This is a genomic window from Streptomyces sp. NPDC002386, assembly GCF_053593175.1.
In genome coordinates this window covers 1-57,671 of record NZ_JBSFBX010000023.1, presented here as the reverse complement: position 1 = coordinate 57,671, position 57,671 = coordinate 1, and the positions used below count along the sequence as shown (strand labels likewise).

The following is a 57,671-nucleotide window of genomic DNA, read 5'->3' as shown; positions in this document are numbered from 1 at the left end:
CACTGCTGGAGCTGGACGAGGTGGCACGCGGTGTGCTGCGGGAGGCCGGGGCGTCCTCGCCGTTCCTCGGCTACCGCCCCTCCTTCGCCCTCACCCCGTTCCCGGGGGTGATCTGCGCCTCCGTCAACGACGCGATCGTGCACGGCATCCCGACCCGTCAGCGGCTGAGCGACGGCGACCTCGTCTCCGTCGACTGCGGCGCCGAACTGGACGGCTGGGTGGGCGACTCGGCGATCAGCTTCGTGGTCGGCCGCCCGAGCCCGGCGGACCTGCGGCTGATCGAGACCGCCGAGCGCGCCCTGGCGGCGGGTATCGACGCGGCCCGCGTCGGCAACCGCGTCGGCGACATCGCGCACGCCGTCGGCCGGGTCTGCCGTACGGCCGGCTACGGCATCCCGGCGGGTTTCGGCGGCCACGGCGTGGGCCGCCGCATGCACGAGGAGCCGGACGTCCCCAACGAGGGCCGCCCCGGCCGGGGAGTGCCGCTGCGCCACGGCATGGTCCTCGCGATCGAGCCCATGCTGATCGGCAGTGGCAAGGACGCCTACTACGAGGCGGGCGACGGCTGGACCCTCCGCTCGTCCGACGGCTCGCGCGCGGCGCACGTCGAGCACACGGTGGCCGTCACGCACGACGGCCCCCGGATCCTGACGGCGCGCGAAGCCTCCTGAGGGCTCGGCGGACCCGCGGCGGGCGGAGGAGCGGAAGCCCCTGCTGAGCGGGCGTTCCTGCACATGCCCTTCGCAGAAGCTCGTGTCATCGTGGCATGAGCGGCCCACCCCCCGGTTACCCGGCCGCTCCGCACGTCGTCTGCGAAGGAAACGAAACGATGACCAGCGGCTACAACGGCCCGGAGGACCCCTTCGGAGACTTCTTCGCCCGCTTCTTCGGCGGCTCGGGCGCCGGCGTCCCCGGCGGACGCGGCGCCCCTCGCCACATCGACATCGGCCGCCTGCTCAGCCAGCCGGCCCGCGAGCTGGTGAGAGGCGCCGCCCAGTACGCCGCCGAGCACGGCAGCCGCGACCTGGACACCGAGCACCTGCTGCGCGCCGCCCTCGCCGCCGAGCCCACCCGGAGCCTGCTCAGCCGCTCCGGCGCCGACCCGGACTCGCTGGCCACGGAGATCGACCACCGCGCCGGTCCCGCGCACCAGCCTCCGGGCGACGCACCGCCCCCGACCTCGCTGTCGCTCACCCCGGCCGTCAAGCGCGCCCTGCTGGACGCGCACGACATGGCGCGCGCGAGCGGTGCCGGGTACATCGGGCCGGAGCACGTACTGAGCGCGCTCGCCATGAACCCGGACTCGGCGGCCGGGCACATCCTGAACGCGGCCCGTTTCCAGGCGGGCGGACTGCCACCGGAGGCTCCGGAGGCCGCGCAGCCGCGGCAGGAGCGGCAGCGGCCCACCTCGACGCCGACGCTCGACAAGTACGGCCGCGACCTGACCGACATGGCCCGGCAGGGCCGGGTGGACCCGGTCATCGGCCGCGAGCAGGAGATCGAGCAGACCATCGAGGTGCTGTCCCGGCGCGGGAAGAACAACCCGGTCCTGATCGGCGACGCGGGTGTCGGCAAGACGGCCGTCGTCGAGGGGCTCGCGCAGCGCATCGCGGACGGTGACGTGCCGGACGTGCTGGCCGGGCGCCGGGTGGTCGCCCTGGACCTGACCGGGGTCGTCGCGGGAACCCGTTACCGGGGCGACTTCGAGGAGCGGCTGAACAACATCGTGGAGGAGATCCGCGCCCACTCCGACCAGCTGATCGTCTTCATCGACGAGCTGCACACCGTCGTCGGGGCCGGTTCCGGCGGCGAGGGCGGCGCGATGGACGCGGGCAACATCCTCAAGCCCGCGCTCGCCCGGGGCGAGCTGCACATCGTGGGCGCGACCACGCTGGAGGAATACCGGCGGATCGAGAAGGACGCGGCGCTGGCCCGCCGGTTCCAGCCGATCCTGGTGCCCGAGCCGTCGGTCCCGGACACCGTGGAGATCCTGCGCGGGCTGCGCGACCGGTACGAGGCCCACCATCAGGTCCGCTACACCGACGAGGCGCTGGTCGCCGCCGTGGAGCTGTCCGACCGCTACCTCACCGACCGGCGGCTGCCGGACAAGGCGATCGACCTGATCGACCAGGCCGGCGCCCGGGTACGGCTCGGCGCCGGGACCAAGGGCACGGACGTGCGCACGATGGAGCGCGAGGTGGAGCAACTGGTCCGGGACAAGGACCAGGCGGTCGCCGACGAGCAGTACGAGCAGGCCACCCAGCTGCGCGACCGGATCGGCGAGCTGAAGCGGCGGATCGCGGAGTCCAGCCACGACGAACAGGCCGACGAGGGTCAGCTCGAGGTGACGGCGGAGTCCATCGCCGAGGTGGTCTCCCGGCAGACCGGCATCCCGGTCAGCCGGCTGACCCAGGAGGAGAAGGAGAGGCTGCTCGGCCTGGAGCAGCACCTGCACCAGCGGGTGGTCGGCCAGGAGGAGGCGGTCTCGGTGGTCGCCGAGGCGGTGCTGCGCTCGCGCGCCGGGCTGGCCAGCCCGGACCGGCCGATCGGCAGCTTCCTCTTCCTCGGCCCGACCGGCGTCGGCAAGACCGAGCTGGCCCGGGCGCTCGCGGAGGCGCTGTTCGGCAGCGAGGAGCGCATGGTCCGTCTCGACATGAGCGAGTACCAGGAGCGGCACACCGTCTCCCGGCTGGTCGGCGCCCCGCCCGGGTACGTCGGCCACGAGGAGGCCGGCCAGCTCACCGAGGTGGTGCGCAGGCACCCGTACTCGCTGCTGCTCCTGGACGAGGTGGAGAAGGCGCACCCGGACGTCTTCAACATCCTGCTACAGGTGCTGGACGACGGCCGGCTCACCGACTCGCAGGGCCGCACGGTGGACTTCACCAACACCGTCATCGTGATGACGAGCAACCTCGGCTCGGACGTGATCAGCAGGCGCGGCGCCGGGATCGGCTTCGGGCCGGGGGGCGCCGACGCCGACGAGGAGGCGCGGCGCGAGCAGATCCTGCGTCCGCTGCGGGAGCACTTCCGGCCGGAGTTCCTCAACCGCATCGACGAGATCGTCGTCTTCCGGCAGCTCACCGGCGACCAACTGCGGCAGATCACCGACCTGTTGCTGGAGCGCACCCGCCGGCTGGTGGACGGCCAGGGGGTCACGGTGCGGTTCACGGACGGGGCCGTCGACTGGATCGCCGAGCGCGGCTACCAGCCGGAGTACGGCGCGCGCCCGCTGCGCCGCACCATTCAGCGGGAGGTGGACAACCAGCTCTCGCGGCTGCTGCTCGACGGCACGATCACCGAGGGCAGCCGGGTGACCGTGGACGTCGCGGACGGGCGGCTGGACTTCCACGCGGAGCGTGCCGCGCCGGCCGCTCCCCAGCCGTCCGCGCCTCCGCAGGCCGCGCCCCCGCCGCCCGCTCCCCCGCGGGCCGGTGATTCCCGGCCGCCCGCGGGCACCGGGCCGGCGTCGCGGACAGGCCCGGGCGCGGACACCGGCCCGGCGGACGAACCGCCGCCGCCCGCTCCCGGGTCGTAGGCCCGGGTCGCGAACGGCCGCGTGCGGGGCGGGGGTTACGGCGCCGGGTTCACCACCATCGCCGAGCCGCCGCCCCGCCGTACCTTCTCGGCGGCCGCCAGCCACTTGCCGTCCGGCAGCCGCTGGACGCCGGTGGCCGCGCCGATCTCGGGGTTGAGCTTGAAGCTGTGCCCGATCGCCTCGAGCCGTGTCCGCAGGTCGCTGTCGTACAGCGCGGGTTCCAGTTCGGTCTGGGCGGCGTTGCGCTGGCTGGCGCGCGGTGCGGCGATGGCGTCGACCAGCGGCAGGTGCCGGTCGACGAACCCGGTCAGGGTCTGCAGCACCGTGGTGATGATGGTCGCGCCGCCGGGTGAACCGAGCGCCACGACCGGCCTGTCGTGCCGGTCCAGGACGATGGTCGGGGAGATCGAGGACCGCGGCCGCTTGCCCGGCCCCGGCAGGTTCGGGTCGTGCACGGCCGGGTTGGCCGGCGTGAAGGAGAAGTCGGTCAGCTCGTTGTTGAGCAGGAAGCCCCGGCCGGGGACGGTGATGCCGCTGCCGCCGGTCTGCTCGATGGTGAGCGTGTAGGCCACGACGTTGCCCCACTTGTCCGCCACCGTGAGGTGCGTGGTGTTCTCGCCCTCGTAGGTCGTCGGGGCCGCCTTGCCGCCGGTGCCGCAGGCCGCCGGATGCCTCGGGTCCCCCGGCGCGACCGGGCTGGTGAGCACCGCGTCGTCCTTGATCAGGCAGGCCCGCGAGTCGGCGAACCGCTGCGACAGCAGCTCCTTCGTCGGTACGTCCTCGAAGGCGGGGTCGCCCACCCACCGGCCCCGGTCGGCGAAGGCGATGCGGCTCGCCTCGATGTAGTGGTGCAGGTACTGCGCCTGGCTCGCCTTCGACAGGTCGGACCGCTCCAGGATGTTGAGCGCCTCGCCGACGGTCGTGCCGCCGGAGGAGGAGGGCGCGATGGAGTACACGCCGAGGCCGCGGTACGAGGTCCTGGTGGGCGCCTGGAGCTTGGCCCGGTAGACGGCGAGGTCCTTCTCGGCCAGCTTGCCGGGGCGGGCGTTCCAGCCGGAGGCGGGGTCCACCGGCGGGTGTTCGACCGTCTTGACGATGTCGTCGCCGATGTCTCCGCGGTAGATCGCGCCGACGCCCTCGCGGCCCAGCTCCTCGTAGGTGCGGGCGAGTTCGGGGTTGCGGAGCGTGGAGCCGACGACCGGGAGCCGGCCGTCCGGCAGGAAGAGCTTCGCCGTGTCCGGGAAGTAGCGGAAGCGGGTCTCGTTGGACGCGGTCTGCGAGCGGAAGGTGTCGTCCACCGTGAAGCCCTGGCGGGCGATCCGCTCGGCGGGCCTCAGGACCGTGCCGAGGCGTTCGCTGCCCCACTGGTCCAGCGCGGTCTGCCAGGTGGCGGGCGTGCCGGGAGTGCCCACGCTCAGGCCGCTGCTGACCGCGTCGGCGAAGGCGAGCGGCTTGCCGTTCTCGGTGAACAGCTCGGAGTCGGCGGACAGGGGCGCGGTCTCGCGGCCGTCGATGGTGTGGACGGTGCGGGTCCTGGCGTCGTAGTAGACGAAGTATCCGCCTCCGCCGACGCCGGCGGAGTAGGGCTCGGTGACGCCGAGCGCGGCGGCGGTGGCGACGGCCGCGTCGACGGCGTTGCCGCCCTTCTTCAGCACTTCGATGCCGGCGGCGGAGGCGTCCGCGTCGACACTGGAGACGGCGCCGCCGTAGCCGACGGCCACCGGCACCTTCGTGGCCGTGCCGCCGGTCCTCGCGGTGGGCGGCGCGGCCGCTCCCACCGTGACCACGACGGCCGAGACCGCCAGAACCGCCAGTTTCCGCGTGCCAGGACGACCCATCCGTACCTCCCGCAGGGACAAGTCCGCGCAGCGTAACGAGATTGCCTCCGTACCGACAGTACGCCTCGGGCACCTGCCACACGAACGTCACAGCTCGAACACGGGTACGTAGTGGACGTGCGGGACCGCTAGCATGCGCGGCCATGAACGACGACGTGCGCAACATCGTCCTGGGCGTCATGGCGGCCGGTGTCAGTGCCGCGCTGGGCTGGCTCGCCCGCACCTACCTGTGGCGGCGCAGGCTCCGCCGCAAGCAGGCCTTCTTCGGGCTGCCGGACCACTCGGAGTCGCTGCTGGTGGTCAACCGCAACGCGGGCGGCCCGGAGCTGTCGGTGATGCGGCACGACGTGTTCGCCCTGCTGGAGCTCTCCGCACTGATCAAGGACTGCGGAGCGCACGCCCAGGTCGTGGCGCACGACGCGACCCAGCAGGGCTTCGGGGAGCGCACGGAGTTCTGCCTCGGCGGGCCCAGCTCGAACCGCCGGATGGCCGCGCACCTGTCCTCCCTGCTGCCCGGGGTGGGGGTGAACACCGAGGCGGAGTCGGGTCCGGAGGCGGGCGCCTTCCGCATCGGCGGCGAGGACTACCGCGTGGAGGCGGGCAGAAGCGAGTACGTGCTGCTGGCCCGGCTCACCGCGGGCAACCGGGGCGAGGCCCGCCCGGTGTTCCTGTTCTGCGGGCAGCGGGCGATCACCAACCAGGCCGCGGCCCGCTATCTCGCCCGCGGCCACGAGCGGTTGGCCCGCAAGTACGGATCCGGTTCCTTCGTACTGCTGCTGAAGGTGGTCAACTCGCAGGCGTACGGCCCCGATGTGGTGGAGCTGGTGGCGGACGTGACCCGGGCGGCCCGGACGCCGCTGCCGGAGGCCGCCCCCGCGGCGGCCTCTTAGCTCTTCAACAACCTTTACTGGTACGTAACTTACCGACGGGTTACTTGGACTGGGAGCGCGCGGTTACCGTCGGGTCACTTTGCACCTTACCGAGTCACCGAGTGAGGAGTGACCCCATGAGAACTGGTCACAGTGGCCTGCGCGCCTCCACCGTCGGCGCCGTCGCCACAGCGCTGATCGCCGGTACGGCCGTCGGTCTGGCCCCGGCCGCCCAGGCCGCCCCGTCCGTACGGTTCGTGGACATCAGCGGCGCGGACGGCACCGTGCTGAAGGCGAACGTCGTCACGCCCGCGGACGCCGACGGCTCGCGGACCTACCCGCTCGTCGTGCTGCCCACGAGCTGGGGCTTCCCCCAGGTGGAGTATCTGGCCCAGGCGCGAAAGCTGGCCGACTCCGGGTACGTGGTCCTGTCGTACAACGTGCGCGGGTTCTGGCAGTCCGGCGGCGAGATAGAAGTGGCCGGTCCGCCGGACACAGCGGACGCCTCCAAGGTGATCGACTGGGCACTGGCCAACACCCCGGCGGACGAGGCGCACATCGGCATGGCGGGGGTCTCCTACGGCGCCGGCATCAGCCTGCTGGCCGCCGCCCACGACAAGCGGATCAAGGCGGTCGCCGCGCTCAGCGGCTGGGCCGACCTGATCGGCTCCATCTACTCGGGCCGCACCCAGCACGTGCAGGCGGGCGCCGTGCTGGACGGCGTGGGCGCCCTCACCGGCCGGGAGAGCCCCGAACTCCGGCAGATCTTCGACCGCTTCTACGCCGGCGACCTGACCCACGAGCAGGAGATGATCGACTGGGGGCGCGAGCGTTCCGCCGCGACCTACGTCGACCGGCTGAACCGGAACGGCGCCGCCGTCCTGCTCGCCAACGCCTGGGGCGACACGGTCTTCCCGGCCAACCAGTACGCCGACTTCTACCAGAAGCTGACCGGGCCGAAGCGGCTGGAGCTGCGCCCCGGCGACCACGCGACCGCCGAGCTGCCCGGTCTGTTCGGGCTGCCCAACGACGTGTGGACGGACACCGGGCGCTGGTTCGACCACTACCTCAAGGGCGCCGACAACGGCATCGACCGTGAGCAGCCGGTCCAGCTCAAGTCCCGTAGCGCGGGGGGATACGAGGGCTACCCGGACTGGAAGTCGGTCGGCGCGACCCGCCGGAAGATCGCGCTCGCCGGTTCCACCACCATCCACAGCGGCGTCGACTCGGGCGCGGACGGCGGCATCGTCTTCCTCTCCAGCATCCTGGACCAGGTGGCCAAGCTGCCGCCCGTCGCCTCGGTCCCGCTGCTGCCGCGCCGCTGGGCGGCCGTCTGGCAGTCGGAGCGGTACGCCACCGCCCAGCGGGTGCGCGGCACGGCGGCGCTGCACACCACGCTCACCCCGACCGCGGAGAGCGGCACCCTGGTCGCCTATCTGTACGACGTGGGTCCGCTCGGCTTCGGCAAGCTGGTGACCAACGCGCCCCTCACCTGGCACGGCCGGACACCCGGTGAGCCGTTCGACGTCGATCTGGACCTGTTCTCCACCGCCTACGACGTGCCCGCCGGGCACCGCCTCGCGCTGGTGGTGGACACGGTCGACCCGCTCTACTTCGAGCACAACCCGTCCGGCGCGCAGCTGACCTTCTCCTCGCCGGCGGACGACCCGTCGTACCTGTCCGTCCCCTTGCGCGAGCAGTGATCCCCGGCTGCCGCCGGACGAGCCTGGCCCGTATGAACTGCCACCCCCCTACGGTCGCGGGGCCGTGGGGGGCTCCCCACCCGGCAGCAGCGCCCCCGGACCGGCCGTGACGACCGTCACCGCGTCGGTCCTGGGACTGCGCTGCTCACGGCGGGACACCCAGCCGGCGAACCACGAGAGCAGCATGCACATCCCGATGTAGATCGGCGCGATCACCATCACCACGGGGATGAACGGCAAATCGTAGTCGAGGTTGGACGCGATGAGCTTCCCCGCGTGGAGGAACTCCTCATAGGTGATGAGAAAGCCCAGAGAGGTGTCCTTCAGGGCGACCACCAACTGGCTGATGACGGCGGGCAGCATGGCCCGCACGGCCTGCGGCACGAGGACGTGCGCCATGACCTGCGTCTTGCGCATGCCGAGCGCGAACGCGGCCTCCCGCTGGCCGCGTTCGACGGCGCGCACACCCGACCGCAGGACCTCGGCCAGCACGGAGCCGTTGTAGAGGGCGAGTCCGGCGACCAGGGCGGTCAGCGGCTGCGCCTTCAGCGCCACGAAGATGAAGAAGATCATCACCAGCACCGGCATGGCCCGGAAGAACTCCACGACCGCCGTGGCCGCCCAGCGCACCGGCCGGTGGTCGGAGAGCCGCCCCGTCGCGAGCAGCCCGCCGAGGGCGAGCGAGAGCACGGCCGCCAGCCCGAACGCCTTCAGGGTGTTGCCGAGGCCCCGCAGGAGCAGTTTCTGGATGCCCTCGTACTCGAACGGCATCCACTTGGTGTAGGTGAACTGGGCGGTGTCGAGGAGGAGATACAGGATCCAGGCGAGCAGCCCGAGGAGCACGACGGCGGACAGCACGCCGTACAGCGTGTGCCGTCGCCTGGTGCGCGGGCCCGGAAGGTCGTAGAGCGCGGTGGACTCGGTCATCGGGCCACCCCCCACTTGCGCTCCAGCAGATGGAACAGGGCACTGATGGCGAGGGTGATGACCAGGTATCCCACGGCGATCCAGACGAAGGTCCAGACGACGTTGTAGCCCAGTTCGTTGATCGTCTTGTAGGTGCCGAGCAGTTCGGTCACGCTGAACGCGCCCGCGATCGCGGAGTTCTTGGCGAGGGCGATGAGGGTCGAGCCGACCGGCGGGATCACGGAGCGGAACGCCTGGGGCAGCACCACCAGGGACAGTGTCTGCCCGAAGTTCATGCCGAGGCTGCGGGCCGCCTCGCCCTGCCCCTTGGGCACGGTGTTGATTCCGGAGCGCAGCACCTCGCAGACGAACGCCGAGGTGTAGCAGCCGAGGGCGAGGATCGCGAAGAGCTGGAAGGGCAGCACCAGCCCGAACCGGGGCAGCCCGAGCAGCACCGCGAAGAAGAGCAGGGTGAGCGGGGTGTTGCGCAGGACGGTCACCCAGGCGGTGCCGAAGACCCGCAGCGACCCGACGGGCGCGACCCGGAACGACGCCATCACGAAGCCCAGGACCAGCGCCAGCAGGGAGGCCCAGACGGTCAGTTCGACGGTGCCGAGGAAACCCTCCCAGTAGATGGACCAGTTGTCCTTCAGTACGTACATGCCGTCCTCGCTCAGCTCGCCGGGTAGCGGTCGATGGCGGGCGGGTGGGGCGCGGGCACACCGGACAGGCCCAGCGTCGCGTCGTAGGCCCTCTTCCAGTCGCCGTCGCGCTCACGCGCCCGGAGTGCGTCGTCCAGGGCCAGGCGCAGCGCGGTGTCGCCGTGCGGGACGCCGATGCCGTACGGCTCCTTCGAGAACGGCCGGCCCACGACCTTCAGTTCGCGGGGGGCCTTGGCCGCGTAGCCGATGAGGATCGCGTCGTCGGTGGTGACCGCGTCGACCTGGTAGGTGAGCAGGTTGTCGACGCAGATGGAGTAGGTGTCGTAGGCGACGAGGACCGCCTTCGGGTAGTCGGACCTGATGCGCTGGTACGGCGTCGAACCGGCCGCCGAGCAGACGCGCTTGCCGTCGAGGTCCTCGGGGCCGTCGATGTCCTTCTCGTCCCGGCGGACGAGGAGGGACTGGCCGGCGAGGTAGTAGGGGCCGGCGAAGCCGACGAGCTTCTTGCGGTTGTCGTTGATGGTGTAGGTGCCGACGTAGTAGTCGATCTGGCCGTTCTGCAGGGCGGTCTCGCGGTTGGCGGAGGCGATCGTCCTGAACTCGATGGACTTCGGGGGGAATCCGAGGGAGGCGGACAGCATCCTGGCGATCTCGATGTCGAAGCCGGAGTAGGTGCCGGTCGCCGGGTCCTTCTCGCCGAGGTAGGGCTGGTCCTCCTTGGCGCCGACGACGAGGTGACCGCGCTTCCTGGCGCGCTCCCAGGTCCTGGACGCGGGCAGGCTGAACCCCTCTCGCACCTGGTACCTGGGGAGCTTCTCGGGCGCCGGTCCCTTGCCGGGCGGGCTGCCCTCCCTGCCGCAGGCGGCGGCGAGCAGGGCCAGCAGAAGGCAGGCGGCACGGGCGGTACGGAACACGGGTGGCACTCCCCCGTTCAGTGCTTGAGGATCTTGGACAGGAAGTCCTTGGCCCGGTCGCTGCGCGGGTTGGTGAAGAACTCCTCCGGGCTGCGGTCCTCGACGATCCGGCCGTCGGCCATGAAGACGACGCGGTTGGCGGCGGAGCGGGCGAAGCCCATCTCGTGGGTGACGACGACCATGGTCATGCCGTCCCGGGCGAGCTGCCGCATGACCTCGAGCACCTCGTTGATCATCTCGGGGTCGAGGGCCGAGGTGGGCTCGTCGAACAGCATCGCCTTGGGTTCCATGGCGAGGGCGCGGGCGATGGCCACCCGCTGCTGCTGGCCGCCGGAGAGCTGTGCGGGGTACTTGGCGGCCTGGTTCAGCAGGCCGACGCGGTCGAGGAGTTCCCGGGACCGGCGGTCCGCGTCCTCCTTGCCCCGCCTGCGGACCTTGGTCTGGGCGAGGGAGACGTTCTGCAGGACCGTCTTGTGGGCGAAGAGGTTGAAGGACTGGAAGACCATGCCGACCTCGGCGCGGAGCCGGGCGAGGGCCCTGCCCTCCTCGGGCAGCGGCCGCCCGTCGAGCGTGATCGTGCCGGACTCGATGGTCTCCAGGCGGTTGATGGTCCGGCACAGCGTCGACTTCCCCGAGCCGGAGGGGCCGATGACCACGACCACCTCGCCCCTGCCGACGGTGAGGTCGATGTCCCGCAGGACATGCAGGTCCCCGTAGTACTTGTTGACGTCACGCAGCTCGATCAACGGATCGGCGGCCATCCGCAGCCCTACTCACTCTCAGCCGTGTCCCGGTTCCGCAAACTATCCAGACGGGCGAGGAGCCGAGGGGCGACACGCGCTTTTCGGGTATTAGCCGTATTTACACCGTTCACCTGCCGGCGGGCCGCCCGCGCCGGGCCGGCCGGCGCCCGTCTCAGGCCTCGGCGACCTCCGCGTAGAGCTGCGACAGTTCGGGGACACCGCTCGCGGCCCACTCCCGCCCCGCCCGCACGAGCTCGAACTCGCGGCCGGAGGCCAGCCGTACGACCGGTTCGCCGTCGGCCCGGATCCGCCAGGCGGCGCCGGGGACGGTGCGCACCACGACCGTGCCCACGTAGAGCCCGGCGTCGTTGCCCAGCCAGGGCAGGATCTCCGCGTCGTCGCGCCAGCGCGGGACGAGCTGGTCCAGCGCCTCCAGGGAGGCCGGGGTGTCGTCGAGGCGGACGCCCGCCTGGGCCGCCTGCGAGCGGAGCAGTTCGCACTCGGACAGCAGGGCGGCGATCGCCTCGGGGTCGGCCGGAAGCGCCGCGCGGCCGTTCTTGTGGTGCCGGTGGCCCAGGAACGGAATGTTCATGGGCCAAGCGTGGCATCACACGTCCAGGTCGACCACCACCGGCGCGTGGTCGGACGCGCCCTTGCCCTTGCGCTCCTCGCGGTCCACGTAGGCGTCCTTCACGGCCCCCGCGAACGGCTGGTTGCCGTAGACGAGGTCGATGCGCATGCCGCGGTTCTTGGGGAAGCAGAGCTGGCGGTAGTCCCAGTACGTGAAGGGGTGGTCGTACTTCAGGGGCCGCGGGACGACGTCCGCGAGGCCCGCCCCGCGCAGCGAGGCGAGGGCGGCGCGCTCGGCCGGGGTGACATGGGTGGCGCCCTCGAAGGCGGCCCGGTCGTAGACGTCCTCGTCGGTGGGCGCCACGTTGTAGTCGCCGAGCACCGCGAAGGGGCGGCTGCCCGCGGCGTCACCGGCGACGGCGGCCCGCAGGGCCTCGAACCACTGGAGCTTGTAGGCGTAGTGCGGGTGCTCCACCTCGCGGCCGTTGGGCACGTACACCGACCAGACGCGGACCGGGCCGCAGGTCGCCGCCAGGGCGCGCGGCTCGGTCACGCCGTCGTAGCCCGGGTCGCCGGGCAGGCCCTTCACCACGTCCTCGATGCCGACGCGGGAGAGCACCGCCACGCCGTTCCACCGGCCGGTGGCGTGGACCGCCGCCTCGTAGCCCAGCTCGCGCAGCGGCTCGAACGGGAACTGCGCCTCGGCGATCTTCGCCTCCTGGAGGCAGAGCACGTCGGTGCCGCTGCTCTCCAGCCAGGCGAGCAGTCGCGGCAGGCGCGCGGTGATCGAGTTCACGTTCCAGGTGGCGATACGCATGTCCCACAACCTACCCGCCGGGTGTGACAACCGGCCCCGCTCACAGTTCGGCCGACGCTCCCGGGGCGAGCCGCTGGTGGTCCGTGCCGCCCAGGCGTCCGATGTGGCCGTCGTAGATCGGGCGGGCGAGGTCGGCGAGCAGGGCGTCGTGGACGTCGAGGGCACGCCGCGGCCCCACCTCACGGATGTAGTCGATGACCTCGGAGATCTTGTTCCAGGGGGCCATCACCGGGACCATCAGGGTCTCGACCGGCTGCCCGGGGACGGTGAGCGCGTCTCCCGGGTGAAAGACCCGGCCGCCGTCGATCAGGTAGCCGACGTTGGTGACGCGCGGGATGTCCGGGTGGATCACCGCGTGCAGCTCACCGTGGACCTGCACGTCGAAGCCGGCCGCGGTGAAGGTGTCGCCGTGGCCGACGGTGTGCACCCGGCCCGGCCAGGCCGCCGAGAGCCGGTCGGCGACCGACTTCAGGGTCCAGATCTCGGCGCCGGGGCGGGCCTCCAGCGCGGCCCGCAGCCGGCTCTCGTCGAAGTGGTCCGGGTGCTCGTGCGTCACCAGGATCGCGTCGGCCCCGGCCGCCGCGTCCTGCTCGCTGAACCCGCCCGGGTCGATGACGAGGGCCCGCCCGTCCTTCTCGAGGCGGACGCAGGCGTGGGTCTTCTTGGTGAGCCTCATGACTCCCCATCCTGCCGCGCGCGACGGCCGGGGGCTCATTCGGCGGGCGTGGTCTCCTCCCGGACGACCTGCTGGGCCACCCGGAACGCCCGGCTCGCCGCCGGCACCCCGCAGTACACGGCCGTCTGGAGCAGTACCTCCCTGATCTCGTCGGGGGTGAGTCCGTTGCGCAGGGCGGCGCGGACGTGGAGGGCCAGGTCCTCCAGGTGGCCGCCGGCGATCAGCGCGGTGAGTGTCACGCAGCTCCGGGTGCGGCGGTCCAGTCCGGGCCGGTCCCAGATCTCGCCCCAGGCGTAGCGGGTCATGAACTCCTGGAAGTCCCCGGAGAACTCGTCGGCCTGTGCGAGCTCCTGGTCGACGTGCGCGTCGCCCAGCACCTCCCGGCGGACCTTCAGCCCGCTCTGGTACCGGTCGGGCGGCCCGAGCGGCTGCGCCGGCACGATGGGGGCGATCTCGGCGACGGGGACCACCTGCGGCGGCGCGGCGACGGCCGGGTGGACCGGGGCGGCCGGCAGGGCGGTCTGGCCGGTGTCGTAGGGCTGCTGCCAGGCGGTGGAGAAGTGGCGGACCAGCAGGTCGGTGACGGCGGCGGGCTGCTCGACCGGGACCAGGTGGGAGGCGCCGGGGACGACCGCGAGGCGGGCGTCCGGGATGCCGGCCACCAGGGTGCGGGCCTCGGCGGGGCCGGTGACCTGGTCGTCGGAGCCGACCAGCACCAGCGTCGGCACGCCGACCCGGCCCAGTTCGGGCCGCACGTCGAAGCCGGCCAGGGCCTCGCAGGCGGCGATGTAGCAGCCCGGGTCGGTGGTGCGCACCATCTGCACGGCCCACTCGGTGATCGCGGGCTGGGCGGCGGCGAACCCGCCGGTGAACCAGCGGTCCGGAGAGGTCCGGGCGATCGGGTCGAGCCCGTTGGTGCGGACGATCACCCCCCGCTGGCGGAACTCGTCGGCGGTGCCGAACCGGGGCGAGGCGGCGACGAGCGCGAGTGAGGTGAGACGCTCGGGGTGGCGCAGGGCGAGTTCGAGGCCGACCGCGCCGCCGAGGGCGCAGCCCGCGTAGCCGAAGCGCTGTACGCCGACCGCGTCCAGCGTGGCCAGCAGCCGGGCCGCCAGTTCGCCGACGGAGGGGACCGGGTGGGCGGGGGCGCCGCCGTGGCCCGGCAGGTCGAACCGGAAGACCCGCCACTGCTTCGTCAGCTCGGGGATCTGCCGGTCCCACATGTGCCATGTGGTACCCAGGGAGGGACCCAGGATCAGGACGGGAGCCTCTTCCGGCCCGTCAAAGCGGTATTGCAGGGTGTTCGGTGGTGTCTCGCTCACCCGTCAGACCCTCTCATCTCTCACGACTGCCCCTGTGACGGGGGCTGTGGCTGTGTGGGCCCGACCAGTGGAAGACCTCCCAAGCAGCGTAGCGTTCGAGGCATTGCACGATTGCGCGTCGGTCTCGCCCTCCTTGCGAGGAACGCTCGATGGGGCTGACCCCGCACACTTGCCCGCCTCGACGCCGCTCCCAACGCCCTCAACTCCCCCCCCCCGGCCGCATCACGTGGGCCGGCAACCCGGTCACGTCGCCGTTTCGCCCGCTGAGCACGGGTCGCGTCCGGGGACGTCGGGTACGGGCACCGGCGAAGTCCGGCCGACGTGCCCGGCTGTCAGCGCGGCGGCTCGGGGAGGCGGCGGTCGAGGGTGCCGCGATCGGCCCTGGCGGCGTCGGCGAGGGCCTCGGCAGCGGCTTCCGCAGCCTGTGCCGTGTCGTCGGCGGCCTGGGCGGCCATGTCGTCCGTGGGCTTTTCGCGAGTTGCCGGAGACTGGGGCAGCACCTCGCTGAAGGCGCGGGACACGCCCTGCAGTGCGGAGGTGATCTCACTGGGGATGACCCAGAAGTTGTTTCCCGAGCCTTGCGCGAGTTGGGGCAGCGCCTGGAGGTACTGGTAGGCGAGCAGCTTGGGGTCCGGGTCGTTGCGATGGACGGCCTGGAACACCTCGTCGATGGCCCGTGACTGCCCTTCGGCCTGGAGGATCACGGCGGTACGGTTGCCCTCCGCGCGCAGGACGGCCGCCTGCTTGTCGCCCTCGGCGGTGAGGATCTGTGACTGGCGTTGCCCCTCGGCGCCGAGAATCGCGGCGCGCTTGTCCCGCTCGGCTCGCATCTGCTTCTGCATCGCGTCCTTGATGGTCTGCGGAGGGTCGATGGCCTTGATCTCCACCCGGTTGACCCTCAACCCCCACTTGCCGGTGGCCTCGTCCAGCACGCCGCGCAGCTGGCTGTTGATGGTGTCCCGGGAGGTGAGCGTCTTTTCCAGGTCCATGGATCCCACCACGTTGCGCAGTGTGGTGACGGTGAGCTGCTCGACCGCCTGAAGGAAATTCGCGATCTCGTAGAAAGCCGCACGCGGATCGGTCACCTGGAAATAAAGAACGGTGTCGATCTCGACGACCAGATTGTCCTCGGTGATGACGGGCTGCGGCTTGAAGGAGACAACCTGTTCCCGCAGGTCGATCAGCGGGCGAACGCGGTCGATGTACGGGATGACGAAGTTGAGGCCGGGATTCAGGGTCCGGAGGTAGCGGCCCAGTCGCTCGACGTTACGTGCACGCGCCTGAGGCACTATGCGAACCGCCCGCACCACCGTGAAGACCACGAACAGAGCGAGAATCAGGCCGGAAATCAAGAGCGCCGAGGTTTCCATGGTCTCAGTCCCGGGGGTAGACAATCGCGGTCGCACCGCTGATCTCCATGACGTCGACGGTTTTTCCGACAGGGATCACCAGCGTCTCGTCGTAGGCGCGCGCCGTCCACTCATCGCCGTCTATGCGGACCCTGCCGCCCCGTCCCGTCACCTCCGCGACGACGTAGGCAGCCCTGCCGACCAGGGCGTCCACGCCGAACCGTGCGGCTTGGGGCTGGCGCAGATGGTGCAGCGCGATGGGCCGCAAGAACAGCACGGTGCCCGCCGTGACGACGGTGAACACCAGGAACTGGAAGGGCAGCGGCAGCCCGATCGCGGCAGAACCCGCCGTTACCAACGCGGCCGCACTCAGCATTCCGAGCGCGGCGGTCAGTGTGAAGATCTCCGCCACAGCCAGAACGGCTGCGACGATCAACCACATCAGCCATGGATCCATTGCGTGCCTCTTCAGACCGGCGCGGGCGCGGAAGGGCCGGACGCTCACCATCGGACCCGGAGACGGGACAACCGCGGTATCCCTCCGCCGGCGATCCCCGGCGACCCAGGCGTGGCGGGCCGGTGCGGCACACCCGAAGCGGCTGATTCACGCCCGCTACTTGTGTTCTACCCATCCAGAGAAGATCACTCCACCGCCGCCCGGGGCCAATCCGGTCAGGAGCGAAACCCGCGTCCCCGTCGTGCGCCCGTCTCTGGTCGTGCACGGCCGACCGGTGACCGGGTCCGCCGTCGGACGGCGGGGCAGGGTCTGTCACCTCGACCACCCGCCGCCCCGGTGCCGTCCGCAGCCGCCGCAGAAGTCGCCACGGATTGACGCTCGCCGCGGCGGTTCGCAAGCTGGTGGGGGGGTGAAAGGGGCCGCGGCCGTGAGTGGTGGACAGAGTGAGCTGCCCCGGTTGCTGACAGCCGTGGAGACAGCGGCGCCCGTGGACGCCGTAGACGTGATCGCGCAGGACCTGCGGCGGCGGTTCCAGGCCGCGCGGGTCTCCTTCCTCATCGTCGACCTGACGGGAAGGGCGGTGGCACGGTTGTCCACCGCCACGCCGATGAAGAGCGGGCGGGAAACAGAGCGGATCCCCTTGTCCGGAAGCGTCTACGAGCAGGTCGTCCGCACGCAGCGGTTGTATCAGGAAGCGACCGCTCAGGGGCAGCGGGTGATCGTGCCGGTCACCAATCGGGGTGACGCCATCGGGCTGCTGGAGCTGCTCCTGCCGACCGCTCCCGACGAGGACGTCCTCGACGCGGTCGGCGAAGCCGCCCACGCCCTGGCCTACGTGGTCATAGCCAACGGGCGCTTCACCGACCTCTTCACCTGGGGCAAGCGCTCCCGGCCCCCCACCCTGGCGGCAGAGATCCAGTACCAGCTGCTGCCCCCGTCACTGTCGTGCGAGGCCGCGCAGTTCACGCTCTGCGGGCATCTGGAGCCCTCCGAGAACCTCAGCGGCGACACCTTCGACTACACCCTGGACCGCGACACGCTGCACCTGTCGGTGACCGACCCCATGGGCCACGACATAGACGCCGCGCTGGCCGCCACGGTCCTCGTAGGCGCCCTGCGCGGAGCCCGCCGCGCCGGAGCCGACCTGGTTGAGCAGGCCCACAAGGCCGACCAGGCGCTGGCCGACCGCGGTCGGGGCCACGCCACCGGGCAGTTGCTGCGCATCGGCCTTCACACCGGGCAGGCCCGGCTCGTCAACGCCGGTCACCCCTGGCCTCTGCGACTGCGCGGGGGGATCGCGGAGGAGCTCATCTGCGAGGTGGACCATCCCTTCGGTCTGTCCGTGCGCGTGCCGCATCCCTACCGCGTGCAGGACATCGACCTCCGCCCCGGTGACCGCCTGCTCATGATGACCGACGGCATGCTGGAACGTCACGGGGAGAAGATCGACCTGCTCGCCCTGCTGGAGCGGACTCAGGGCCTGCACCCGCGGGAGACCGCGCTGACGCTGACGTCGGCGGTCCTGGAGGCAGCCGGCGGACGTCTCGAGGACGACGCCACCGCGGTGTGCCTGGACTGGCACGGCCCTCAGCGGACCCAGCGGCGCGTCAGCTCCGGCGCGGACACGCAGCAGGCGTCGGCCGGCCTTACGAGGCGAGAGCCGTGACCGACGCCCAGGTACGGCAGACGGGTGATGGGCGGAACCGGCGGTGCCGGGCCGGCCGGATGCCGGGAATCGGGCGGATCAGGTGAAAGACCTCGCGAACCGGGCGGTTGGCGGGGTGACCGCACCTGTTCCGCGCCTGTTCCGCGCCTGGCCGACGTGACCGGTCGCCTCCAGCAGGGCGGCGCCCACGGGCGTGAGGACGTGCGGAACCGCCTTGCCCTCCCGTCCGGTGGTGATCGCTCGGCCCTGCGCGGCACGGTGGCGTGATGGCTCGCGGCTGCCGATCCACCCGTACGGCGGCACGGGCGTCGGACAGGGCTACGTCAGCGCGGGGTATCCGGAGACGCGCGGGCCGGGCTCCCGGCCTCCGCTCAGCGCCGAACCCGAGTCCCGCCCGCCGGCGAACGGCCCCGCAGGGGGGCCGCGCGAGCGCCCTCCCGGGTCCGGGCCGCTCGGTCCTCGCCGGCCCCCGCGATCCGACCGCTCGAAAGTCCCGCAAGCCCCGCATGCCGTGCCCGCCGGGCTCGTCGTCGTGCGCCCGCGCGGGTCACCGGCCGTGCGCGCGGGAGTCGGGACCGCTGCGCAGGAGGGCGAGTTCCCGGTTCATCTCCTCGAGGAAGCGGGCGACCACGCCCAGCTCCGCCGGGCTGAAGCGCTGCCGCGCGGCCTCGGTGCCGCGGGCCAGGGGCTGGAAGAAGTCCCGGGCGACGCCTCTGGCCGCCTCCGCGTAGTGCAGATGGACGACGCGGCGGTCGTCGGCCGCGCGGACGCGCCGGATGTGCCCGGCCCGCTCCAGACGGTCCAGGCAGGCGGTCATGGCGCCGGAGGTGAGGTCGAGCCGCCTGCGCAGCCGCCCGGGCGTCATCGGGCCTTCCTCGGGATCGGCGTCCAGAATCGCCACGAGGGCCTGGACGTCGGTGAGGTGGAGACCCTGGGTCTGGGCGAACTCGTGGGCGACGCGGTTGAACTCGCCGTTGAGCCGGCGCAGAAGGACCGCGAAGGACTGCAACCCCGTGGGGTCGTCCCCCGGAAGAGACGGCGAGGCGTGTTCGGTCCCGTACATCGCCCCAGTATATGATTACTCGATCATTGAGATACTTTACGACTGACTCAATTGGTCACACCGATGATTTCGAGGAGACGCATGAGAGCGACACCCGGCTGGACCCGTTGGCTCGTGCCGCTCGTCCTGCTGTTCGTCTGGCTCGGCGTGGGCGGAACGCTCGGGCCCTACGCCGGGAAGCTGGGCGAGGTCGCCACGAACGACCAGTCCGCCTTCCTGCCGCAGAGCGCGGAGTCGACCAAGGTGCTCAAGGCCCGCGAGGCGTTCGACGAGGCGGAGACCCTGCCCGCGATCGTCGTCTGGACGGCTGACGGGAACCGGATCACGGAGGACCGGCGCGCGACCGCCACCCGGGCCGTGGCGGCGCTCGCCGGACGGACCGGCATCGTCGGCGCGCCGTCGCCCGCGCTGCCCTCCGCGGACGGAAAGGCGTTGCAGGCCGTCGTCCAGCTGCGGCCGGACCTGGGCGACCGGCTGCCCGACGTGCTGGACGACGTGCGCGGGGCGGCGCGGAGCGTGCCGGGCACGACGGCGGAGATCGCGGGCCCGGCGGCGAGCCAGGCCGACCTGGGGGACGCCTTCGCGGGCATCGACGGGCTGCTGCTGGGCGTGGCGCTCGGCGCCGTGCTGCTGATCCTGCTCCTGGTCTACCGCAGCGTCCTGCTGCCCTTCGTGATCATCCTCGGCGCGGTGTTCGCCCTCGGACTCGCGTGCGCGGTCGTCTACGTGCTGGCCGACCACGGCGTGGTCCGGGTGGACGGGCAGGTGCAGGGCATCCTCTCCATCCTCGTGATCGGCGCCGCCACCGACTACGCGCTGCTGCTGGCCGCGCGGTTCCGCGAGGAGCTGGCGACGGGCCAGGACCGTGCCGCGGCCGCGGTGGCGGCGGTGCGCAGGTCGTTCGGCGCGATCACCGCCAGCGCCGCCACCGTGGCGCTCGCGCTGCTGGCGCTGCTGGCCAGCGACCTCACCAACAACCGCGCCCTCGGGCCGGTCGGCGCCATCGGCATCGTCTGCGCCGTGCTCTCCGCGCTCACGTTCCTGCCGGCCGTGCTGGCGCTGCTGGGCCGCGTCGCCTACTGGCCGTCCCGGCCGCGCGAGTCGGACGCGTCCGTGGAGGGGCACGGGGTGTGGCACCGCGTCGCCGGCAAGGTGGGTGCCCGCCCGCGCGCGGTCTGGGTGGTGACCGCTCTCGGCCTCGCCGTGCTCGCGGCCTTCTCCCCCTCGCTGTCGGCGAAGGGCGTGCCCCTCGACGAGATCTTCGTGAACGACGCCCCGTCGGTCGCCGCCCAGAAGACGCTCGGCGAGCACTTCCCCGGCGGGTCCGGCAACCCGGCCGTCATCATCGCCGACGCCGGCCGGGCCGCGCGGGTGACCGCCGCGGCGAAGGGCACCGACGGGGTGGCGTCGGCCGCCGCCGTGTCGGCGTCCGGGCGGCCCGGCGGCGGGGCGCCGAAGGTCGTGGACGGGCGGGTCCGCATCGACGCCACCCTGGAGGCCTCGGCGGACAGCGACGCCGCCAAGCGGACGATCGAGCGGCTGCGCGCCCGGGTGCACGCGGTGCCCGGAGCCGACGCGCTGGTCGGCGGCTACACGGCCCAGCAGTACGACACCCAGCAGACCTCCGCCCGCGACCGCACCGTCATCGTGCCCGTCGTGCTGGGGATCATCCTGCTGATCCTCGTCCTGCTGCTGCGCTCCCTGCTCGTGCCGGTGCTGCTGGTGGCGACGGTGGCGCTCAACTTCCTGGCCACGCTCGGCGTTTCCTCGCTCGTCTTCAAGCACGTGTTCGGCTTCGGCGGTGCGGACGCGTCGGTGCCGCTGTACGGGTTCGTGTTCCTGGTGGCACTGGGCGTCGACTACAACATCTTCCTGATGTCCCGGGTGCGGGAGGAGGCACTGGTCCACGGCAACCGGCAGGGTGTGCTGCGCGGGCTGACCACGACCGGAGGGGTGATCACCTCGGCCGGGGTGGTGCTGGCCGCCACGTTCGCCGCCCTGACGGTCATCCCGCTGGCCTTCCTGGTGCAGATCGCGTTCATCGTGGCCTTCGGCGTGCTGCTGGACACCCTGGTGGTCCGCTCGCTGCTGGTCCCGGCCCTCGTGCTCGACATCGGCCCGCGGGCCTGGTGGCCCAGCGTCCTGCCGCGTGACGCGGCCGCTGCGGTGCCCGGCGCCCGCGAGGCGAACGGGGTGGAGGGCGCCGGGGTCTGAGGATGCGCGCTCCGGTGACCTGGGCGAGTGAGGAGACCTGCTGACGTGAGGGGTGACGATCGTTGGTGTCCGCACGGCAAAGCGGCACCGAGGACGACGTCCGGCACGCGTTCGACGACGCCGTCGGCATGACGGCCGGCGGGCTCGAGCGGTGGCTGGAGACCGACGAGTCGCGGCACTCGCCTGGTCTGCCGCGACGCCGCCCACCCGTCCCGTCTGGTACTGCCGTTCACGACGGCCGGAGTGCCGCTCCTCACCTCGCGGGCCGCGCCTCGGAGTTCCCGGGCGCGGCCTACGGGTCGTCCGGGAGCCCCAGGCCGGTCAGTGCTCCCACCGGGTCCAGGTCGGGGGTGCCCCGGGGCCACCAGTCGTCCTGGCCCGGCTCCGACTCGTAGGCGTACCACAGGCCGTCGCGGCCCAGGCGGAGCTGAACGTGGCCGCGTGGGTGGGTGAGGTGGTTGCGCCAGGGCCGGAACGCCGGGAGATCGGCGGCGAGCAGCAGCGGGCGGGCCCGGTCGAAGCGGCCGGCCGGCGGGTCCCACGGTTCCTCCAGGACGGCCAGTCCCTCCGGGCCGCCCTGCCGCCAGGCGGCGACCGCGCGGGCCAGGTCGGCCGGGGTACGGCCGACGGCCGCGGCGAGCGTGGCGTAGAGGGCGCGGGTGGCGGCGGTCAGGCCGGAGCCCGGTCGGGCCGCGGCGAGCCGTACGGCGTCCTGCCAGAGCGTGAGACCACCGACCGGGTCGTGTCCGGTGGTGAGCAGGGCGTGCGCGCGGGCGGCGGCGTCGGTGGCGAGCTGGTCCAGCGCGAACGGGTCCGGACCGCCGGGCGCCGCCGGGTACACCGGCGGCTGCTCGGGGTGCGGCGGCGCCGGCAACGGCGGCGGCGGCGCGGGCAGCCGGCGCGGGGCGAGGGCGTCGGTGGCGCGGACTCCGGGCAGGGAGCGCGGTGCCCCTTCCTGGGCGGCGCGGGCCGCCCGGGCGGCGCTGCGGCGGGACAGCGCGTCCAGCAGCTCGCGCTCGCCGCGGCCGCGCAGCAGGAGCAGCACGAAGGGGTCGGCGTCGAGCAGGCGCGCCGTCTGGTAGCAGAGGGCGGCGGCGTGCTTGCAGGGGTGGCCCGAGTCGGGGCAGCTGCAGCGCGGGGCGAGATCGCCGGGGCCGGGCAGCAGGGGCACACCGCAGTCGGCCAGTGACTCGGGCAGCTCCTTGTCGAGCAGCGCCGCGATGTGGCCCGGCCGGTCCGCGGCCGCGTCCAGGAACCGCTCCCAGTCGCCGTCGTCCAGGGTCCGCAGGCGCACCTGCACCCGGTACGGCCGCGGGCGGCTCCCGCGCACGTACGCCAGCACCGAGCCCGGGGTCACCGTGATCGCGTCCACGTTGCCCGCGTCCGCGTAACCCCGGCCCCGGACCAGCCGCTTGACGTCCAGCGCGCCCCGCTCCAGCGCGTCGACCCAGGCGTTGCCCCACCAGGTCCCGGCGAACGCGGTGTCCTCGTCCTGGACGGCGCGGGGCGCGAACGCCGGGAAGGTGCGGCGGAGTTCGGAGTCCCGGTGCGGTGTGGCCATGGTGCCGGGCACCTGCGGGGGCGCTGCCGCTTGATCGTCCGGGCGGCCGGGGACGCCCGCGCCATGCGGCACGTGCCTGGCCTCCGCGGTATCCGCGGCCGCCGCGGATTCCGGGGGTTCCGGTGTCCCCGTCGTGTCCGCTGTCTCCGGGTTGTCCGGGCCGTCCGGGCCGTCGGTCCCGGAGGGCATACGGAAGGCGCTGTTCAGGAACTGCCGCATGTCCTGCACGGCTTGGGCTCGCGCGGTCCGGGGAGTGTCACCGCCCTGCCCGGAGCCGGCGGGATGACGGGACGGCCCGGAGGCCCGGCTCGCGGACGCGCGGCCCGTACGGCGCGAGCCCACTTCCGCCGCCCGGGCCAGCGACGCCTCCCGCCGGGCCGCCCGCAGCGCCTCCCGCGCGACGTCGCCGGGGCGTCCTCCGGGGGACGGGGTCCCGTCGGCGGGCGGGGAAGCGCCGACGAGCGGGGAAGCGTCGCTGGAAGAAGCTCCGTCGGCGCCGAGGGACGCGCCGCCGGTCGAGGACGCGTCGGAGGCCACGGACCCGCCGGTGCGCACGGTCTCGTCGGGGAAAGAGCCCACCCCGGCGGTCAGGGACGCGCCGCCGCTCGGGCACGCGTCGCAGGGCCCGGTCCCACCGGTGGGCGGGGCAGCGTCGGTGAGCGGGTAGGCGTCGGAGGGCACGGACCCGCCGGTGGGCGAGGAAGCCCCGGCGGGCGGGCCCGCGTCGGTGGACGAGGCCCCGTCGGCGGTCAGGGGCGCGTCGCCCGTCAAGGAAGCGTCGGAGGGCGCGGGCCCGCCGGTCTGCGAGGAGGCCTCGACGGGCGGGCCCGCGTCGGGGAGCGAGGCCGCCTCGGCGGTCAAGGACGCGCCACCGCTCAAAGACCCGCCGGTGGGCGAGGAACCGTCGACGGGCGGGCCCGCGTCGGTGGACGACGCCTCGTCGGCGGCCAGGGGCGCGTCGCCGCTCGGGCACGCCTCCGAGGGCGCGGGGCCGCCGGTGGGCGCGGTCGCTTGGGCGGACGGTGGGTCGGCGTCGGGCGACCGCCCCGGGGAGGGTGGAGTCGCCGCCCCCGGCCGTGGCTCACCGGCGGGTGGGGCCGCCTCAGTGGGCCGGACTCCGCCGGCGGGTGCCGGGGCGCCGGACGACCGGAGCGCGTCGGGGGACGCCATGCGTTCGTCGGCGCGGTGCTCGGCGGTCGGCGGAGCGGCTGTCGCGGCTCGCAGGGCCGCCCTCGCGATGTCGGCGGGGCGGGGCTCTGCCGGGGTGGTGCGCTCCGCGCCGGGCCCGGTGCCGGACGCGGGCGCCGTGGCGGCCAGTGGGCCGTCCGGCTCGGGGGCCGTCTCGTTCCCCGTGGTCCCGGTGCGCCGGCGCGCCGCTCGCAGTGCCTCGCGGGCGACGTCCCCAGGGCGGGGCTCCCCGGCCGTCACGACGTCCTCCGCAGGGAGACCAGGTCGGACAGTTCACGGTCCGTCAGTTCCGTCAGGGCGGACTCACCGGAGCCGAGGATGGCGTCGGCCAGGGCCCGCTTGGAGGCGAGCATCTCGGCGATGCGGTCCTCGACCGTGCCCTCGGTGACCAGGCGGTGGACCTGGACGGGCTGGGTCTGACCGATGCGGTAGGCACGGTCGGTGGCCTGCTCCTCGACGGCCGGGTTCCACCAGCGGTCGAAGTGGACGACGTGACCGGCGCGAGTGAGGTTGAGGCCGGTGCCGGCCGCCTTCAGCGAGAGCACCAGTACCGGCGTCGCGCCGTCCTGGAAGCGGTCGACCATGCGCTCGCGCTCCGGGACCGGCGTACCGCCGTGCAGCAGGTCCACGGGGACCGCGCGGGCGGACAGGTGGGCGGTGATGAGCCGGGCCATGCCGACGTACTGGGTGAAGACGAGGGCGGAGCCGTCCTCGGCGAGCACGGTGTCCAGCAGCTCGTCCAGCAGGGCGAGTTTGCCGGAGCGGGCGGACAGCCGGTCGGCGCGGGCGTCCTCCTTCAGGTACAGCGCGGGGTGGTCGCAGATCTGCTTCAGCGCGCCGAGCAGTTTCAGGACCAGGCCCCGTCGGCCGATGCCCTCCGCCGTCTCGATGGCCAGCATGGACTCGCGCACCACCGCCTCGTACAGGGCGGCCTGTTCCCGGGTGAGCGGCACCGGGTGGTCGGTCTCGGTCTTGGGCGGCAGCTCGGGGACGATGCCGGGGTCGGACTTCTTGCGGCGCAGCAGGAAGGGGCGGACCAGCCGGGACAGCCGCTCCACCGCCTCCTGGTCCTCGCCGTTCTCCACCGCGCGCGCGTGCCGGGCGCGGAAGGACTTCAGCGGGCCGAGGAGACCGGGGGTGGTCCAGTCGAGCAGGGCCCACAGTTCGGAGAGGTTGTTCTCCACCGGGGTGCCGGTGAGGGCCACGCGCGCGGGCGCCGGGATGGTGCGCAGCGCCTTGGCGGTGGCGGAGTAGGGGTTCTTCACGTGCTGCGCCTCGTCGGCGACGACCATGCCCCACGGCTGCCCGGCGAGCCGCTCGGCGGTGGAGCGCATCGTGCCGTACGTGGTGAGGACGAAGCCGCCGGCCAGGCCGTCCAGGGTGCGGTCGGGGCCGTGGAAGCGGCGGACGGGGACGCCGGGCGCGAACCGGGTGATCTCGCGCTGCCAGTTGCCCAGCAGGGACGCCGGGCAGACCACCAGGGTCGGTTCGGTGCGGGCCCGCTTCAGGTGCAGGGCGATGAGCGTGACGGTCTTGCCGAGGCCCATGTCGTCGGCGAGGCAGCCGCCGAGGCCGAGGGAGGTCATCAGGTCGAGCCAGGCCAGACCGCGCGCCTGGTAGTCGCGGAGGGTGGCGTCGAGTCCGGCGGGCGGTTCGGCCGGGTGCAGCCCCGCGGTGAGGCGGTCGCGCAGGGCGGCCAGCGCGCCGGCGGGGACGGCCTCGACGCTCTCGCCGTCCACCTCGGCGGTGCCGGTGAGGGCCACGGACAGCGCGTCGACCGGGTCGAGCAGGCCCAGTTCGCGTTTGCGGGCCTTGCGGACCAGGGCCGGATCGACCAGTACCCAGCGGTCCCGGAGCCGTACGACCGGCCGGTGGGCCTCGGCGAGCGCGTCCATCTCGGCCTCGCTGAGCGGTTCCCCGCCGAGCGCGAGCTGCCAGCTGAACCGCAGCAGCTCCTCGCTCTCGAAGAACCCGGTGCCGTCGGTCGCCGAGCCGGGCGCCGGGCGCACCACGGCGGCGGCGCTGAGGTCGCGGGCGAGGTCCCGGGGCCAGTGCACGGCCACCCCGGCGGCGGCGAGCCGCGCGGTGGCCACGCCGAGCAGGTCGCCCAGTTCCTCCTCCGACAGGGCGAGGACGTCGGGGACGTCCTGTTCGGTGAGCCGGTGCAGCGGCGGCCACACCCGGGCGGCGCGCCGTACGGCGAGGGCGGCGTCCACGTGGGCGCGCGGGCCGAACGCCGCGTCCGCCTCACCGGCCCACAGGGCGGCCGCGTCGGTCATCAGGGTGGGGTCGGCGAGGCTGTGCACCTGGACGATCGCGGCCCCGGCGGCGCGGGCACCCTCCGCGGCCCCGGCGTCGAAGACGTCGTACGCGGACAGGTCGAGGCGCAGGGAGATCCGTACGCCCGCGTCCATGCCGGCGGCGACCTCCGCGGCCCAGTCGTGGGCGTGCGGCAGGGACTGGGGCTCCCGGGCGGCGAAGGGGCGGCCGGCGGTGTGGGCGGCCGCGGGGGTGCGGGGCAGGGTGTCGGCGACCGCGTCCAGGAAGGAGCGGACCAGTGCCTCCGGCTCGGGCAGCCGCAGCGGACCGGGCTCCGGCAGCGGGACGGCGTGGCCCTCGGGCGGCAGGGCTGCGGCCACCGCGCGCAGGTGGGTGATGTCGTCGGGTTCCAGCGGACCGGCCCGCCAGGCGTCGTGGCCGGCCGGGGTCAGGCCGGGCAGGAGGCGGCCCCGGGCGACGAGGCGCAGGGCGTGCAGCGCGGCGGCGCCCCAGCAGGCGGTGGCCGGGTGGGCGGCCGGGTCGCGCCGGGCCCGTACGAGCAGGGGGAGGGCGTCGGCGACCGACAGGGTCAGCGCGGGCACCTGCCTGCGGCGGGCTCCCGCTCCGTGGCGTCGCACGACGGTCAGCTCCTCCACGGCGGGCGCGCCGGACCCGCCGTCGGTGGGCAGCGGGCCGCCCTCGGGGTCCCAGAAGGCGATCCGGCTCTCCCGCGGGAGGGGCGCGGGCAGGTAGACGGACGCGAGGCGCACCGGTACCGGGTTCCCGGTCCGGCCGGGCCCTCCCACGGGTCCCGCGACCGCGGTCGTACCACCGCTCATACGTTCTGCCACCTCCCGCCCGGGTCCTGGACCGACCGGACGTCCTCGACTCTACGGGCGGGGTACGACAACGGGTCCGGCGGCCGTGCGGCACCGGTGCCGTGGGCCCGGCGGCCGCCCGGGGCCCCGCTACGGGACGGTGCGGGAGACGACGTACACCATCGGGAAGTTCGGGTCCGCCATGTTCACGAGGACGTCCTGGGTGGGCGCCGGGTTCTTCTGCGGGTGGGCCAGCCCGTACCACTGGCCGGGTCCGGAGAAGTTCCAGCCGGAGACCTTCCGGTCGCGGGCGCTGATCGGCTTGGCGTCCTTCTTCAGCTCGTCCCGGCGTACGCCAATGGCGCCCAGGAAGCTGTCCAGGCCGGCGCTGTTGGTGCGGAACTGTATGTACAGCCGGCTGGTCTTCCAGTTGTTGGTCTCGTAGTAGGCGATGTAGTCGGCGGGGTGCGGTACGGCCACCTGGTAGAGACGGCGCTGCACCTTGGAGGGGAAGCCCGGGCTGAGGCCGGTCGCCGAGTACTTCGCCTCCTTGTCCTTGCCGCTGCTGCGGCTCTGGTTGGCGGAGATCACCAGGTAGCCCGCGGGGACGCCGATGAGCAGCACGATGATCAGCAGCGTGAGCATCCTGCGCTTCGCCCGGTGGCGGGGGTTCTCGACGGCCCGGCGCGGCTCGTCCGGCGGCGCGGCCTGGTGCGGCAGTGATGTGGTCATGCGGTGTCCTGGTCGCGGCGGGCCTGCGCGAACCGCTCGTAGCGTTCGTAGCGTTCCACCCGGCGCCGCTTGGCCCGCCGGAACCGCCGGGCCACCAGCCGGGCGAGGTCGGCGGCGCCCACCATGCCGGCCTCGGGGCCGAGCTGGGCGCGGGTGATACGGGCCTCGGGGCGGTAGCCGCGTCCGGTGAGGTGACGTTTGAAGGCGTCCCGGGCGGGGCCGATGAGCAGGTCGTCGGCGGCGCTGACGCCGCCGCCGATCACGAAGCAGGACGGGTCGAGGGCCGCCGCCAGGTTGGCGATGCCGACGCCGAGCCACTGGCCGATGTCCTGCAGCAGCTCGATGCACATGGCGTCGCCCTCGCGGGCCAGCTCGGTGATCATCGGGCCGGAGATGTCGTCGATGGCGCCCTTGACGTGCTCGATGATCCCGTAGGCCACCGGGGAGTCGGCCGCGGCCAGCTCCTTGGCCTCCCGGACGAGCGCGTTGCCGGAGCTGTACTGCTCCCAGCAGCCGCGGTTGCCGCACGGGCAGCGGTGGCCGCCGGGCACCACCTGCATGTGGCCGAACTCACCCGCCACGCCGTACTTGCCGCGCTTGACCTGGCCGTCCTCCAGGATGGCGCCGCCGATGCCGGTGCCGAGCGTGATCATGACCAGGTGGTCCTCGCCGCGTCCGGCGCCGAAGCGCCACTCCGCCCAGGCGGCGGTGTTGGCGTCGTTGTCGACCAGGACCGGTACCGACAGGCGGCTGGCCAGGCGGTCCCGCAGGGGCTCGTTGCGCCAGGACAGGTGGGGCGCGAAGAGGACGCGGTTGCGGTCGGCGTCGACCCAGCCCGCGGCGCCGATGCCGACCGCGTGCACGTCGTGCCGGTCGGACAGGTCCAGGACCAGCTCGGCGATGGTGTCCTCGACGACCTTGGGGCTCTTGGACTTGTCCGGGGTCTCCGTGCGGAGCTTCTCCAGGATGTTGCCGTCGGCGTCCACCACGCCCGCCATGACCTTGGTGCCGCCGATGTCGATGCCGACCGTGGGCACGCGGGGCGCGGTCAGGTGCGAGCGGCGTTCCCTGGTCCCGACCGTGCGGAGCACGGGGGCCCGGCGGGAGCCGATGGGGGCGGTGAGGTCGCGGTAGGTGCTCATCGTTGCTCGATTCTGCCTCACCGCGGGGGCGGGTGCCGTACAGGCCGACGGACGCGGGAGGCGTGGGAGCGGTGCCGGACGCGCCCCCTCAACTCCGCTGCAGCTCATGGCGGAGAGCGTCCAGGTCGGACCCTCCAGCCATCTGCTGGGTCAGCTCGTCCAGGGTGATCCCGTCCCTTGTGTGATTGCCCACCATCGTGCCGCGCCGCAGCAGGACGAACCGGTCGCCGACCAGGTACGCGTGGTGCGGGTTGTGGGTGATCAGTACGACGCCCAGGCCCTCGTCGCGTGCCGCCGCCACGTACTTCAGCACCACGCCCGACTGCTTCACGCCCAGCGCCGCCGTCGGCTCGTCCAGGATCAGGACCTTCGCGCCGAAGTGGACGGCGCGGGCGATCGCCACGCACTGGCGCTCGCCGCCGGAGAGGGTGCCGATGGGCTGGTCGACGTCGCGCAGGTCGATGCCCATGCGGAGCAGGGCATCGCGGGTGGTGCGGCGCATGAGGTCGGTGTCCAGGCGCTTGAAGGGGCCCCTGCCCTTGCGGGGCTCGGAGCCGAGGAAGAAGTTGCGCCAGACCGGCATCAGGGGAACGACGGCGAGGTCCTGGTAGACCGTGGCGATGCCCCGGTCCAGGGCCTCGCGCGGCGAGGAGAGGGTGGTCTCCTCGCCCTCGATGCGCAGGGTGCCGCCGTCGTGCCGGTGCAGGCCCGCGACGATCTTGATCAGGGTGGACTTGCCGGCCCCGTTGTCGCCGAGGACGCAGGTGATCTCCCCGGGGTGGACCTCCAGGGAGACGCCTTCGAGGGCGCGGACGGTGCCGTAGTGCTTGCTGACGTCGGTCAGCTCGACGAGAGAACTCACTTGTTGGCCTCCGCGCGCTTGCGGACCCAGGCGTTGAGCAGGGTCGCGAGGAGCAGCATGGCTCCCAGGAAGAACTTGAACCAGTCCGGGTTCCACTCGGCGAAGACGATGCCCTTGCTGGTCATGCCGAACAGGAGCGCGCCGACCGCGGAGCCGACGGCGCTGCCGTAGCCGCCGGTGATGAGGCAGCCGCCGATGACGGCCGCGATGATGTAGATCAGCTCGTTGCCGACGCCCTCGCCGGACTGGACGGCGTCGAAGGAGAAGAGCAGGTGCTGGCCGGAGATCCAGGCGCCGAGGGCGACGCCCATGTAGAGGCCGATCTTCGTCGCGGCGACCGGGACGCCGACCGCGCGGGCCGCGTCCTGGTTGCCGCCGGCCGCGAAGATCCAGTTGCCGGCGCGGGTGCGCAGCAGGATCCAGGAGGCGAGGGCGACCAGGCCGAGCCACCACAGGATGGTGACCTTGAAGTCGACGCCGCCGACGGTGAGGGTGGAGGCGAAGACGGCGTGGGCGCTCGGGAAGCCCTCCATGTCGGCGATGCTCTTGGTGGAGACCGTGTCGTCGATCAGCTTGGTGAAGCCGAGGTTCATGCCGGTCAGCATCAGGAAGGTGCCGAGCGTGATGATGAAGCTGGGCAGTTTCGTGCGGGTGAGCATGAAGCCGTTGAAGGCGCCGATCGCCAGGGTGACCAGCAGTGACACGCCCACACCGACCCAGGTGTTCGCGGTCATCTGGTAGCTGAACATCGACGAGACGAGCGCCGAGGACGTCACCAGCACACCGGCGGACAGGTCGAACTCGCCGCCGATCATCAGCAGCGCCACGGGGACCGCCATGATGCCGATGGTCGAGGAGGCGTACAGGACCGTGCTGAGGCTGGCGGCGCGCAGGAAGCCGTCGGCGGCGAAGGCGAAGAAGACGAAGACGGCGAGCGCGCCGACCACCGAGCCCAGCTCGGGGCGGGCGAGCAGCTTCCGCAGCGTCGGGCCGGCCGGGAGTCCGTCGTCCCGCGCCTGTTCGAGCGTGGCGTTCATCGGGTGCCCCGCTCGGTGTACTCGGCCAGCGCGGCGGCCTGGTCCCTGGTGACGATCTGCGGGCCGGTCAGCACGGGCCGGCCGCCGCCGAGGACGTCGCCGTTGTACTTGTACAGCCAGAGCAGGTCCACGGCCTGGTAGCCCTGGAGGTAGGGCTGCTGGTCCACGGCGAAGCCGAGGGTGCCGTCCTTCAGCTCGGCGGCGACCTTGGCGTTGAGGTCGAAGGTGTCGATCTCCGCCTTGCTGCCCGCGCCCTTCTTCGCCTGCACGGCGGTGTCGGCGTACGGGGCGCCGAGGGTGACGACCGCGTCCAGGGAGGAGTCCGCCTGGAGCTTGGCCTCGATCGCGGACTGGGTGTCGGGCATGTTGGTGCCGTTGACGTAGAGCTTCCGCACGGTGCCGTGGAAGGTCTTGGCCACGCCGTCGCAGCGCTGCTCGTGACCGACGTTGCCCTGTTCGTGCAGGACGCACAGGGCCTTCTTCTTCCCGCGCTTGTTCAGCTCCTCGCCGACGGCCTCGCCGGCGACGGTCTCGTCCTGGCCGATGTGGGTGAGGGCGCCGAAGGCCTTGGACTCCTCGGAACCGGAGTTCACGGTGATCACCGGGATGCCGGCCTTCTCGGCGCGGGCGACGGCGGCCTTCAGGGCGTCGGGCTTGGCGAGGGTGACGATGATGGCGTCGACCTTCTTGTCGACCGCCGCGTCCACGAGCTGGGCCTGCTGCTGGGCCTCGTCGTCGTGCGAGTACAGGAAGTTGATGTTGTCCTTGAGGGCGGCCTGCTTGGCGCCGCTCTGCACGATGTCCCAGAAGGTGTCGCCGTCTCCCGAGTGGGTGATCATCGCGAAGGTCCAGCGGGGGGTGTTCACCGCCGCCCGACCCTGGGCCGCGGCGGCCTTGCGGGCGTCCTCCGCCCGTTTGCCGCCGGTGCTGCTGCACCCCGCCAGGGACACCGAGAGTGCCCCTGCCAGCGCGATGCCTACCCAGGTCCGAAACCGTGCCACGAGGCCGTGCCCTTCTTGCCGTGTCCGTCCGTACGCAAGGGGCCGGCGATCATCTCGGCGGCCCCCAACACTCCAGTATCGAACACGGCGGACACCCGTGACACCGCCGGGGAGCCCCTGCCCGCCACCTTGTCCGGACATTGCGACGTGGCGTGGGCGGGACGATCAAGGGCGCACGGGTCCGGTGGGCCCGGCCGTGGAGGCCGGCGGCTCAGGGGCGGACGAGGAGCTGGAACTCGAAGGCGTAGCGGCTCGGACGGTAGGTGTGGTCGCCGAACTCCACCGCGCGGCCGGTGTCGTCGAAGGTGGTGCGCCGCATGGTGAGCAGCGGGGCGCCCTCCGCCTCGGAGAGCCGCTCGGCCTCGGCGGCCGTGGCGCCCCGGGCGCCGATGGACTGGCGGGCGCTGTGCAGGGTGATTCCCGCCGAGCGCATCAGCCGGTACAGGCCGGTGGCCTCCAGCCGGCCGGTCTCCAGGTCGAGCAGGCCCGGCGGCAGGTGGTTGGTCAGGTACGCCATCGGCTCGCCGTGCGCGAGGCGCAGCCGCTCGACGCGGTGGACGTCGCCGCCCTCGGGCACCCCGAGCGCGGCGGCGATCTCGGCGGAGGCGGGGACGACGGTGTTGACCAGGACCTTGGTCTCGGGCCGCTGCCCGGCGGCCTCCAGGTCGTCGTAGAGGCTGCTCAGCTCCAGGGGGCGCTTGACCTGGCTGTGCACGACCTGGGTGCCCACGCCCCGGCGGCGGACCAGCAGGCCCTTGTCGACGAGGGACTGGATGGCCTGGCGGACCGTGGGCCGGGACAGGCCGAGCCGGGCGGCCAGCTCGATCTCGTTGCCCAGCAGGCTGCCGGGCGTGAGGCCGCCGTGCTCGATCGCGGCTTCGAGCTGCTGGGAGAGCTGGAAGTACAACGGCACCGGGGAACTGCGGTCCACACGGAGATCGAGTGACACGGTCGGGTCCACAACTGGTTTGGGCACGGACTCGAGCGTAGCCGTGTGCCCGGATGACGGGAAGTCGTGTAGTCCGGTTGTCCGGACATTGCGATTGACAGGGCCCCGGGTCCGCCCTCACTTTGTTTCCATGCGCATCGGGGTCATCGGTACGGGCCGCATCGGCACCATTCATGCGAACACGCTCAGCCGCAGTCGCGAGGTCGGGTCGCTGATCCTGACCGACGCGGACCCGGCGCGGGCACAGGCGCTGGCCCACCGGCTGGGCGAGACGGCGGCGCCGGGGGTGGAGGAGATCTTCCGGTGGGGCGTGGACGCGGTGGTGATCACCACGGCGACCGCGGCGCACGCCGAGCTGATCGGGCGGGCGGCCCGGTCCGGCCTGCCGGTCTTCTGCGAGAAGCCCATAGCGCTCGACCTGCCGGGCACCCTGCACGCGCTCGCCGAGGTCGAGGCGGCGGGCACGGTGCTGCAGATGGGTTTCCAGCGGCGTTTCGACGCGGGCTACGCGGGCGCCCGGGAGGCGGTGCGCTCTGGCCGGCTCGGACGGCTGCACACGGTACGGGCGACGACCTCCGACCAGTCCCCTCCCCCGCCGGAGTGGCTGCCGCTGTCCGGCGGCCTGTTCCGGGACACCCTGATCCACGACTTCGACGCGCTGCGCTGGGTGACGGGCCGCGAGGTGACGGACGTGTACGCGGCCGGCTCGGACGCCGGGCCGCCGATGTTCCGCCAGGCCGGGGACGTCAGCACCGGCGGGGCCCTGCTCACCCTGGACGACGGCACGCTCGCCACGGCGACGGCGACCCGGCTGAACGGCGCCGGGTACGACGTCCGGATGGAGTTGGCCGGGGAGCGGGACACGGTCGTGGTGGGCCTGGACGACCGTACGCCGGTCGCGTCCACCGAGCCGACCGGGCCACCGGCCGCGTCCAGGCCCTGGACCGGATTCCTGGAGCGGTTCGGACCGGCCTACGAGGCCGAACTGCGCGCCTTCGTCGAGGTGCTGCGCGGTGAGCGGCCCAACCCCTGCGACGGCCAGGAGGCACTGCAGGCGCTGCGGATCGCCGAGGCCTGCGAGGTGTCGCGGCGGGAACGCCGCCCGGTGCGGCTGCTGGAGATCCAGGACCGGGTCCAGCCGCAGTACGGCTGAACCCGGGCCGCCCGGGCCGTGGTTGACCTCGGCCGTGGTTCACCAGCGCACGGGCAGGCCGCGCATCCCCCGCATCAGCATGCCCGGCAGCCACTCGCCCGGGGCGCCGTCGAGGGCGAGACCGGGGGCGCGCTCCAGGAGGGTGCCGATGGCGATACGGCCCTCCAGGCGGGCCAGGGGCGCGCCCAGGCAGTAGTGGATGCCGTGGCCGAAGGCGAGGTGGCCGCGGGCGTCGCGGCGGATGTCGAACCGGTCCGGGCCGGCGAAGCGGTCGCCGTCGCGGCCGGCGGCGGTGAGCCCGATCAACACCGACTGGCCCTGCTCGATCACCGTGCCGGCGATCTCCAGGGATTCGGCGGCGTACCGGTACGTGCCGGTCTCCACCGGGCCCTCGTAGCGCAGCATCTCCTCGACGGCGCCGTCCAGGAGCCCCTCGGTGTCGGCGCGCAGGTCGGCGAGTTGGTCCGGGTGGGTGAGGAGGGCGTGGACGCCGTTGCCGATGAGGTTGACGGTGGTCTCGTGGCCGGCGATGAGCAGCAGATAGGCCATGCCGCTCAGTTCCCGCGGGGAGAGCCGGTCGCCGTCCTCGGCGGTGGTGCGGATCAGGTCGCTGAGCAGGTCGTCGGTGGGGCCGGCGCACCGCTTGTCCTCGATCAGGTCCCGGAGGTACCGGGCGAGGGCGAGGATCGCGTCGTACTCCGTGTCGGCGCTGGTCGGCGCCACGACCTCGGTGGAGATCCGGCGGAACTCGGCGCGGTCCATGTCCGGGACGCCGAGGAGTTCGCAGATGACGGTGAGGGGCAGCGGGTAGGCGAGCGCCTCGATGAGGTCGGCGCTGCCGCGCGGCAGCATCTCGTCCAGCAGGTCGTCGGTGATCCGCTGGATCCGGGGGCGCAGCCGCTCCACCCGGCGCATGGTGAAGGCGCGGGTGACCAGGGAGCGCAGCCGGGTGTGCTGGGGCGGGTCGGTGACCAGCAGGTACTTGCCGATCTTCTCCTCGTCCAGCAGCGGCGAGCCGATCCGGGCGGTGTCCTTGGCGAGCCGGGGGTCGGCGAGGGCGGCGCGCGCCTCCTCGTACCCGACGACCAGCCAGGTCAGCTGGCCCGTGTCCGCCCCGCCGAGCCGAACCCGGTGCACGGGCCCCTGCTCGCGCAGCTTGGCGTAGTACGGATGCGGGTCCGTGCGGAACGCGTCCCCGAACTCCCTGAGATCGATCACCGGTCGCCTGCCCATCGCTCCCCTTCCGGACTCCCCCGAGGCGCTCCGGGGACGTCCCCGGAGCGGTTTCTGCAGTCTGAACGCGCGGGGCGCCCGCTCAGTGCCCGTCGTCGAGGAGTCCCGCGTCGTGAGCCAGCAGGGCGATCTGGACCCGGTTGCCGAGGCCGAGCTTGGCGAGGATGCGTGAGACGTGGGTCTTCACGGTGGGCACGCTCATGAAGAGCCGGTCGGCGATCTGGGCGTTGGCCAGTCCCCGGCCGACGGCGACGGCGACCTCGCGCTCGCGGTCGTTCAGCAGGCCCAGCCGGTCACGCGCGCGTGCGCGCCGGGCCTCAGCGGCGCCTCCGGCCGCGTACCGCATCAACTGCCGGGTGACGGCGGGTGAGAGCACCGGTTCCCCGGCCGCGACCCGGCGCACCGCGTCGACGATCTCGGCGGGCGGGGTGTCCTTCAGGACGAATCCGGCGGCGCCCGCGCGCAGGGCGTGCAGCACCTGCTCGTCGGCGTGGAAGGTGGTGAGCACCACGACCTCCGGTGCGTCCGCCCGCGCGCGCAGCAGCCGGGTGGCGGTGATTCCGTCGACGGACGGCATGCGGATGTCCATCAGGACCACGTCCGGACGGGTCCGCTCGACCGCCTCCTCGACCTCACCGCCGTCCGCGGCCTCCCCGACGATCTCGATGTCGCCGGCCCCGCCGATCATGAGGGCCAGGCCCGCCCGCACCAGCGGATCGTCGTCCACGAGGAGGAGTCTGATGTGTGTCGCGGTCATGGGGGTCACGTAATCACGGAGCCGGGCGGTCCGCCGCACCTCAACTCCCGTTCCACGGAAGCCATCCCCGTACTTCGAACCCCTTCTCGCGGGTGGGCCCGTGGTCGAGGCGGCCACCGGCCAGCGTGGCACGCTCGGTGAGGCCGATCAGTCCCTGTCCGGAGCCGGGGACGGGCACCGCCTCGCCCGCCGGGGCGGGGTTGTGGACGGAGATCGTCAGACCCTCGCCGGGTGCGCCGCCGACCCGCACGGTGACCTCGGTGCCGGGGGCGTGCTTGCGGGCGTTGGTCAGGGCCTCCTGGGCGATGCGGTAGGCGGTGCGGCCGAGGGAGGCGGGGGCGTTCTCGAGCCCGGTGAGGCGGTGGTCGAGGGTGACCTTCATGCCGGCCTCGCGGCACTCGGCGACGAGGGCGTCCAGCGCGGCCAGCGTCGGCTGCGGCCGGCCCCCGGCCGCGTCGTCGGACTCCCCCGCGCGCAGCACGCCGATGATCTCCCGCAGGTCCTGCAGCGCCTCGTGGGCGCTCTCCCGGATGACCCCGGCCGCCCGTGCGATCTCCTCGCGGGTGGCGTCCGGGCGGAACTCCAGGGCGCCGGCGTGCACGCTGAGCAGCGTGAGCCGGTGCGCGAGCACGTCGTGCATCTCGCGGGCGATGGCCTCGCGGGCGAGCCGTTGCGCCTGTTCGGCACGCAGCCGCGCCTCCGTCTCGGCGCGTCGGGCGCGGTCGCGCAGGCTGAGCATGAGCTGCCGCTTGGAGCGGACGAACATGCCCCAGCCGATGACCGACACGGTGAGCAGTTCGGTGAACACGACGATGCCGGCATAGGGCAGGTCGGGGTCCGGCCGCAGCCAGTAGAAGAGCGGGACCAGGGCGAGGCCCGCGCCGCCGATCCAGGCCACGTGCCGGAAGGGCCGGTGCACGGCGAGCGTGAACAGGGCGATCATGTCGGCGCCGCCCGCGGTGTTGGACAGGAACCCGACCGGGATCATCGCGAGGGCGAGTCCGAGCGGCCAGCGGCGCCGGAACCAGACGGCGGCGCAGGCGACGGCGCCGAGCAACTGGTCGAGGACGGCGGCGGAGTGCGGCAGGCCGGCTTCCCGGGGCAGCGCCTGGGCGGCGGCCACGCCGAGGAGGACGGCCAGCAGGAAGCAGGAGAAGTCGACGACCCAGTCGCGCGCGGTGCGACGGGGCCGCCGGCCGGGAGCCGCCCCGGCGGCCGGGTCCAGCTCGTGGACCAGGGCGGACGGGAACAGCCACCGGGGACCCTCGAACTCCCCCGTCTGGCGCGCCGGTTGCTCATCATTCACGGTCGGCCAATCTACGCAGGACCGGCCCGCCCGAAAGCCCCGGACGTCGGATCGGCGACCAAAGTCGCGGCGCCGTGGACTTCGGTCGGTCCCGCCCGGTGTGCGGGCGGACCTTCGACGGGCGGCGGCCATCCCGCGGCCGATGCGTGGTGCGGGACGGCCGGGCCAGGGTGGTTTCATGAAGAAGCTGCTGGAACTGATCGGATTCATCGCCCTGGTGCAGGGCGTGCTGGGCCTGGTGCACGAGTTCACTCACTGGCATGTGGGGTTCGTGCAGCGGCTCGGTCTCCTCGACGGCTACGAGGTGTACGCGAGCGTCGCGCTGCTGGTGCTGGCGTTCGCGCTGTTCGCGGTCGCGGAGGGCCAGGACTCCTGAGCGTACGACGCGTCAACTCTCGGAAACTTCACGTGACTTCACGCGAAACTCCGTCGACCTCCGCAAGTTTGACATTGACATGCCACTCTCTACGCGCGTCATCATGAAGACATGAGATTCCCCCCACGCGCATCTCGTGTCACTGTCGCCGCCGCCGTGCTGTCCGCCCTTCTCGTGGGCGGCTCCGTCTCCGCCACCACGGCGGACGCGGCGGCCGCCTCCGTCGGCAGCATCTGCTACGGCGACCTCCCCTCACAGGCCCACGACACGCTCGATCTGATCGACAAGGGCGGGCCGTTCCCCTACTCGCAGGACGGGACCGTCTTCCAGAACCGGGAGAACGTGCTGCCGAGCCGGCAGAGCGGCTACTACCACGAGTACACCGTCATCACGCCGGGCTCCCCCACGCGCGGCGCACGCCGGATCGTCACCGGCGAGGAGACCCAGGAGGACTACTACACCTCCGACCACTACGCCACGTTCGACCTCGTCGACTTCGGCTGCTAGGCCGTAGCGGCATCGCCCGTACGGCGACGAGCAGGCCCCCGGCGCACCGCCGGGGGCCTGCTCGTCGTCGCGGGCGTCGCGCGCGCCCTCACACGGCGGCGAACCCGAACCGCGACGGCGCCATGTCGACCGCGGCGACGGCCTTGTACAGCTCGTCGTTCAGGGACGTGAGCCGCACGGTGTCCGGCGTCGCCCGGCCCCGCTCGCGCATGATCTCCTGCGAGGCGCGCAGGATCGGCACCAGGTCCTCGACCTTGAGGCCCTTGCCGTCCAGGTACGGCAGCGCCCAGAAGTCGAAGTCGTACAGCGGCAGCCAGACCGATTCGGTGACCTTCTCGAACATCACGTCGCACCAGTCCGCCGCCTCACGGGAGTTCATCGTGTGGTGCGACCAGTTGTAGGCCTCGCCCTCGATGCCGTGCAGCTCCTTGCGCTGGTAGACCGGGGCCTTCGGGTTGCCCCACCACGGCTGCGCCCGCCAGAAGGTCGGGCCGGTCTCGTTGAGGAAGTCGATGGTGTTCTGCACGGTCCGCTCGTTCTCACCGGGGAAGCCGACGATGATCGAGGCGAAGGTGGTGATCCCGCGCTGTTTCAGCTGGGCTATGCCGTTGCGGTACTGGGCGTCCTGCGCCAGCTTGTTCATCGCGGCGAGGATGTCCTGGTCGCCGGACTCGATGCCGAGGAAGACGCCGCGGCAGCCGCTCTGCGCCGCCAGGTCGAAGGTCTCCTCGTCACGGGCGTTCGAACAGCGGAAGTAGGAGTACCAGTTGAGCCCCAGGTCCTCCTCGATCAGCATGCGGCACAGTTCCTTGAACCGCTTGGGCGGGACGTTGAAGGTGTCGTCCACGAACACCAGGTTCTTCACGCCCAGTTCGGCCATCGAGCGCAGCTCCTGCCGGACCGTGTCCACGGAGGCCGTGGTCAGCGCGCCCGCCCGCATCGGGTAGTCGCAGAAGCTGCACTTGAAAGCGCAGGACCGCGCGGTACGGGTCTGGGCCGTGGTACCGATCAGCTCCGGGCTGAAGCCGGACCAGTCGATCGCCGCGTGGTCGATGTTGTTGGCCTCCGGCTTCTTGGGCCCGGCGACCCAGCGGCCCGCGTCCGAGAGCGTGACCAGGTTCGCGATGCCGTCGAGCGGCCCGCCCCGCCCTACCGCCCGGACCAGTTCGACCAGGGCGCCCTCGCCCTGGGACTCCACGACGTAGCTGTCGGCGCCCATGCCGTGCAGGAGGTCCTGGGTCATGCCCTCGACGCCGTCCATGCAGATGTTGTCGACCAGCGGGCCGCCGACCACGATGTGCGCGTCCGGCGCGTACGCCCGTACGAAGTCGATGACGGGCAGCACCGGCATGATGTTGACGTAGAACGTCGTCGTCACCGCCACCACCCGCGGCCCGCGCTCCAGCAGGTCCGCCAGGCGCTCCTGTTCCGCGCTGAACAGCGACACGGCCTCGGCGCTCAGGCCCGCCTTGCGCAGGAAGTTGCTCAGGTACAGCCCGGCCAGGTTGTGCACCTCGCCCACGTGGTAGCGGTCGTTGCGCCCGGTGGCCCTGTTGCGCAGCGCGCTGAGCCCGTCCATCCAGGACAGGTGGCGGCCGCCGACCTCCAGGTACTCCTTGCTGTAGATCTGCAGCGTCGGCGAACCGGCGCCGCTGCCCTCGCACATGGCGCGGTAGTCCTGGAAGTCGCCCTCGTTGTAGCCGATGACGACGCAGTCGAGTTGTTCCATGGTCAGTTCTGCCTTCCGTGTGTCCCAGCGGAATCGGTGCACGCTCCGGCCAGGGCCCCGTAACCGTCTACTGGTCCTGCTGGTCGCCGAGCGCGGCCCGGACCAGGTCGTCGATGCTGAGTGCCATGACGGTCCGCGCCACCTCGGCGTCCGTGTCGTCCTCACCCGCCGTCCCCTGTGGATCCGGTGTCAGCCCGAACTCCTCGGCCAGCAGACCGGCCAGCGAGCGCGGGTTGGGGTGGTCGAACATCAGGGTCGCGGGCAGCCGGATCCCGGTGGCGGACTGCAGGGCGTTGCGCAGTTCGATGGCGGCCAGGGAGTCCAGGCCCATGTCGGTGAACCCGCGGTCGGGGTCGACGTCCCCGGCGTCACCGTGGCGCACGGCGGCCGCCTGGGCGCAGACCAGGTCGACCAGCGTCGCCAGGGCCTCCTCGGCGGGCAGTTCCGCGAGGCGCCGGCGCAGGGCGGCGTCGGCGCCCTGCCGGTGGACGGCCGTCGGTGTGCCGCCGCCCGTGGTGCGCGCCGTGACGCGCCGCGCGGGGCCCGAGCGCACGGCGAGGCCGCGCAGCACCGGGGCGAGCAGGTCGCCGTCGAGCCCGGCCAGGCGGTCGGTGTCGACGCGCAGCGGCACCAGGGCCGGCTGGTCGAGCGCGACCGCCTCGTCGAACATGGCCAGCCCCTCGGCCTCGGAGAACGGCGGCATTCCGGCGGCGGCCATCCGCCGCTCGTCGCGTTCGGCCTCGGCCGGGTCCGGCAGGCCCGAGGCACGGCCCAGGCCGGTCCGGACGGTCCACAGTCCGAAGGACAGCGAGGTCGCGGGCCGGCCGGTGGCGCGGCGGTGGGCGGCGAGCGCGTCCAGGAAGCGGTTGGCGGCGGCGTAGTTGGCCTGCCCCGCGGCGACGGCGAGCCCCGACACCGAGGAGAAGAGCACGAACGCCGTCAGGTCCAGATCCCGGGTGAGGGCGTGCAGGTTCCAGCCGCCGGCGGCCTTCGGCCGCAGGACGCGGTCGAGCCGGTCCGCGGTGAGGTCGCCGAGGGTGGCGTTGTCCATCACCCCGGCGGCGTGCACCACGCCGCGCAGCGGGCGGTCGGCGGGGACCGCCGCGAGCACGGCGGCCAGTGCGGCCCGGTCGGCGATGTCGCACGCGGCCGTCTCGACGGTGGCGCCCAGCCCGGTCAGCGAAGCGGCCAGCTCCCGCGCTCCCGGGGCCGCCGCACCGCGCCGGCTGACCAGCAGCAGGTGCCTGACGCCGTGGGCGGTCACCAGGTGCCGGGCGACGACGGCGCCGAGCCCGGTCGTGCCGCCGGTGACCAGGACCGTGCCGTCCGGGTCCCAGGCCGACAACCGTTCGGGGGCCGAGGCGGGCACCGGGGTCAGCCGCGGCACCTTGATGTCGGCGCCGCGCACGGCGAGTTCGGCCTCGCCGGCGGCGAGCAGGGCGGGCGGGAACCGGTGGCCGGACAGATCGGCCAGCACGATCCGGCCGGGGTGCTCGGCCTGCGCGGCGCGGACCAGCCCCCACACCGCCGCGTGCGCCGGATCGACGCCGTCGGTGTCGACGGCGGACCGGGTGACGACCACCAGGCGGGACCCGGCGAACCGGTCGTCGGCCAGCCAGGCGCGCAGCAGGTCCAGCACGGAGCGCAGCAGTGCGCCGGTGGCCGCCGGTACCTCGTCGTCGTGGGCCGGCGGTCCGGCGGGGCACGCGAACACCGTCGCCGGGGGCACCGGCGCGCCGGCCTCCAGATGTGCCTGGAGAGCGGGAAGCCCGGTGTGGACGGGGACTTCGGGGAGTTCGAAGGCGACGCCGCCCGGTGGGCGCAGTACGGCCCAGCCGTGGGTGTCCGCGCTCGCGGTGCCGAGCGGCAGCGAGTCCCAGCCCACCCGGAACACGGTGTCCCGCATACGCGCGCCCGACAGGGCGGCGGCCGCGGCGGCGACCCGCTCGGGCGTGACGGCGCGGACGACGAGCGACTCCACGGTCGCCACCGGCCGCCCCTCGACGTCGGAGAGTTCCAGCCGTACGGCGTCCGAACCGGCCTGGGCGCCGGCCCCGGCCCAGTCGATGCGCACCCTGAGCCGGGAGGCGCCGCGGGAGTGCACGCTCACCCCGGTCCAGGCGAACGGCAGCATCGTCGCGCCGACGTCCTGCGGCCTGCGGTCGCCGAGGAAGTCGGTGGCACTGAGCGAGGCGTCCAGCAGCGCGGGGTGGACGCGGTACTCGGCCGCCTCGCCGGCCGCCTCGTCCGGGAGCGCCACCTCGGCGAACACCTCCCGGCCCCGGCGCCAGATGCCGCGCAGCCCACGGAACGTGGGGCCGTAGTGGTAGCCCTGGCCGGTCAGGTAGTCGTAGACGTCGGTGATGTCGACCTCCTCGGCGCCCGCCGGCGGCCAGGCGGCGGGCCCGGCGGCGGGGACCGGGGGCGCCGGGGCCCCGGCGGGTGCGAGGACTCCGGTGGCGTGCCGGGTCCACGGCACGTCCGGACCGGCTCCCTCCTGCCGGGAGTACACGGCGAGGGAGCGGCGGTCCTGCTCGTCGGCACCGCCGACCACGGCCTGGATCGCGACCGCGCCCCGCTCCGGTACCGGCAGCACGGCCTCGATGGTCAGCTCCTCCACGACCGGGCAGCCGGCCTCCTCCCCGGCGCGCACCGCGAGTTCCACGTAGGCGGTGCCGGGGAGCATCACGGTGCCGAGCACGTCGTGGTCGGCCAGCCAGGGCTGCGCCGCGTGCGACAGCCGGCCGGTCAGGGTGACTCCCCCGGTCTCCGGCGCGGCGACCACCGCGGTGAGCAGCCGGTGCCCGGCGTCGTCCTGGCCGTGCGCGGCGGCGCCGGCGAGGACCGGTTCGGGGTCGAACCAGAACCTGCGGGCCTCGAAGGCGTAGGTGGGCAGGTCGACCCGGCGCGCGCCGGTGCCGGCCAGCACGGCCCGCCAGTCGACCGCGGCACCGTCGGTGTGCAGCAGCGCGAGGCTCTCGGTCAGGGTGCGCGCCTCGTCGGCGCCCCGGCGGGCGGCGGCCACCGCGAGCGGTCGCCGGCCGTCCAGGGTGGCCGTGGTCAGCGGGGCGAGCACCGCGTCCGGCCCCAGCTCCAGGAAGCGTGACGCTCCTTGCCCGGCCATCGCGCGTACGGCGTCGGCGAAGCGGACGGTGTCCCGGACCTGCCGCACCCAGTAGTCCGGCGAGGTGAGTTCACCGGGGGCCGCGAGCCGGCCGGTGACCGTCGAAACGAGCGGGAGGGCCGGCTCGGCGAGGTCGACGCCCTTGGCCACCACGCGGAACTCGTCCAGCATCGGTTCCATGAGCGGCGAGTGGAAGGCGTGCGAGACGTTCAGCCGGGTGGCCTGCGGGAAGCGGGCGGCGAGGGCCAGCACTTCGGCCTCGGTGCCGGAGACCACCGTCGCGGTCGGGCTGTTGACGGCGGCGACGCGGACGCCCGGGGTGAGATGGGGGCGGACGTCCTCCTCGGCCGCCCGGATCGCGGCCATGGCGCCGCCCGGCTCCAGCGCCTGCATCAGCCGGCCGCGCGCGGCGACCAGGCGGCAGGCGTCGGGCAGCGACAGCACGCCGGCGACGTGCGCCGCGGCCAGCTCGCCGACCGAGTGCCCGGCGACCATGTCGGGCCGGAGGCCCCAGGACTCCAGCAGCCGGTACAGGGCGACCTCGTGGGCGAACAGGGCGGTCTGCGTGTACACCGTCCGGTTCAGCTCGGTGGCGTCCGGATCGGCGACGACGTCCCGCAGCGGACGCTCCAGCAGCGGATCCAGCAGGTCGCACACCTCGGCGTGGGCGGCGGCGAACACGGGCTGGGCGGCGGCCAGTTCGAGTCCCATACCGGGGTGCTGGCAGCCCTGGCCGGAGAAGAGGAAGGCCGTCTGTCCGTCGGTGTCGGCGACCCGGCGGTGGACCGGCACGGCCGGGTCCGGCGCGTCCTCGGCCGCGAGTGCGGCGAGGGCGCGCAGCGCCTCGTCGCGGTCGGCCGCGAGGATCGCCGCACGGTGCCCGAGCGCGGCACGCGTCGTGGCCAGCGCGTACCCGACGTCGTCCGTCCGCGGCTCCGGCCCGGTGACCAGCAGGGTCCGCAATCGAGCCGCCTGAGCGCCGAGTTGACGTGCCGAGGCGGCGGACAGCAGCAGCGGCACCGGGGCCGGCGGGGTCCGCTCGGCGGTCGCCGCGGGGCTCTCGGGCGCCTCCTCCAGGATCACGTGGGCGTTGGTGCCGCTGAGTCCGAACGAGGAGACCGCGGCCCGGCGGGGCCCGTCCGCCTCCCAGGGCCGTGCCACGGTGAGCAGGCGGACGTCGCCCTCGGTCCAGTCCACCTGGCGGCTGGGCTCCTCCGCGTGCAGGGTTCTGGGCAGTTCACGGTGGCGCAGCGCCATCACCATCTTGATGACACCGCTGACCCCCGCGGCCGCCTGCGCGTGGCCGATGTTGGACTTGACCGAGCCGAGCCACAGCGGCCGTCCCGGTGTGCGGTCCTGGCCGTAGGTGGCGAGCAGGGCCTGCGCCTCGATCGGGTCGCCGAGCCGGGTCCCGGTGCCGTGCCCCTCGACCACGTCGACGTCGCGCGCGGCCAGCCCCGCGGCCGAGAGCGCGGCCCGGATCACCCGCTGCTGCGCCGGACCGTTGGGCGCGGTGAGCCCGTTGGAGGCGCCGTCCTGGTTGACCGCCGAACCGCGGACGACCGCCAGCACCCGGTGACCGTTGGCGCGCGCGTCGGACAGCCGCTCCAGTACGAGCAGGCCGACACCCTCGCTCCAGCCGGTGCCGTCGGCCGCGTCGGAGAAGGCCCGGCACCGGCCGTCCGGGGACAGGCCCCGCTGCCGGCTGAAGTCGACGAAGATCTCGGGGGTCGGCATCACGGTGACGCCGCCGGCCACCGCGAGGGCGGTCTCCCCGGCGCGCAGCGCCTGGACGGCGGTGTGCAGGGCGACCAGCGAGGACGAGCACGCCGTGTCCACGGTGACGGCCGGGCCCTCCAGACCGAGGCAGTACGAGACGCGTCCGGAGGCGATGCTGCCCGCGCTGCCGTTGCCGAGGTAGCCGGCCAGGTCGTCGGGGGCGGTGCCGGGGCGGCGGCCGTACTCGGCGTACATGATGCCGACGTACACGCCGGTGCGGCTGCCGCGCAGCGTGTGCGGGTCGATGCCGGCGTCCTCGAACGCCTCCCAGGTGGTCTCCAGCAGCAGGCGCTGCTGCGGGTCCATGGCGACGGCCTCGCGCGGCATGATGCCGAAGAACTCGGGGTCGAAGTCGGCGGCGTCGTGGAGGAATCCGCCCCGCCGTACGTAGGTCCGGCCCGGAACGCCCGGCTCGGGGTCGTAGATCGCCTCGGTGTCCCAGCCCCGGTCCACCGGGAAGTCGCCGATCGCGTCGCGTCCCTCGGCGACGAGCCGCCACAGGTCCTCGGCACCCCGTACGTCTCCGGGGAACCGGCAGCCGATGCCGACGATCGCGATCGGGTCGTCGGTGTGCTCCGGGCGTTGCCCGGGCCGGGGGGTGCCGGGCAACGCCGTGGCGGCCGGGGTCCGCGGGGCCGGCGGCTCGGCGGCCGCGGCGGGTCCCGGCGTGGCCGGGAGGCCTTCGTCGAGGAACGCCGCGACGGCCCGGACGGTCGGGTGGTCGAACACCAGGGTCGCCGGCAGCCGGGTGCCGGTCGCCGCGCCGAGGGCGTTGCGCAGTTCGACCGCCGCCAGGGAGTCCACGCCGAGGTCGCGCAGCGGGCGGTCCGGGTCGATGCCGTCGCCGTCCGTGTGGCCGAGGACGGCGGCCAGGATGCCGCGCACCTCCTCCAGGAGCGCGCGCCGCCGTTCGGGACCGGCGAGCCCGGTGAACCGTGCGGCGCCTTCCGCTCGCCGGGAGGCGGCGCCGCGGCGCGGTACCAGGGCGCGGAGCACCGCCGGGAGCCGGTCGCCGCGTGCGGCGAGGGCGTGGCGGTCGGTGCGGAGCACGGTGACGTGCGGCTCGTCGAGGCCGAGGGCGGCGTCGAAGAGGGTGCGGGCGTCGTCCGGGTCGAGCGCGGGCAGCCCGAGCCGGGCCATGCGTTCCAGGTCGGCGTCGGTGACCGCGCCGAGCCCGGTGTCGGCGGCCCACATGCCGTAGCCGAGCGACAGCGAGGTCAGGCCCTCGGCGCGGCGGTGGGCGGCGAGCGCGTCGAGGAAGACGTTGGCCGCCGCGTAGTTGCCCTGGCCGGCGGCCAGCGCCGTGCCGCCGGCCGAGGAGAGCAGCACGAACGCCTTCAGGTCCAGGTCGCGGGTGAGTTCGTGCAGATGCCAGGCGCCCTCGGTCTTCGGCCGCAGCACGGCCGTGAGGCGCTCCTCGGTGAGGTCGGTGCTCAGCGCGTGGTCGGCGACCCCGGCGGCGTGGATCACCGCGGTGAGCGGCCGCTTTGCGGGGACGGCGGCGAGCACCGCGGCGAGCCGCGTCCGGTCGGTGACGTCGCAGGCCGCCAGGGTGACGTCCGCGCCGAGCGCTTCGAGTTCGGCCCGCAGTTCGGCCGCGCCGGGCGTGGCGGGCCCGCGGCGGCCGGTGAGGACCAGGTGCCGGACGCCGTGCCGGCGGACCAGGTGCCGGGCGAGGAGACCGCCGATGCCGCCGAGCCCACCGGTGATCAGGACCGTGCCGCGCCAGGCGCCGGCGTGGTCCCCGGCCGGGGCGGGCGGCGCCACCGGAACGAGGCGGGGGACGAGGACGGTACCCTCGCGGACCGCGCTCTCGGGCTCGCCGAGCGCGAGCACCGACGGGTCGAAGGCGGCGTCCCGGTCCGTGCCCGGGCCCGGGGTCGCGCCGTCGTCGTCGACGAGCACGATGCGGCCGGGGTGTTCGGCCTGTGCGGCGCGTACCAGGCCCCAGACCGGGGCCTGGGTGACGTCGACGGTGTCGCCGGGCCGGGCCGCGACCGCGCGCGCCGTGCGCACCACGAGCAGGGTGCCGGCGGTGCTGTCGTCGGTGAGCCAGGACCGCAGCCGGGCCAGGGTCCGGGCGGTGAGCACCGCGGCGGCCAGCGGCACGGAACCGTCGCCGGGGGCGGCCGGGACGGTCCACACCTCGTGGCGCGGGACCGTGCCCCTCGGGCCGTCGGCCGGGACCCAGTCGAGCCGGTACGGCGAGCCGCCGGTGCGCGGCGCGAGCTGGTCGGGGCGTACCGCGCGGCTGGTGAGCGAACGGACGTGCAGCACCGGATGGCCCTCGGCGTCGGTGGCGGCGATCTCCGTCTCCTCCTCGCCCCGCAGCCGGCGCAGCAGTACGCGCAGGGCGCCGCGGCCGGCGGACGCGAGGGTGACCCCGTTCCAGGAGAACGGCAGGAGGGTCGGGCCGTCCCCGCCGTCGGCGACCAGGTCGGCGTGCATCGCGGCGTCCAGCAGCGCGGGGTGCAGCCGGTACGCGGCGGCCCCGGCGGCGGCCTCGGCGGGCAGTTCGACCTCGGCGAAGACGTCGTCGCCGGAGCGCCAGGCGCGGCGCAGGCCCTGGAACGCGGACCCGTAGTCGTACCCCCGGGCGAGGAGGCGGTCGTAGGCGTCGGCGACGGGCAGCTCGACGGCGTGCGGCGGCGGCCAGGCGGCGAGGGCGGCGAACGCCTCGTGCCCCTCGTCCGCCTCGGCGCGGGCCGCGAGGACGCCGGTGGCGTGGCGGACCCAGGTGCCGTCGTCGGAGCCCTCGGGCCGGGAGTGCACGGCGACGGTGCGCGATCCGTCGTCCGCGGCGGCGCCCACGCTCACCCGCAGCAGCACGCCGGCCGGCAGCGGCAGCGGCCGTTCCAGCGTCAGCTCCTCGATCCGTTCCCGGCCGACGTGCTCACCGGCCCGCAGCGCGAGTTCCACGAAGGCGGTGCCCGGGAGCAGGACGCCGCCGAGCACGTCGTGGCCGGCGATCCAGGACGGGTCGGTGGCGGACAGCCTGCCGGTGAACACCACGGTGTCCGTCTCCGGTACGGCGACGGCGGCGGTCAGCATCGGGTGGCCGACGGCGTCCTGGCCCGCCGCGCCGGGGTCGCCCGGGGTCCGGACCGGGTCGAGCCAGTAGCGGCGGCGCTGGAACGCGTAGGTCGGCAGGTCCGGTCGGCGCGTCCCGTGTCCCTCGAAGAAGGCCGCCCAGTCGACCCGGCCGCCGCGGGCGTGCACCCGTCCGAGCCCGGCGACGAGCGACGCCTCCTCGCCGCCGGTCCGGCGCAGGGTGGGGACGAACGCGATGTCGTGCTCGCCCGCGCTCTCCTGGCCGGCCGCGCTGAGCACCGCGTCGGGCCCGAGTTCCAGCGCGGTGACGGTGCCCCGCCCGGCCAGTGCCGCGATCCCGTCGGCGAACCGGACCGTCTCCCGCACCTGGCGCACCCAGTAGTCCGGCGTGCACAGCTCGGCCGGGTCCGCGGGCCCGCCGGTGACGGAGGAGATCAGGGCGAGGTTCGGGGCGGCGTACGTCAGAGTGCCGGCGATCTCGCCGAAGGCCTCCAGCATCGGCTCCGTCAGGGGCGAGTGGAAGGCGTGGCTGACCCGCAGTTCGGTCGTCGCGACACCGAGGGCTTCGAACTCGGCCGTGATGCGCCGCACTTCGGTCGCGTCACCGGAAATCACCGTCGACGAGGGGCCGTTGACCGCCGCGATGCCCACGTTCCGGGTGAGGCGGGCCGCGACCTCCGCCTCGGTCGCCCGTACGGCGGCCATCGCGCCGCCCGCCGGGAGCGCCTGCATGAGGCGGCCCCGCGCGGCCACCAGCCGCGCCGCGTCGTCGAGCGACCAGACGCCGGCCGCGTGGGCGGCGGTGAGTTCACCGATCGAGTGGCCGAGCAGGAGGTCGGGGCGCACCCCCCAGGATGCCAGCAGCCGGAACAGCGCCGTCTCCACGGCGAACAGGGCCGGCTGGGCGAACTCGGTGCGCCGCAGGAGGCCCGGGTCGTCACCCCACATCACGTCGCGCAGCGGTCGGGGGAGGTGCCGGTCCAGGGCGGCCACCGCCTCGTCGAGGGCGTCGGCGAAGACGGGGAAGACCGCGTGCGCCTCGCGGCCCATGCCGGGACGCTGCGCGCCCTGGCCGGTGAACAGGAAGGCCAGCCTGCCGTCGCGGACGGTGTCGGTGAGCGGCAGCGCGTCCAGGCCGCGGATCAGGGCCTCCCGGTCCGTGCCGAGGACGACGGCGCGGTGTTCGAGGGCCGCGCGGCCGGTGGCCAGCGCGGCGCCGGCGTCGAGCAGCGCGGTGAGGTCCGGCTCCGTCGTCGCCGCGAACGCGGCCAGGCCGTCCGCCTGTTCGCGCAGCGCCGCGGCGGAACGGCCGGAGACCACCCAGGGCACGACGGTGCGGCGGGTGGCCGGTTCCGGTCCGGTGCCCGGCCGCTCCGGGGCGTCCGCCGGCCCGGCCTGTTCCAGGATCACGTGGGCGTTGGTGCCGCTGATACCGAACGAGGACACCGCGGCCCGCCGGGGTCCGCCGCGGCCCGGCCAGGGCCTGGCCTCGGCGAGCAGTTCCACCGCGCCCTCGGACCAGTCGACCTGGTCGGAACGGGTCCCGGCGTGCAGCGACTTGGGCAGCACGCCGTGCTCCATCGCCAGTACCGTCTTGATGATCCCGGCGACCCCGGCGGCCGCCTGCGTGTGGCCGATGTTGGACTTGACCGAGCCGAGCCAGAGCGGGTCCCCGGGCTCACGGTCCCGGCCGTAGGTGGCGAGCAGGGCCTGCGCCTCGATCGGGTCGCCGAGCCGGGTCCCGGTGCCGTGCCCCTCGACCACGTCGACGTCGCGCGCGGCCAGCCCCGCGGCCGAGAGCGCGGCCCGGATCACCCGCTGCTGCGCCGGACCGTTGGGCGCGGTGAGCCCGTTGGAGGCGCCGTCCTGGTTGACCGCCGAACCGCGGACGACCGCCAGCACCCGGTGACCGTTGGCGCGCGCGTCGGACAGCCGCTCCAGCAGCAGCAGGCCGACACCCTCGCTCCAGCCGGTGCCGTCGGCGCCCGCGCCGAACGACTTGCAGCGGCCGTCCGGGGCCTGTCCGCCCTGGCGGCTCATGTCGACGAAGGTGTCGGCGGTCGACATCACGGTGACACCGCCGGCGAGCGCGAGAGCGCACTCCCCGCCGCGCAGCGCCTGGGCCGCGAGGTGCACCGCGACCAGCGAGGAGGAGCAGGCGGTGTCGACGGTGAGGGCCGGGCCCTCCAGGCCGAGGGCGTAGGCCACCCGCCCGGAGACGACGCTCGCCAGGCCGCCGTTGCCGAGGTATCCGGCGACCTCCTCGGGCAGCGGGCCCAGGCGCAGGCCCCAGTCGTGGTACATCACGCCCGCGTAGACACCGGTGTCGCTGCCGCGCAGCGTGTGCGGGTCGATGCCCGCGCGTTCCAGCGTCTCCCAGGCGACCTCCAGCAGCAGCCGCTGCTGGGGGTCCGTCGCCCGGGCCTCCCGGGGGCTCATCCCGAAGAAGTCGGCGTCGAACTCGGCCGCGTCGTACAGGAATCCGCCCTCGCGGGTGACGCTGGTTCCCGTGCGTGTGCCGTCCGGGTCGTAGAGGCCGGCCGGCCAGCCTCGGTCGGTGGGGAACGGCCCGATGGCGTCGGTCCCCTCGGCGAGCAGCCGCCACAGGTCCTCGGGGGAGCCGACGGATCCCGGATAGCGGCAGGCCATCCCGATGATGGCGATCGGCTCGTCCGGCGTCGCGGCCGGGACGGCGGGCCGCGTCGGCGCCGATGCCGCCGGCGGCTCGCCTGCGAGGCCGGTGAACGACTCCTCGAGGTGGCGGGCCAGCGCGTCGGGGGTCGGGAAGTCGAAGACGAGGGTGGCGGGCAGCGGCAGACCGGTCGCCGCCCGCAGCCGGCTGCGCAGTTCCACGGCCGACAGCGAGTCGAAGCCCAGGTCGGTGAAGGCCCGGCTACGGCCGACGGCCTCCGCGTCCTGGTGGCCGAGGACGGTGGCCGCGTGCCCGCGCACCAGGTCGAGCAGTCGGCCGGCACGCTCGGCGGCGGGCAGTGCGGCGATCTCGCGGGCGGCCGGGGCGGCGGACGCCCCTGCGTCCACGGCGGCGGTGCGCGCGGGCGTGGCGACCAGCTTCCGCAGCAGCGGCGGTACGCCTCCGGTGCGGTCGCGCAGGGCGCGGGTGTCGATCCGTACCGGTACCGCCGCGGGCGGCGCGCCGAGCAGGGCCAGGTCGAGGAGGGCGAGGTTCTCGGCGGCGTCGAGCGGGGCGAGGCCGGAGCGGTGGATACGAGCCAGCGCGGCGGCGTCGAGTCCGGCGCCCATGCCGGTGCCGGTCCACAGGCCCCAGGCCAGGGAGACGGCGGGCAGTCCGGCGGCCCGGCGGTGGCCGGCGAGGGCGTCCAGGTAGGCGTTGGCCGCGGCGTATCCGGCCTGGCCGGGTGCGTCGTAGAGGGCGGCGGTGGAGGAGAAGAGCACGAACGCGGACAGGTCCGTGTCCCGGGTCAGTTCGTGCAGATGCCAGGCGGCGTCGGCCTTGGGCCGCAGCACGGTGTCCAGGCGCTCGGCGGTGAGGTCGGTGACGAGGCAGTCGTCGACGACGCCCGCGGCGTGGAAGACCGCGGTGAGCGGCCGGTCGGCGGGAATCTCCGCGAGCAGCGCGGCCGTCTGCCGGGCGTCGGCCAGGTCGCAGGCGACGATCGTGGCGTCCGCGCCGAGCGCGGCGAGTTCGGCCGACAGGGCCCGGGCGCCCGGAGCCTGCGGGCCGCTCCGGCCGGCCAGCAGCAGATGACGCACCCCGTGGGCGCTCGCCAGGTGCCGCGCGACATGCGCACCGACCCCGCCGGTGCCGCCGGTGATCAGCACGGTGCCGTCCGGGTCGAGCGGGCGGGTGCCGTCGGGATCCGCGGGGCGCACGGGGGCGAGGCCCGGCACCAGGACCCGGCCGGCCCGGACGGCCACCTCCGCCTCGCCGCCCGCGACCGCGGCGGCCAGCAGCCGGGCCGCGTCCGGGGATTCGTCGAGGTCGGCCAGGACGAGCCGGCCGGGACGCTCGGCCTGCGCGGAGCGGACCAGGCCCCACACGGCGGCCTGCGCCGGGTCCGGGACGTCGCCCTCGGCGGCCGCGACGGCGCCGCGGGTCGCCACCACCAGGACCGTGTCGGCCGCGGCGGGGTCCGTGAGACGGGCGCGCACGGCGTCGAGGACGCGGCCGGTGACGGCCCGTACCCCGTCCGGGCCCGCTTCCGCCGCCGGTGCCACCGCCAGCACGACGGCTCCCGGCCGCTCCGGGGCGCCGGCGTCCCCGGCGGCGGGCAGCCCGCGCTCGGCGGGCTGCACGGGTACGGCCGTCCACTCCACCTGGTACAGCGGCCCGCGGGCGGCGGCCTTCGCGGCCCTGAGCTGCTCCTCGGAGACCTCGCGCACCCGGTAGGAGGCGATCGTCGCGAGCGGCGTGCCGGCCGGGTCCCACAGGGAGAGCGCGGCCCGGTCGTCGGACTCGGCGACCACGCGTACGCGGGCCGAGGTCGCCCCGGTCGCCGTCGCGCGGGCGCCGCTCCAGGCGAACGGGAGCCGCAGCCGGGCGTCGGGACCGTCTCCCCAGGCGAAGTCCGTCGCGTGCAGCGCGGCGTCGAGCAGGGCGGGGTGCGGTGCGAAGCCCGGGGCGTCGGTGCCCTCGGGCAGGGCGACCTCGGCGAACACCTCGGCACCGCGCCGCCACACGGCACGCAGCCCCCGGAACGCGGGCCCGTACTGGTAGCCCCGCTCGGCGAGTTGGCGGTAAAGGGCTGATATGTCGACCGGGGTGGCGCCGTCCGGCGGCCACTGGGCCGGGGCGGGCTCCGGCAGCGGCTCGGCGGACGTCCGCAGGGTGCCGCCGGCGTTGCGCCGCCAGGGCGTGCCGACGGGCGCCTCCTCGGGCCGTGAGTACACCTCCACGGAGCGCCGGCCGGTCCCGTCGGGCGTTCCCACCCGGACCTGGAGGGTGACGGCGCCGATCGCCGGGACGGTCAGCGGCGCCTCCATCGCGAGGTCGTCGACCACGGGGCAGCCCGTCTCCGCTCCGGCCCGCAGGGCGAGTTCCAGGTGGGCGGTGCCCGGGAGCAGGGCCAGGCCGTCGATCGTGTGGTCGGCCAGCCAGGGCAGCGCGGACAGCGAGAGACGGCCGGTCAGCACCGTCTCGTCGCCGCCGGCGCTCCGGATGGCGGCGCCGAGCATCGGGTGGTCGACCGTGCTCTGGCCGAGCGCCTCGGCGTCCGCCCCGGGCCGCTTCGGCGCGAGCCAGAACCGGCGCCGCTGGAAGGGGTACGGCGGCAGCGCGACGCGGCGCGGGCGGCGGCCGGCGAGGAGGGCGGTCCAGTCGGCGTCGGCGCCCCGGGCGACGGCGGTGGCGACGGCGTCCGTCACGCTGCGCGGCTCGTCGTGGCCGGCGCGCAGCAGCGGGGCGAAGGCGAGCGGCGCCGGGTCGGCCACGCAGGCCGGGCCCATCGCCGACAGGACGGCGTCGGGGCCCAGTTCCAGGAAGGTGGTGACGCCCTGTCCGGTGAGGGCGCGCACGGCGTCGCGGAACCGCACGGGACTGCTGATGTGCCGTACCCAGTAGCCGGGTTCGGAGAGTTCGCCGGTGGTCGCGGGGCGGCCCGTCACGGTGGACACGAGGGGGATGCGGGCGGGCCGGAAGTCGACGACGCGGGCGGTGCGCCGGAACTCCGCGAGCACCGGTGCCATGAGCGGCGAGTGGAACGCGTGCGACACGCGCAGCGGTCTCACCCGCCGGCCGAGGGCGGTGAAGTGGTCGGCGATCCGGGCGACCTCCGGCCCGGCGCCGGACACGACCAGGGCGCGGTCGCCGTTGACGGCGGCGATGCCGGTCAGTTCGCCCAGCAGGGGCAGGACCTCGTCCTCGGCGGCCTCCACGGCGGTCATGGCGCCGCCCGAGGGAAGGTCCCGCATGAGGCGGCCGCGGGCCGCCACCAGGAGGGCCGCGTCGGGCAGGGACAGGACACCGGCCGCGTGGGCGGCGGCGAACTCGCCGACCGAGTGCCCGGCCAGGGCGTCGGGCCGCAGTCCCCAGGACTCCAGCAGCCGGAACTGCGCGACCTCCAGCGCGAACAGCGCCGGCTGGGCGTAGTCGGTACGGTCGATCAGCGCGGCCGTGCCTGAGTCCGGGGCGGCGAACAGGACGTCGGTGAGCGGCCGTTCCAGTTGCAGGCCGAGTTCGGCGGCCGCCTCGTCCAGGGCCTCGGCGTACACCGGGTACCGCCGGTACAGCTCGCGTCCGGCCCCGGCGCGCTGGCTTCCCTGGCCGGTGAACAGGTAGGCGAGGGCGCCCTGCGCGGCGGTGCCGGTGAACACGTGCGGGGCCGGTTGTCCGGCCGCGACGGCGCGCAGTCCGCTGTCGAGTTCCGCCCGGCCGGCGGCGACCACCACGGCGCGGTCGGCCAGCGTGGCACGGGTGGTGGCGAGCGAGAAGGCGAGGTCGGCGGGGTCGGCGGCGATCCCGGCGAGCTGCTCGGCCCGCGCCCGCAGGGCGGCCGCGCCGCGCGCGGACACGACGACGGGGACGGCTTCCCCGGCCGGGCCCGCCGGCCGGGCGTCGGGAGCGGCGGCGTCCCGGACCAGCCCGGGCTCCGCCGCCGGCGGGGCGTCGGCGTCCCGGACGGGCTCGGGCTCCGCACCCGTACGGTCGTCGTCCGGTGCCTCCTCCAGGATGAGGTGGGCGTTCGTGCCGCTGACGCCGAACGCCGAGACGCCGGCCCGGCGGGGACGGTCGCCGCGCGGCCAGGGCACCGGTTCGGTCAGCAGTCGTACCGCGCCGGCCGACCAGTCGACGTGTCCCGAGGGCGCGTCGATGTGGAGGGAGCGCGGCAGCCGGCCGTACCGCATCGCCATGACCATCTTGATGACGCTCGCGGCGCCGGCCGCCGCCTGGGTGTGCCCGAGGTTGGACTTGACGGAGCCGAGCCACAGCGGCTCGTCCGCCGGCCGGTCCTGGCCGTAGGTGGCGAGGATCGCGCCCGCCTCGATCGGATCGCCCAGCCGGGTTCCCGTGCCGTGGGCGTCCAGCGCGGCGACGTCCGCGGACGCCAGACCGGCGTCGGCCAGCGCCTGGTCGATGAGCCGCCGCTGGGCCGGGCCGCTGGGGGCCGTCAGGCCGTTCGAGGCGCCGTCCTGGTTCACCGCGGTGCCCCGCACCAGAGCCAGCACCCGGTGTCCGCGCCGGCGGGCCGCGGAGAGCCGTTCCATGACGAACAGGGCGACACCCTCGGAGAATCCGGTGCCGTCCGCCGCGTCCGCGAACGCCTTCACCCTGCCGTCCGCGGCGAGCCCCCGCGCCCGGCTGAACGCCGTGAAGACGCCGGGGCTGCCCATGACGGCGACACCGCCGGCCAGAGCGAGGGAGCACTCCCCGCGCCGCAGGGCCCGGACCGCGAGGTGCAGCGCGACGGCCGATCCGGAGCAGGCGGTGTCGAGGGTGACGGCCGGCCCTTCCAGACCGAGCGTGTAGGCGACGCGCCCGGTGATGACGCTCGGCGCGTTGCCGGTCAGCAGATGACCGGCCAGGCCCTCGGGCGCGTCCACGGTGTGCACGCCGTACTCGTGCGGCTCGGCGCCCACGTAGACCCCGGTGTCGCTGCCGCGCAGGGACATCGGGTCGATGCCGGAGTCCTCCAGGGCGTGCCAGGCCGTCTCCAGCACCAGCCGCTGCTGGGGGTCCATGGCGACGGACTCACGGGGGCCGATGCCGAAGAACTCCGGGTCGAACAGGGTGGCGGTGTCGAGGAAGCCGCCGCGGTCCGCGTAGCTGGTGCCGGTGCGGTCCGGGTCGGGGTCGAAGAACCCGTCCAGGGCCCAGTCGCGGTCGGCCGGGAACGGGCCGAGGACGTCCCGGCCCTCGTCGACGAGCGTCCAGAGGTCCTCGGGGCAGGTGACGCCGCCGGGGAACCGGCAGCCGATGCCGACGATGGCGATCGGGTCGCCGGGGTCACCGGCGCCCGTCGCCGGGCCGGCCGGGTCCGGCCGGCGCTCGGGTGCCGGGGCCGCGCCGAGCAGTTCGGCGCGCAGGTACTCGGCCAGCAGTGCCGGGGTCGGGTGGTCGAAGGCCACGGCGGGCGGGATGGTGAGGCCGGTGGCGGCGCTGAGCCGTTCCTGCAGGTCGACCAGGGCCAGCGAGTCGAGCCCCTGCTCGCGGAAGGGAAGGTCGGCGTCGGCCGCGGGGTCCTCGCCGCCGGGCTGCCCGGGAGCGATCCGGCGCAGCGCGGCGGCACCCGCCTCACGCACCAGTCCGACCAGCCGGCGCCGCTGCTCCGGAGCGGTCAGCCCGGTCAGGTCGGCGAGGTTCTCAGGCAGCTTCGGCCCACTCATCGGCATGCTTCGCTTTCGGTTCGGTCGGTCATCGCGGCGAACGGCTGTGCACGAGCCGCGAGGCCGAGACGACGGCGCCGTCGCGGACGGTGACCTCGGTCGGCGCGGGCCGCCCGAGGAACATCAGCAGGCTGGCCGTGGGGCCGTACGCCCCGGCGTTGGGGATCGCCAGCAGGTCGCCGGGGGCCAGCTCGGGCAGCTCGATCTCCCGGCCGAGCACATCGCCCGGTGTGCACAACGGGCCGACGAGAGAAGCGCGTTGCACGGGTTCGCCGGGTCCGGCCGGTTCGACCGCGACCGGCAGCAGCCGGCCGAGTCCGGACATGCCGCCGAAGGTGTTGATGCCGGCGTCGGTGATGACGAACTTCCGGCCGCGGCTGACCTTGACGTTGGTGACGGTGGCCAGCAGCGTGCCGGAACCGCCGGCCAGGTAGCGGCCGCTCTCGAACGCGATGCGCGGGGAGCCGTCCCGCCAGTGGGGGAACTCCACGTCCAGCGCCGCCTCCAGCTCCGTGCGCAGCTTGGGGTAGCGGGTACGGCCGCCGGGGACGCCGTAGGGGACGCTGAACCCGCCGCCGATGTCGAGGTACCGCAGCGGCAGCTCGTGCACACGGCTCAACTCCGCTGCCGTGGCGAGGGTGTTGCGGAACTCGCCGATCAGGTTGTCCTCGTCGGTGGTGTTGCTCAGCGGGAAGAAGTGCATCCCGGTGACGTCCACCGCTCGCAGGCCGCCCGGTCCGGCCGGGCCGCCGCGCAGTTCGGCGAGCGCCCCGGCGAGGTCCTCGCTGTCGAAGCCGAACTGCGAGGGCGTACCGGTCATCCGGATGCTGGTGGTCGCGGTCGCCGAGGCGGCGTTGACGCGCAGCAGGGTCCCGGCCCGGACCCCGCGCCGCGCGGCCACCGAGTCGAGCCGGCGGACGTCGGTCACGGAGTCGGTGGAGAACAGGCGGACGCCGAGCCGGATCGCCTCGTCGAGTTCGTGTGCCGTCTTGCCGGGTCCGGTGTACAGGCAGCCGGCCGCGGGCAGTCCGGCCGCGAGGACGGCGGCCAGCTCACCGGTGGAGCTGATCTCCGTGCCGCAGCCCGGTGCTCCGGGTCCGTCCTCGCCGAGGGTCCGGACGAGGTCGGGGTGCGGGTTGGCTTTCAACGCGTAGTAGAGGTCCACGCCCTCGGGCAGCGACGAGAACAGGTCCGCCTTCGCTTCGGCGACGTCGTCGAGGTCGTAGACGTACAGCGGAGTCCCGTACTCAGCGGCCAACCGAGCGTGGAGCACTTCGTCACGGGCTCGTGGCATGGGGGAATCCTGATCGGCGCCGAAAAGCCGTGGTACCCCTACCGGTCGGGCGCGGACCCGCGGCGGCCGCCCGGATAGGGGTGCCTAGGGGGCCTCTCCCCGGTCTTCGTGGATCAGGCCGTGGCGTCCGGTGCGGTGCCTCGGCGTGGGGGCGGGTGGCCCGCGTACCGGGGGGTCGTGGGGGGGTGGGGCGCGCGGCGGGGGGGCG

At 74.0% G+C, this 57,671-nt stretch carries 35 protein-coding genes (1 of these 35 running past the window's edge); 9 read left to right on the top strand and 26 right to left on the bottom strand.

What is annotated here, in order from left to right; genetic code table 11:
• Positions 1 to 671, top strand: the 3' portion of a protein-coding gene (gene map, locus ACWCPN_RS32845; protein ID WP_365129837.1) for a type I methionyl aminopeptidase. The gene continues 106 nt to the left of window position 1, outside the view; 671 of the gene's 777 nt are visible here — the last part of the coding sequence; its start codon lies off the left edge, out of view; its stop codon occupies positions 669 to 671.
• A 158-nt stretch (positions 672 to 829) separates the two neighbouring features.
• Complete coding sequence (locus ACWCPN_RS32840; RefSeq protein ID WP_451213791.1) at positions 830 to 3,535, top strand: ATP-dependent Clp protease ATP-binding subunit; 2,706 nt, start codon at positions 830 to 832, stop codon at positions 3,533 to 3,535.
• A gap of 35 nt (positions 3,536 to 3,570) precedes the next feature.
• Here ACWCPN_RS32840 and ggt read toward each other — a convergent pair whose 3' ends face one another.
• Positions 3,571 to 5,373, bottom strand: a complete 1,803-nt coding sequence (ggt, locus tag ACWCPN_RS32835) for a gamma-glutamyltransferase (protein WP_451213789.1) — start codon at positions 5,371 to 5,373, stop codon at positions 3,571 to 3,573.
• Between the two features lie 143 nt (positions 5,374 to 5,516).
• Here ggt and ACWCPN_RS32830 point away from each other — a divergent pair, with 143 nt between their 5' ends.
• Both ACWCPN_RS32830 and ACWCPN_RS32825 read left to right on the top strand, forming a co-directional pair.
• Positions 5,517 to 6,263 (top strand): hypothetical protein, encoded by a 747-nt coding sequence (locus tag ACWCPN_RS32830; protein WP_451213787.1) that lies wholly within the window; start codon positions 5,517 to 5,519, stop codon positions 6,261 to 6,263.
• Positions 6,264 to 6,379: 116 nt separating this feature from the next.
• Positions 6,380 to 7,945, top strand: a complete 1,566-nt coding sequence (locus ACWCPN_RS32825) for an alpha/beta fold hydrolase (protein ID WP_451213784.1) — start codon at positions 6,380 to 6,382, stop codon at positions 7,943 to 7,945.
• A gap of 48 nt (positions 7,946 to 7,993) precedes the next feature.
• Here the strand turns inward: ACWCPN_RS32825 and ACWCPN_RS32820 are convergent, their stop codons facing one another.
• The 10 genes from ACWCPN_RS32820 to ACWCPN_RS32775 all read right to left on the bottom strand — a co-directional run bounded on the left by ACWCPN_RS32820 (position 7,994) and on the right by ACWCPN_RS32775 (position 16,361).
• Positions 7,994 to 8,872 carry an amino acid ABC transporter permease gene (locus ACWCPN_RS32820; RefSeq protein WP_392292361.1) on the bottom strand — a complete coding sequence of 293 codons (879 nt, stop codon included), beginning with the start codon at positions 8,870 to 8,872 and terminating at the stop codon, positions 7,994 to 7,996.
• Positions 8,869 to 9,513, bottom strand: a complete 645-nt coding sequence (locus tag ACWCPN_RS32815; protein ID WP_451213781.1) for an amino acid ABC transporter permease — start codon at positions 9,511 to 9,513, stop codon at positions 8,869 to 8,871. The genes ACWCPN_RS32820 and ACWCPN_RS32815 overlap by 4 nt, the downstream gene beginning before the upstream one ends.
• 11 nt (positions 9,514 to 9,524) lie before the next feature.
• On the bottom strand, positions 9,525 to 10,427 hold the full coding sequence (locus tag ACWCPN_RS32810) for a glutamate ABC transporter substrate-binding protein (RefSeq protein WP_451213779.1): 903 nt from the start codon (positions 10,425 to 10,427) through the stop codon (positions 9,525 to 9,527).
• Between the two features lie 17 nt (positions 10,428 to 10,444).
• Complete coding sequence (locus ACWCPN_RS32805; protein WP_199212649.1) at positions 10,445 to 11,188, bottom strand: amino acid ABC transporter ATP-binding protein; 744 nt, start codon at positions 11,186 to 11,188, stop codon at positions 10,445 to 10,447.
• A gap of 154 nt (positions 11,189 to 11,342) precedes the next feature.
• Positions 11,343 to 11,762 carry a DUF6278 family protein gene (locus ACWCPN_RS32800; protein ID WP_199212648.1) on the bottom strand — a complete coding sequence of 140 codons (420 nt, stop codon included), beginning with the start codon at positions 11,760 to 11,762 and terminating at the stop codon, positions 11,343 to 11,345.
• A gap of 15 nt (positions 11,763 to 11,777) precedes the next feature.
• On the bottom strand, positions 11,778 to 12,557 hold the full coding sequence (locus ACWCPN_RS32795; RefSeq protein WP_199212647.1) for an exodeoxyribonuclease III: 780 nt from the start codon (positions 12,555 to 12,557) through the stop codon (positions 11,778 to 11,780).
• A gap of 40 nt (positions 12,558 to 12,597) precedes the next feature.
• Positions 12,598 to 13,233, bottom strand: a complete 636-nt coding sequence (locus ACWCPN_RS32790) for an MBL fold metallo-hydrolase (protein ID WP_451213775.1) — start codon at positions 13,231 to 13,233, stop codon at positions 12,598 to 12,600.
• Positions 13,234 to 13,268: 35 nt separating this feature from the next.
• Positions 13,269 to 14,555 (bottom strand): bifunctional 3-oxoadipate enol-lactonase/4-carboxymuconolactone decarboxylase PcaDC, encoded by a 1,287-nt coding sequence (gene pcaDC / locus ACWCPN_RS32785; RefSeq protein WP_451213772.1) that lies wholly within the window; start codon positions 14,553 to 14,555, stop codon positions 13,269 to 13,271.
• A gap of 332 nt (positions 14,556 to 14,887) precedes the next feature.
• The gene (locus ACWCPN_RS32780; protein ID WP_451213769.1) at positions 14,888 to 15,925 is read right to left on the bottom strand and encodes an SPFH domain-containing protein; all 1,038 of its coding nucleotides are present in this window, start codon (positions 15,923 to 15,925) and stop codon (positions 14,888 to 14,890) included.
• A gap of 4 nt (positions 15,926 to 15,929) precedes the next feature.
• Entirely contained in the window at positions 15,930 to 16,361 is a 432-nt protein-coding gene (locus ACWCPN_RS32775; RefSeq protein ID WP_451213766.1) for an NfeD family protein, read from the bottom strand.
• A gap of 427 nt (positions 16,362 to 16,788) precedes the next feature.
• Between ACWCPN_RS32775 and ACWCPN_RS32770 the strand changes: the two genes are divergently transcribed.
• Complete coding sequence (locus ACWCPN_RS32770; protein WP_451213763.1) at positions 16,789 to 18,027, top strand: PP2C family protein-serine/threonine phosphatase; 1,239 nt, start codon at positions 16,789 to 16,791, stop codon at positions 18,025 to 18,027.
• Positions 18,028 to 18,574: 547 nt separating this feature from the next.
• Here the strand turns inward: ACWCPN_RS32770 and ACWCPN_RS32765 are convergent.
• The gene (locus ACWCPN_RS32765) at positions 18,575 to 19,090 is read right to left on the bottom strand and encodes a MarR family winged helix-turn-helix transcriptional regulator (RefSeq protein ID WP_199212636.1); all 516 of its coding nucleotides are present in this window, start codon (positions 19,088 to 19,090) and stop codon (positions 18,575 to 18,577) included.
• 81 nt (positions 19,091 to 19,171) lie between these two features.
• On the opposite strand from ACWCPN_RS32765, the gene ACWCPN_RS32760 reads away from it, so the two are divergent.
• Positions 19,172 to 21,304, top strand: coding sequence for an MMPL family transporter (locus tag ACWCPN_RS32760; protein ID WP_451213760.1), 2,133 nt, complete (start codon positions 19,172 to 19,174; stop codon positions 21,302 to 21,304).
• A 292-nt stretch (positions 21,305 to 21,596) separates the two neighbouring features.
• On the opposite strand, the gene ACWCPN_RS32755 is transcribed toward ACWCPN_RS32760, so the two are convergent.
• From ACWCPN_RS32755 to ACWCPN_RS32720, 8 genes are all read right to left on the bottom strand, one after another.
• Entirely contained in the window at positions 21,597 to 24,293 is a 2,697-nt protein-coding gene (locus tag ACWCPN_RS32755) for an SWIM zinc finger family protein (protein WP_451213758.1), read from the bottom strand.
• Positions 24,290 to 27,151: an SNF2-related protein gene (locus tag ACWCPN_RS32750; protein WP_451213755.1), complete on the bottom strand. Its 2,862-nt coding sequence runs from the start codon at positions 27,149 to 27,151 to the stop codon at positions 24,290 to 24,292. The genes ACWCPN_RS32755 and ACWCPN_RS32750 overlap by 4 nt, the downstream gene beginning before the upstream one ends.
• A gap of 129 nt (positions 27,152 to 27,280) precedes the next feature.
• On the bottom strand, positions 27,281 to 27,862 hold the full coding sequence (locus tag ACWCPN_RS32745; protein ID WP_451213752.1) for a sugar kinase: 582 nt from the start codon (positions 27,860 to 27,862) through the stop codon (positions 27,281 to 27,283).
• A complete protein-coding gene (locus ACWCPN_RS32740) occupies positions 27,859 to 29,004 on the bottom strand; it encodes an ROK family glucokinase (protein ID WP_365129851.1) in 1,146 nt (381 codons plus the stop codon). The genes ACWCPN_RS32745 and ACWCPN_RS32740 overlap by 4 nt, the downstream gene beginning before the upstream one ends.
• Before the next feature lie 88 nt (positions 29,005 to 29,092).
• Positions 29,093 to 29,896, bottom strand: a complete 804-nt coding sequence (locus ACWCPN_RS32735) for an ATP-binding cassette domain-containing protein (RefSeq protein ID WP_199213710.1) — start codon at positions 29,894 to 29,896, stop codon at positions 29,093 to 29,095.
• Positions 29,863 to 30,903 (bottom strand): ABC transporter permease, encoded by a 1,041-nt coding sequence (locus ACWCPN_RS32730; RefSeq protein WP_451213749.1) that lies wholly within the window; start codon positions 30,901 to 30,903, stop codon positions 29,863 to 29,865. Before ACWCPN_RS32730 ends, ACWCPN_RS32735 begins: the two co-directional genes overlap by 34 nt.
• Positions 30,900 to 31,904, bottom strand: a complete 1,005-nt coding sequence (locus tag ACWCPN_RS32725) for a sugar ABC transporter substrate-binding protein (protein ID WP_392292346.1) — start codon at positions 31,902 to 31,904, stop codon at positions 30,900 to 30,902. The genes ACWCPN_RS32730 and ACWCPN_RS32725 overlap by 4 nt, the downstream gene beginning before the upstream one ends.
• A gap of 211 nt (positions 31,905 to 32,115) precedes the next feature.
• Positions 32,116 to 32,853: a GntR family transcriptional regulator gene (locus tag ACWCPN_RS32720; RefSeq protein WP_392292791.1), complete on the bottom strand. Its 738-nt coding sequence runs from the start codon at positions 32,851 to 32,853 to the stop codon at positions 32,116 to 32,118.
• Positions 32,854 to 32,983: 130 nt separating this feature from the next.
• Between ACWCPN_RS32720 and ACWCPN_RS32715 the strand changes: the two genes are divergently transcribed.
• The gene (locus ACWCPN_RS32715) at positions 32,984 to 34,006 is read left to right on the top strand and encodes a Gfo/Idh/MocA family protein (RefSeq protein WP_451213745.1); all 1,023 of its coding nucleotides are present in this window, start codon (positions 32,984 to 32,986) and stop codon (positions 34,004 to 34,006) included.
• A gap of 39 nt (positions 34,007 to 34,045) precedes the next feature.
• Here ACWCPN_RS32715 and ACWCPN_RS32710 read toward each other — a convergent pair whose 3' ends face one another.
• The 3 genes from ACWCPN_RS32710 to ACWCPN_RS32700 all read right to left on the bottom strand — a co-directional run bounded on the left by ACWCPN_RS32710 (position 34,046) and on the right by ACWCPN_RS32700 (position 37,302).
• Complete coding sequence (locus ACWCPN_RS32710; RefSeq protein ID WP_451213742.1) at positions 34,046 to 35,239, bottom strand: cytochrome P450 family protein; 1,194 nt, start codon at positions 35,237 to 35,239, stop codon at positions 34,046 to 34,048.
• Between the two features lie 82 nt (positions 35,240 to 35,321).
• The gene (locus ACWCPN_RS32705) at positions 35,322 to 35,996 is read right to left on the bottom strand and encodes a response regulator transcription factor (protein WP_451213739.1); all 675 of its coding nucleotides are present in this window, start codon (positions 35,994 to 35,996) and stop codon (positions 35,322 to 35,324) included.
• Between the two features lie 40 nt (positions 35,997 to 36,036).
• Positions 36,037 to 37,302: a sensor histidine kinase gene (locus tag ACWCPN_RS32700; protein WP_451213736.1), complete on the bottom strand. Its 1,266-nt coding sequence runs from the start codon at positions 37,300 to 37,302 to the stop codon at positions 36,037 to 36,039.
• A gap of 178 nt (positions 37,303 to 37,480) precedes the next feature.
• Here ACWCPN_RS32700 and ACWCPN_RS32695 point away from each other — a divergent pair, with 178 nt between their 5' ends.
• Complete coding sequence (locus ACWCPN_RS32695) at positions 37,481 to 37,678, top strand: hypothetical protein (protein WP_451213733.1); 198 nt, start codon at positions 37,481 to 37,483, stop codon at positions 37,676 to 37,678.
• Between the two features lie 111 nt (positions 37,679 to 37,789).
• Entirely contained in the window at positions 37,790 to 38,185 is a 396-nt protein-coding gene (locus ACWCPN_RS32690) for a ribonuclease domain-containing protein (RefSeq protein WP_451213730.1), read from the top strand.
• Between the two features lie 88 nt (positions 38,186 to 38,273).
• Here the strand turns inward: ACWCPN_RS32690 and ACWCPN_RS32685 are convergent, their stop codons facing one another.
• The 3 genes from ACWCPN_RS32685 to ACWCPN_RS32675 all read right to left on the bottom strand — a co-directional run bounded on the left by ACWCPN_RS32685 (position 38,274) and on the right by ACWCPN_RS32675 (position 57,463).
• Positions 38,274 to 39,914 (bottom strand): PhpK family radical SAM P-methyltransferase, encoded by a 1,641-nt coding sequence (locus ACWCPN_RS32685; RefSeq protein WP_451213727.1) that lies wholly within the window; start codon positions 39,912 to 39,914, stop codon positions 38,274 to 38,276.
• A 67-nt stretch (positions 39,915 to 39,981) separates the two neighbouring features.
• Positions 39,982 to 56,169 (bottom strand): SDR family NAD(P)-dependent oxidoreductase, encoded by a 16,188-nt coding sequence (locus tag ACWCPN_RS32680; RefSeq protein ID WP_451213724.1) that lies wholly within the window; start codon positions 56,167 to 56,169, stop codon positions 39,982 to 39,984.
• A gap of 28 nt (positions 56,170 to 56,197) precedes the next feature.
• Positions 56,198 to 57,463 carry a type III PLP-dependent enzyme gene (locus ACWCPN_RS32675; protein ID WP_451213721.1) on the bottom strand — a complete coding sequence of 422 codons (1,266 nt, stop codon included), beginning with the start codon at positions 57,461 to 57,463 and terminating at the stop codon, positions 56,198 to 56,200.
• Positions 57,464 to 57,671 lie beyond the last annotated feature (208 nt).

Coding starts and splice junctions, on each gene's coding strand:
- ACWCPN_RS32815 (WP_451213781.1), bottom strand. CDS start 9,513: ATGTACGTACTGAAGGACAACTGGTCCATCTACTGGGAGGGTTTCCTC.
- ACWCPN_RS32765 (WP_199212636.1), bottom strand. CDS start 19,090: ATGTACGGGACCGAACACGCCTCGCCGTCTCTTCCGGGGGACGACCCC.
- ggt (WP_451213789.1), bottom strand. CDS start 5,373: ATGGGTCGTCCTGGCACGCGGAAACTGGCGGTTCTGGCGGTCTCGGCC.
- ACWCPN_RS32840 (WP_451213791.1), top strand. CDS start 830: ATGACCAGCGGCTACAACGGCCCGGAGGACCCCTTCGGAGACTTCTTC.
- ACWCPN_RS32705 (WP_451213739.1), bottom strand. CDS start 35,996: ATGACCGCGACACACATCAGACTCCTCCTCGTGGACGACGATCCGCTG.
- ACWCPN_RS32690 (WP_451213730.1), top strand. CDS start 37,790: ATGAGATTCCCCCCACGCGCATCTCGTGTCACTGTCGCCGCCGCCGTG.
- ACWCPN_RS32750 (WP_451213755.1), bottom strand. CDS start 27,151: ATGAGCGGTGGTACGACCGCGGTCGCGGGACCCGTGGGAGGGCCCGGC.
- ACWCPN_RS32685 (WP_451213727.1), bottom strand. CDS start 39,914: ATGGAACAACTCGACTGCGTCGTCATCGGCTACAACGAGGGCGACTTC.
- ACWCPN_RS32675 (WP_451213721.1), bottom strand. CDS start 57,463: ATGCCACGAGCCCGTGACGAAGTGCTCCACGCTCGGTTGGCCGCTGAG.
- ACWCPN_RS32680 (WP_451213724.1), bottom strand. CDS start 56,169: ATGAGTGGGCCGAAGCTGCCTGAGAACCTCGCCGACCTGACCGGGCTG.
- ACWCPN_RS32800 (WP_199212648.1), bottom strand. CDS start 11,762: ATGAACATTCCGTTCCTGGGCCACCGGCACCACAAGAACGGCCGCGCG.
- ACWCPN_RS32710 (WP_451213742.1), bottom strand. CDS start 35,239: ATGGGCAGGCGACCGGTGATCGATCTCAGGGAGTTCGGGGACGCGTTC.
- ACWCPN_RS32790 (WP_451213775.1), bottom strand. CDS start 13,233: ATGAGGCTCACCAAGAAGACCCACGCCTGCGTCCGCCTCGAGAAGGAC.
- ACWCPN_RS32820 (WP_392292361.1), bottom strand. CDS start 8,872: ATGACCGAGTCCACCGCGCTCTACGACCTTCCGGGCCCGCGCACCAGG.
- ACWCPN_RS32825 (WP_451213784.1), top strand. CDS start 6,380: ATGAGAACTGGTCACAGTGGCCTGCGCGCCTCCACCGTCGGCGCCGTC.
- ACWCPN_RS32760 (WP_451213760.1), top strand. CDS start 19,172: ATGAGAGCGACACCCGGCTGGACCCGTTGGCTCGTGCCGCTCGTCCTG.
- ACWCPN_RS32715 (WP_451213745.1), top strand. CDS start 32,984: ATGCGCATCGGGGTCATCGGTACGGGCCGCATCGGCACCATTCATGCG.
- ACWCPN_RS32695 (WP_451213733.1), top strand. CDS start 37,481: ATGAAGAAGCTGCTGGAACTGATCGGATTCATCGCCCTGGTGCAGGGC.
- ACWCPN_RS32780 (WP_451213769.1), bottom strand. CDS start 15,925: ATGGAAACCTCGGCGCTCTTGATTTCCGGCCTGATTCTCGCTCTGTTC.
- ACWCPN_RS32805 (WP_199212649.1), bottom strand. CDS start 11,188: ATGGCCGCCGATCCGTTGATCGAGCTGCGTGACGTCAACAAGTACTAC.
- ACWCPN_RS32830 (WP_451213787.1), top strand. CDS start 5,517: ATGAACGACGACGTGCGCAACATCGTCCTGGGCGTCATGGCGGCCGGT.
- ACWCPN_RS32795 (WP_199212647.1), bottom strand. CDS start 12,557: ATGCGTATCGCCACCTGGAACGTGAACTCGATCACCGCGCGCCTGCCG.
- ACWCPN_RS32740 (WP_365129851.1), bottom strand. CDS start 29,004: ATGAGCACCTACCGCGACCTCACCGCCCCCATCGGCTCCCGCCGGGCC.
- ACWCPN_RS32745 (WP_451213752.1), bottom strand. CDS start 27,862: ATGACCACATCACTGCCGCACCAGGCCGCGCCGCCGGACGAGCCGCGC.
- ACWCPN_RS32730 (WP_451213749.1), bottom strand. CDS start 30,903: ATGAACGCCACGCTCGAACAGGCGCGGGACGACGGACTCCCGGCCGGC.
- ACWCPN_RS32775 (WP_451213766.1), bottom strand. CDS start 16,361: ATGGATCCATGGCTGATGTGGTTGATCGTCGCAGCCGTTCTGGCTGTG.